The 56,024-nt window shown below is 62.5% G+C and carries 54 protein-coding genes and 1 riboswitch (1 of these 55 running past the window's edge); of the genes, 20 read left to right on the top strand and 34 right to left on the bottom strand.

Annotation, left to right across the window (positions count from 1 at the left end):
• On the bottom strand, positions 1-359 hold the 5' portion of the coding sequence (locus tag BQ8794_RS08145; RefSeq protein WP_077375432.1) for an amino acid ABC transporter permease. 322 nt of this gene lie to the left of the window's left edge; only the first 359 of its 681 coding nucleotides appear in the window; its start codon is at positions 357-359; the stop codon falls past the left edge of the window.
• A gap of 161 nt (positions 360-520) precedes the next feature.
• The gene (locus tag BQ8794_RS08140) at positions 521-1,294 is read right to left on the bottom strand and encodes an amino acid ABC transporter substrate-binding protein (RefSeq protein ID WP_077375390.1); all 774 of its coding nucleotides are present in this window, start codon (positions 1,292-1,294) and stop codon (positions 521-523) included.
• Positions 1,295-1,639: 345 nt separating this feature from the next.
• Between BQ8794_RS08140 and BQ8794_RS08135 the strand changes: the two genes are divergently transcribed.
• On the top strand, positions 1,640-2,503 hold the full coding sequence (locus tag BQ8794_RS08135) for an RNA polymerase factor sigma-32 (protein WP_077375388.1): 864 nt from the start codon (positions 1,640-1,642) through the stop codon (positions 2,501-2,503).
• Positions 2,504-2,669: 166 nt separating this feature from the next.
• Here the strand turns inward: BQ8794_RS08135 and BQ8794_RS08130 are convergent, their stop codons facing one another.
• The 4 genes from BQ8794_RS08130 to thiB all read right to left on the bottom strand — a co-directional run bounded on the left by BQ8794_RS08130 (position 2,670) and on the right by thiB (position 8,056).
• Complete coding sequence (locus tag BQ8794_RS08130; protein WP_167378672.1) at positions 2,670-4,097, bottom strand: M48 family metalloprotease; 1,428 nt, start codon at positions 4,095-4,097, stop codon at positions 2,670-2,672.
• A gap of 306 nt (positions 4,098-4,403) precedes the next feature.
• Positions 4,404-5,174, bottom strand: a complete 771-nt coding sequence (thiQ, locus tag BQ8794_RS08125) for a thiamine ABC transporter ATP-binding protein (protein ID WP_077375385.1) — start codon at positions 5,172-5,174, stop codon at positions 4,404-4,406.
• The gene (gene thiP, locus BQ8794_RS08120) at positions 5,171-6,787 is read right to left on the bottom strand and encodes a thiamine/thiamine pyrophosphate ABC transporter permease (RefSeq protein ID WP_077375382.1); all 1,617 of its coding nucleotides are present in this window, start codon (positions 6,785-6,787) and stop codon (positions 5,171-5,173) included. Before thiP ends, thiQ begins: the two co-directional genes overlap by 4 nt.
• Positions 6,788-7,042: 255 nt before the next feature.
• Positions 7,043-8,056, bottom strand: a complete 1,014-nt coding sequence (gene thiB / locus BQ8794_RS08115) for a thiamine ABC transporter substrate binding subunit (protein ID WP_077375379.1) — start codon at positions 8,054-8,056, stop codon at positions 7,043-7,045.
• 43 nt (positions 8,057-8,099) lie between these two features.
• Positions 8,100-8,213, bottom strand: a riboswitch (TPP riboswitch).
• Positions 8,214-8,314: 101 nt separating this feature from the next.
• On the opposite strand from thiB, the gene BQ8794_RS08110 reads away from it, so the two are divergent.
• From BQ8794_RS08110 to BQ8794_RS08095, 4 genes are all read left to right on the top strand, one after another.
• Positions 8,315-8,953, top strand: coding sequence for a thiamine diphosphokinase (locus BQ8794_RS08110; RefSeq protein WP_077375376.1), 639 nt, complete (start codon positions 8,315-8,317; stop codon positions 8,951-8,953).
• A gap of 8 nt (positions 8,954-8,961) precedes the next feature.
• Positions 8,962-10,782, top strand: coding sequence for an ABC-F family ATP-binding cassette domain-containing protein (locus BQ8794_RS08105; protein ID WP_077375373.1), 1,821 nt, complete (start codon positions 8,962-8,964; stop codon positions 10,780-10,782).
• A gap of 69 nt (positions 10,783-10,851) precedes the next feature.
• Positions 10,852-11,094 carry a type II toxin-antitoxin system CcdA family antitoxin gene (locus tag BQ8794_RS08100; protein WP_077375370.1) on the top strand — a complete coding sequence of 81 codons (243 nt, stop codon included), beginning with the start codon at positions 10,852-10,854 and terminating at the stop codon, positions 11,092-11,094.
• The gene (locus BQ8794_RS08095; RefSeq protein WP_077375367.1) at positions 11,094-11,393 is read left to right on the top strand and encodes a CcdB family protein; all 300 of its coding nucleotides are present in this window, start codon (positions 11,094-11,096) and stop codon (positions 11,391-11,393) included. Before BQ8794_RS08100 ends, BQ8794_RS08095 begins: the two co-directional genes overlap by 1 nt.
• Positions 11,394-11,418: 25 nt before the next feature.
• Here the strand turns inward: BQ8794_RS08095 and BQ8794_RS08090 are convergent, their stop codons facing one another.
• Positions 11,419-13,071, bottom strand: coding sequence for a hypothetical protein (locus BQ8794_RS08090; protein WP_077375364.1), 1,653 nt, complete (start codon positions 13,069-13,071; stop codon positions 11,419-11,421).
• A 74-nt stretch (positions 13,072-13,145) separates the two neighbouring features.
• Positions 13,146-14,444, bottom strand: coding sequence for an adenylosuccinate synthase (locus BQ8794_RS08085; protein ID WP_077375360.1), 1,299 nt, complete (start codon positions 14,442-14,444; stop codon positions 13,146-13,148).
• A 419-nt stretch (positions 14,445-14,863) separates the two neighbouring features.
• On the opposite strand from BQ8794_RS08085, the gene BQ8794_RS08080 reads away from it, so the two are divergent.
• A complete protein-coding gene (locus BQ8794_RS08080; protein WP_077375357.1) occupies positions 14,864-15,754 on the top strand; it encodes a DMT family transporter in 891 nt (296 codons plus the stop codon).
• A 103-nt stretch (positions 15,755-15,857) separates the two neighbouring features.
• Here BQ8794_RS08080 and serA read toward each other — a convergent pair whose 3' ends face one another.
• From serA to glmM, 5 genes are all read right to left on the bottom strand, one after another.
• Positions 15,858-17,456 carry a phosphoglycerate dehydrogenase gene (gene serA / locus BQ8794_RS08075; RefSeq protein ID WP_077375353.1) on the bottom strand — a complete coding sequence of 533 codons (1,599 nt, stop codon included), beginning with the start codon at positions 17,454-17,456 and terminating at the stop codon, positions 15,858-15,860.
• A gap of 177 nt (positions 17,457-17,633) precedes the next feature.
• On the bottom strand, positions 17,634-18,809 hold the full coding sequence (locus BQ8794_RS08070) for a phosphoserine transaminase (RefSeq protein ID WP_077375350.1): 1,176 nt from the start codon (positions 18,807-18,809) through the stop codon (positions 17,634-17,636).
• A 203-nt stretch (positions 18,810-19,012) separates the two neighbouring features.
• Entirely contained in the window at positions 19,013-19,786 is a 774-nt protein-coding gene (locus BQ8794_RS08065) for an outer membrane protein (RefSeq protein WP_077375347.1), read from the bottom strand.
• A gap of 190 nt (positions 19,787-19,976) precedes the next feature.
• Positions 19,977-20,807, bottom strand: coding sequence for an outer membrane protein (locus BQ8794_RS08060; RefSeq protein ID WP_077375344.1), 831 nt, complete (start codon positions 20,805-20,807; stop codon positions 19,977-19,979).
• Between the two features lie 227 nt (positions 20,808-21,034).
• Positions 21,035-22,387 carry a phosphoglucosamine mutase gene (gene glmM, locus BQ8794_RS08055; RefSeq protein WP_077375341.1) on the bottom strand — a complete coding sequence of 451 codons (1,353 nt, stop codon included), beginning with the start codon at positions 22,385-22,387 and terminating at the stop codon, positions 21,035-21,037.
• 507 nt (positions 22,388-22,894) lie between these two features.
• On the opposite strand from glmM, the gene BQ8794_RS08050 reads away from it, so the two are divergent.
• Positions 22,895-23,557: a hypothetical protein gene (locus tag BQ8794_RS08050; protein ID WP_077375338.1), complete on the top strand. Its 663-nt coding sequence runs from the start codon at positions 22,895-22,897 to the stop codon at positions 23,555-23,557.
• Between the two features lie 226 nt (positions 23,558-23,783).
• Here the strand turns inward: BQ8794_RS08050 and ftsH are convergent, their stop codons facing one another.
• From ftsH to ybgC, 9 genes are all read right to left on the bottom strand, one after another.
• Entirely contained in the window at positions 23,784-25,712 is a 1,929-nt protein-coding gene (gene ftsH / locus BQ8794_RS08045) for an ATP-dependent zinc metalloprotease FtsH (protein WP_077375335.1), read from the bottom strand.
• Positions 25,713-25,835: 123 nt separating this feature from the next.
• Positions 25,836-27,215: a tRNA lysidine(34) synthetase TilS gene (gene tilS, locus BQ8794_RS08040; RefSeq protein WP_077375332.1), complete on the bottom strand. Its 1,380-nt coding sequence runs from the start codon at positions 27,213-27,215 to the stop codon at positions 25,836-25,838.
• A gap of 55 nt (positions 27,216-27,270) precedes the next feature.
• Entirely contained in the window at positions 27,271-28,341 is a 1,071-nt protein-coding gene (gene ybgF, locus BQ8794_RS08035; RefSeq protein WP_077375329.1) for a tol-pal system protein YbgF, read from the bottom strand.
• Positions 28,342-28,542: 201 nt separating this feature from the next.
• Complete coding sequence (gene pal / locus BQ8794_RS08030; protein ID WP_027152911.1) at positions 28,543-29,049, bottom strand: peptidoglycan-associated lipoprotein Pal; 507 nt, start codon at positions 29,047-29,049, stop codon at positions 28,543-28,545.
• A 310-nt stretch (positions 29,050-29,359) separates the two neighbouring features.
• Complete coding sequence (gene tolB / locus BQ8794_RS08025) at positions 29,360-30,670, bottom strand: Tol-Pal system beta propeller repeat protein TolB (RefSeq protein WP_077375326.1); 1,311 nt, start codon at positions 30,668-30,670, stop codon at positions 29,360-29,362.
• Positions 30,671-30,699: 29 nt separating this feature from the next.
• A complete protein-coding gene (locus tag BQ8794_RS08020; protein WP_077375324.1) occupies positions 30,700-31,866 on the bottom strand; it encodes a hypothetical protein in 1,167 nt (388 codons plus the stop codon).
• An 8-nt stretch (positions 31,867-31,874) separates the two neighbouring features.
• On the bottom strand, positions 31,875-32,333 hold the full coding sequence (locus BQ8794_RS08015) for an ExbD/TolR family protein (protein ID WP_077375321.1): 459 nt from the start codon (positions 32,331-32,333) through the stop codon (positions 31,875-31,877).
• Positions 32,334-32,342: 9 nt separating this feature from the next.
• The gene (gene tolQ / locus BQ8794_RS08010; protein WP_077375318.1) at positions 32,343-33,053 is read right to left on the bottom strand and encodes a protein TolQ; all 711 of its coding nucleotides are present in this window, start codon (positions 33,051-33,053) and stop codon (positions 32,343-32,345) included.
• 293 nt (positions 33,054-33,346) lie between these two features.
• Positions 33,347-33,820, bottom strand: coding sequence for a tol-pal system-associated acyl-CoA thioesterase (gene ybgC / locus BQ8794_RS08005; protein ID WP_077375315.1), 474 nt, complete (start codon positions 33,818-33,820; stop codon positions 33,347-33,349).
• Positions 33,821-33,955: 135 nt separating this feature from the next.
• Between ybgC and BQ8794_RS08000 the strand changes: the two genes are divergently transcribed.
• Positions 33,956-35,206, top strand: a complete 1,251-nt coding sequence (locus tag BQ8794_RS08000) for a glycoside hydrolase family 5 protein (protein ID WP_077375312.1) — start codon at positions 33,956-33,958, stop codon at positions 35,204-35,206.
• Here BQ8794_RS08000 and BQ8794_RS07995 read toward each other — a convergent pair.
• From BQ8794_RS07995 to ruvC, 8 genes are all read right to left on the bottom strand, one after another.
• On the bottom strand, positions 35,200-36,114 hold the full coding sequence (locus BQ8794_RS07995; protein WP_077375309.1) for a metallophosphoesterase: 915 nt from the start codon (positions 36,112-36,114) through the stop codon (positions 35,200-35,202). The genes BQ8794_RS08000 and BQ8794_RS07995 overlap by 7 nt on opposite strands.
• A 138-nt stretch (positions 36,115-36,252) precedes the next feature.
• Positions 36,253-37,275: a heme-binding protein gene (locus BQ8794_RS07990; protein ID WP_077375306.1), complete on the bottom strand. Its 1,023-nt coding sequence runs from the start codon at positions 37,273-37,275 to the stop codon at positions 36,253-36,255.
• Between the two features lie 292 nt (positions 37,276-37,567).
• The gene (ruvB, locus tag BQ8794_RS07985; protein ID WP_027152903.1) at positions 37,568-38,605 is read right to left on the bottom strand and encodes a Holliday junction branch migration DNA helicase RuvB; all 1,038 of its coding nucleotides are present in this window, start codon (positions 38,603-38,605) and stop codon (positions 37,568-37,570) included.
• Positions 38,605-38,880, bottom strand: coding sequence for an AbrB/MazE/SpoVT family DNA-binding domain-containing protein (locus tag BQ8794_RS07980; protein WP_077375303.1), 276 nt, complete (start codon positions 38,878-38,880; stop codon positions 38,605-38,607). Before BQ8794_RS07980 ends, ruvB begins: the two co-directional genes overlap by 1 nt.
• A gap of 41 nt (positions 38,881-38,921) precedes the next feature.
• Positions 38,922-39,542: a Holliday junction branch migration protein RuvA gene (ruvA, locus tag BQ8794_RS07975; RefSeq protein ID WP_077375300.1), complete on the bottom strand. Its 621-nt coding sequence runs from the start codon at positions 39,540-39,542 to the stop codon at positions 38,922-38,924.
• 59 nt (positions 39,543-39,601) lie between these two features.
• On the bottom strand, positions 39,602-40,021 hold the full coding sequence (locus BQ8794_RS07970; RefSeq protein ID WP_077375297.1) for a type II toxin-antitoxin system VapC family toxin: 420 nt from the start codon (positions 40,019-40,021) through the stop codon (positions 39,602-39,604).
• Positions 39,999-40,268, bottom strand: a complete 270-nt coding sequence (locus BQ8794_RS07965) for an AbrB/MazE/SpoVT family DNA-binding domain-containing protein (RefSeq protein WP_077375295.1) — start codon at positions 40,266-40,268, stop codon at positions 39,999-40,001. The genes BQ8794_RS07970 and BQ8794_RS07965 overlap by 23 nt, the downstream gene beginning before the upstream one ends.
• A 159-nt stretch (positions 40,269-40,427) precedes the next feature.
• A complete protein-coding gene (gene ruvC, locus BQ8794_RS07960; protein ID WP_077375292.1) occupies positions 40,428-40,937 on the bottom strand; it encodes a crossover junction endodeoxyribonuclease RuvC in 510 nt (169 codons plus the stop codon).
• A gap of 672 nt (positions 40,938-41,609) precedes the next feature.
• Here ruvC and BQ8794_RS07950 point away from each other — a divergent pair.
• Complete coding sequence (locus BQ8794_RS07950; RefSeq protein WP_077375425.1) at positions 41,610-41,897, top strand: hypothetical protein; 288 nt, start codon at positions 41,610-41,612, stop codon at positions 41,895-41,897.
• A 546-nt stretch (positions 41,898-42,443) separates the two neighbouring features.
• Here BQ8794_RS07950 and rcdA read toward each other — a convergent pair.
• Together rcdA and BQ8794_RS07940 are read right to left on the bottom strand one after the other, a co-directional pair.
• Positions 42,444-42,974 (bottom strand): protease adaptor protein RcdA, encoded by a 531-nt coding sequence (gene rcdA, locus BQ8794_RS07945; protein ID WP_077375285.1) that lies wholly within the window; start codon positions 42,972-42,974, stop codon positions 42,444-42,446.
• A gap of 391 nt (positions 42,975-43,365) precedes the next feature.
• Positions 43,366-43,770 (bottom strand): hypothetical protein, encoded by a 405-nt coding sequence (locus BQ8794_RS07940; protein ID WP_077375282.1) that lies wholly within the window; start codon positions 43,768-43,770, stop codon positions 43,366-43,368.
• Positions 43,771-44,117: 347 nt separating this feature from the next.
• Here BQ8794_RS07940 and BQ8794_RS07935 point away from each other — a divergent pair, with 347 nt between their 5' ends.
• Positions 44,118-44,669 carry a DUF2269 family protein gene (locus BQ8794_RS07935; RefSeq protein WP_077375279.1) on the top strand — a complete coding sequence of 184 codons (552 nt, stop codon included), beginning with the start codon at positions 44,118-44,120 and terminating at the stop codon, positions 44,667-44,669.
• 56 nt (positions 44,670-44,725) lie between these two features.
• On the opposite strand, the gene BQ8794_RS07930 is transcribed toward BQ8794_RS07935, so the two are convergent.
• Positions 44,726-45,496 carry a sulfite exporter TauE/SafE family protein gene (locus BQ8794_RS07930; RefSeq protein ID WP_077375276.1) on the bottom strand — a complete coding sequence of 257 codons (771 nt, stop codon included), beginning with the start codon at positions 45,494-45,496 and terminating at the stop codon, positions 44,726-44,728.
• 112 nt (positions 45,497-45,608) lie between these two features.
• The gene (locus BQ8794_RS07925; protein WP_077375273.1) at positions 45,609-46,067 is read right to left on the bottom strand and encodes an Lrp/AsnC family transcriptional regulator; all 459 of its coding nucleotides are present in this window, start codon (positions 46,065-46,067) and stop codon (positions 45,609-45,611) included.
• 134 nt (positions 46,068-46,201) lie between these two features.
• On the opposite strand from BQ8794_RS07925, the gene BQ8794_RS07920 reads away from it, so the two are divergent.
• The 10 genes from BQ8794_RS07920 to BQ8794_RS07875 all read left to right on the top strand — a co-directional run.
• Positions 46,202-47,131, top strand: a complete 930-nt coding sequence (locus BQ8794_RS07920) for a DMT family transporter (RefSeq protein WP_077375271.1) — start codon at positions 46,202-46,204, stop codon at positions 47,129-47,131.
• A gap of 133 nt (positions 47,132-47,264) precedes the next feature.
• A complete protein-coding gene (locus tag BQ8794_RS07915; protein WP_077375423.1) occupies positions 47,265-47,912 on the top strand; it encodes a thiamine phosphate synthase in 648 nt (215 codons plus the stop codon).
• 46 nt (positions 47,913-47,958) lie between these two features.
• A complete protein-coding gene (locus tag BQ8794_RS07910; protein WP_143744490.1) occupies positions 47,959-48,945 on the top strand; it encodes a tetratricopeptide repeat protein in 987 nt (328 codons plus the stop codon).
• A gap of 159 nt (positions 48,946-49,104) precedes the next feature.
• Entirely contained in the window at positions 49,105-49,671 is a 567-nt protein-coding gene (gene efp, locus BQ8794_RS07905; protein WP_077375419.1) for an elongation factor P, read from the top strand.
• Positions 49,672-49,804: 133 nt separating this feature from the next.
• Positions 49,805-50,605: an inositol monophosphatase family protein gene (locus BQ8794_RS07900; RefSeq protein WP_077375267.1), complete on the top strand. Its 801-nt coding sequence runs from the start codon at positions 49,805-49,807 to the stop codon at positions 50,603-50,605.
• A 123-nt stretch (positions 50,606-50,728) separates the two neighbouring features.
• Positions 50,729-51,436, top strand: coding sequence for a PAQR family membrane homeostasis protein TrhA (trhA, locus tag BQ8794_RS07895; RefSeq protein ID WP_077375265.1), 708 nt, complete (start codon positions 50,729-50,731; stop codon positions 51,434-51,436).
• Positions 51,437-51,551: 115 nt separating this feature from the next.
• On the top strand, positions 51,552-52,577 hold the full coding sequence (locus BQ8794_RS07890) for a MotA/TolQ/ExbB proton channel family protein (RefSeq protein WP_077375263.1): 1,026 nt from the start codon (positions 51,552-51,554) through the stop codon (positions 52,575-52,577).
• A 1-nt stretch (position 52,578) separates the two neighbouring features.
• Entirely contained in the window at positions 52,579-53,610 is a 1,032-nt protein-coding gene (locus tag BQ8794_RS07885; protein WP_077375261.1) for a peptidoglycan -binding protein, read from the top strand.
• Positions 53,611-53,941: 331 nt separating this feature from the next.
• Positions 53,942-54,238 (top strand): hypothetical protein, encoded by a 297-nt coding sequence (locus BQ8794_RS07880; RefSeq protein WP_342187767.1) that lies wholly within the window; start codon positions 53,942-53,944, stop codon positions 54,236-54,238.
• A gap of 465 nt (positions 54,239-54,703) precedes the next feature.
• The coding region (locus BQ8794_RS07875; RefSeq protein ID WP_143744488.1) for an adenylate/guanylate cyclase domain-containing protein at positions 54,704-56,024 on the top strand (1,321 nt) is incomplete at its 3' end.

Raw genomic sequence — 56,024 nt, 5'->3', positions numbered from 1 at the left:
CACTGCCCCTTCGGCACCGAGCCTATGACGGCGCGGATGATCTCCGATGTATAGGCGCCGATATTGAGTGTGAAGCCGATCAACGCGGCTGAAAAGGCGTCGAGCAGGATGCCGACCGAGGGCAGGCCGTAGAAGATCAGGAAGAGCTGCACCAGAAGCGGCGTGCCACGGAAGATCCAGACGTAGAAGCGGACCACGGCGACCAGCGGCTTCGGGCCGAACAGCCGGACGAGCGCTGCGACCAGACCTACGAAGAGACCGAATGCGAACGACAGCAGCGTTAGCGGCACGGTGAAGATCAGCGCGGCCCATAGCAGCGTGGGCAACGAATCCAGCATCAATTGCAGCCAGTGCGGCACGAAAACTCTCCTTGCGAGATTGCCGCCCAAAAATCGGCCCGGCAGCATCGAGGCGCGAACATAGGGTCGTCATATCACGCCAAAAGCGGCGGCCGTCAAAGACGGCTCGCCGCGATACTTTGCCATGCGGGCCGGCAACCGGCCGGCTCCGGGAAATGCGCTTACTTCGAAACGTCCTGGCCGAAGTAAGTGTCGGCGATCTTCTGGTAGGTGCCGTCGGCCTTGATATCGGCCAGCGCCCGATTGATGGCGGCGACCAGTTCCGGATCGCCCTTGCGCACGAGCACGCCGGAATAGTCGGCGTTTTCTTCCTGCGCGGCGATCTTCACATTGGCGTCGGGCTTGTGCTTCTTGAAATCGAGGAAGGACAGGCTGTCGTTGATGGTGGCATCGGCGCGGCCGGTAAGAAGCAGCTGGATCGATTGGTCGAAACCATCGGTGCCGACGAGTTCGGCGCCGTTTGCTTCGGCGAGCTTGCCGAAATTCGAGGTCAGCGACTGCGCCGCCTTCTTGCCCTTCAGGTCGGCAAAGCTCTTGATGTCGGTATTATCGCCGCGCACGATCAGCACCGCCTTGGAAGCAATATAGGGATCGGAGAAATCATACTTGGCCTTGCGCTCCTCGGTGATGCCGACCTGGTTGATAACGGCGTCATAGCGCTTGGCGTCGAGGCCGGCGATCAGCCCATCCCATTTGCCTTCGAGGAATTCGGCCTCGACGCCGAGCCGCTCGGCGATCGCCTTGGCAATCTCGACGTCGAAGCCGACCAGTGCGCCCGAGGCATCATGATAGGTGAAGGGGGCATAGGTGCCTTCCGTGCCGACCTTGAAGACACCGGCCTGCTTGATCTGATCGAAATTCGCGCCGGCATGGCCTGATGTGCCGGCCAGCACCTGCAGTGTTGCGGCGACGATAAGCGATTTGAGCCATTTCATTTTTCTGTGATCCCGTCATTGGCCGGCGTCCGGGGCCGGCATCCGGCGCATTTGTGAGCGCCGGAACCTGACAGATGCAGGCTGGCGAAATAAGGAACCAGATTTCAACAATGAGACGCTTTCGAAATCCAATTCTCAAAACTGCATTGAGTCACGCCAACCGGCCGAGGAGCGACCGCCGCATCGAGCTTTCGGACAGTGCAATCCACGCGACATCAGCGGCGGAACCATTCGCGCGGGTGGCACGTTTGTTGGCTGTTGTAGGGCGCGGCGTCGCCAATTCAACCACGATGCCAGCTCAGGGTCGAGCGATCGCACCGCAACGCCCGGAACAGGGAGCGTGGCATGATGGAAGATACGGCAGGGCGAACCATGGTCCGCGCGGCGATGAAAGCCCCCTATCTCGAGCGCGACGAGGAGCATGTTCTCGCGTTGCGCTGGAAGCAAAACAACGACCAGCAGGCACTGCACCAAATCGCCATGGCGCATATGCGGCTGGTCATTTCCATGGCCTCGAAATTCCGCCACTATGGCCTGCCCCTGGGCGACCTGGTGCAGGAAGGCCATGTCGGCCTGCTGGAGGCAGCGGCCCGTTTCGAACCGGAGCGCGAGGTGCGGTTTTCGACCTATGCGACGTGGTGGATTCGTGCCTCGATGCAGGACTATATCCTGCGCAACTGGTCGATCGTGCGCGGCGGCACCAGTTCGGCGCAAAAGGCGCTGTTCTTCAATTTGCGGCGCCTGCGCGCCCGCTTGGCGAACGGTGCCGAGCCGATCTCGAACACCTCGCTCTACCGCGAGGTGTCGGTGGCGCTCGGCGTCTCCGAGGCCGACGTGGCGATGATGGACTCCCGCCTTTCGGCCCCTGATAGTTCGCTCAACCAGCCGCTCGCCGACGATGCGGGCGCCACCGAGCGAATGGATTTCCTGGTTTCGGACGATCCTTTGCCGGACGAAGTCGTGGGCGACACGATCGATGTCGAACGCCGCTCTATCTGGCTGAAAACCGCGCTCGGCGCGCTCAACGCCCGCGAGCTCAGGATCATCGAGGAACGCCGGCTGAGCGACGAGGGCGCGACGCTCGAAGCCCTCGGCGAGGCGCTTGGCATCTCCAAGGAACGCGTCCGCCAGATCGAGGCACGCGCCATGGAAAAGCTCAAGATAGCGTTGGTGAAGCAAAACCCCGAGTTTCTGGCGACCGCCGCCTAGGGTGTGTTGAGATTCAGGTTAGGCCGAGTCGGAGTCGAAGATGGGCGCGAAGCGACCAAACTAGGTGGTTTCCGAGAACCGGAGCGGAGCGTACTTAAAGTACGTGAGCACCGGAAGCGCAGGAAACTGCCGTTTGCAGGCCGGCATCACTTGAATATCGAGCACCCTATCTGTCGGTGATGATCTTGACCTTATCGCCGGCCGAAACGGCTGCGCCAGGCGACATCGCATTGAGCACCCTGAACAGGTCGAGCTTGCGGTCGACGCCGACCATCTGCGCCGCGAGCGAGCCCATGGTCTGTCCGGGCCGGACCGTGACGACGCGGATATGCAGCGGCTTCAGCGCCGCTTTTTCGGCCGCGCTCAAGATACGGAACGAACCGCTGACCGAGCGCGCCACCGCGTCCAGCGAGGTGCTGGCGGAGGGGGCTGCCGTCAGCAGCCGGTAGACCTGGCCGCCGGCGCGGATCACCGCAATGCCGAACTGCCAGCCCTCGGCGCTGGCATGCGCCGTCGCCGCCTCGTTGCCGTTGATTGTTTCCTGGCGCACGCTGCGTTCGTCGAGACCGGCCACCCAACCGCTGCGGATGTAGTCGGTCAGCGAGCGGTTCCTGTCGATCGAGACGCCGTCGAAGCGGATCGCTATGTCGCCCGGCCCGGTTGCCGTCACCGCCGCGGCCGAGTTGTCGATGATGAAGCCGTCGGGCACCGAGAACGACACGCCGAGCCCCGGATGCAGGAAGGTTTCGCCACGCACATAGCCTTCCTCCGGCGCGTCGCCATAGAGCAGGCCGTCTATGCCGGCGAGGAAGGCGTCCCGGTCGCGCGTGCCGACGCCGGGCGCACCGAACTGGCGGGCATGGCGCTGCGCCAGATCGATGCGTTGCGGCGTGTTCGGGTGCGTTGCCAGGAAGTCGAGGCTGGCGTCGGTGGCGCCGCTGATAGAGCGGAAATCGGTGTAGGCCGACATGGATTGCAGGAAGCGGCCCGCGGCAAACGGATCGAAGCCCGCCTCGCCGATCGACTTGATGCCGATGCCGTCAGCCTCCAGCTCCTGATTGCGCGAGAACTGGGCAAGCCGCAGCTTGCCGCGGATCAGTGCCGCCTTGGCGGTCGGGCTGTCGCCGAGCACATCCGAGACGACTTTGGTCGCAAAGCCTTCCTCGGCCTCGAGCTGCTGGCGCTGCAAGCCGTGGTTTGCGGTGACATGGCCCATCTCATGCGCGATGACCGCAGCAAGCTCGGCCGAATCGTTGGCCAGCGCCAACAGGCCGCGCGTGATGTAGAGATAGCCGCCCGGCAGTGCGAAAGCGTTGACGTTGGGCGAATTGAGGATCGTGATGCGGTAGGTCTGGCTCGGGTTGGCCGACACCACGGTCAGGCTGCCGACGACCTTGGCCACCATGCGCTCGAGCTTGGGATCGGAATATTCGCCGCCATAGGTCGCGAGGATGCGCGGATGCTGCGCCTTGGCCATTTCGGCGAGCTTGCTGTTGGCGGCAACATTGTCGACGGTGACCGGTTTGCTGGAAGGCTGGAAGCCGGATTCCTGAACGTCCGGAGGCGTGAACATCTGGCAGCTTGCCAGCGCCATGGCAAAGCCGGCCAGCGCCAGGAAGCGCGCCAGCGGTTTCCTTCTCACTCTGTCTGTGCCGGTCGGCAGAACAGCTTCCTTTCGGCTCTCAGCACATGGCCTCGAAAATCGGGCATCGATTTTCAGAACATGCGCAAAATCAACTGCCACAGCGTCCTTTCGCGCCCACGAGCACGGCCCACGAGCACGGATGGCACCGTAGTGGCAAATCACAACCTATGCCGGACCAGTATCGGAGGACCTAGCCACACTACTTTGACCATGGCAAGCAAACGCCACATCGCCTGAAGCCGGTTTGGCCGTAAATTATGTCCGCTTCCGGGCAACATCTCGTGATCCTGCGCCAAACGGACCTGCACCGATATAGCGCCGGAAGGCTTCCGGTCCAGCCTTGGTAAAAAAATCGGCGACAGTCCCGGTTGCGGTAACCGTGCCATTGTCCAGGAACACCATGTCCTGGCCGATGTGGTGGGCGTCCTCCGGCTGATGGGTAACGAACAGCACCGTCATGTGCCGCTCCGCTTGGACGTCGGCTACCAGATCGAGCATGTCGTCGCGCAAGGCCGGTCCGAGCGAGGCGAACGGTTCGTCGAGCAAGAGCACCGGCCGGTCGCGCACCAGGACGCGGGCGAGCGCGACGCGCTGCCGCTCGCCACCGGAGAGCTCGCGCGGCAGGCGCTGTTGCTTGCCGGCAAGGCCGACGCGCTTGAGCGCCGCGGCGATTGCAGTGTGGTCGGCCTCGGTCAGCCTGAGCGACGGCGAGCGGCCAAGGCCGACATTTCGTTCGACCGAAAGATGGGCGAAGAGATTGTTTTCCTGGAACACCATCGACACTGGCCGCGCCGAAGGCGGTTCGGCGCCGACATCGGCGCCGCCGATCAGCACACGGCCTGATTGCGGAGTCTCGAAGCCGGCCACCAGGTTGAGCAGTGTCGATTTTCCCGAGCCGCTCGGCCCCATGATGGCTGTGATCTTCGAGGCGGCGAACTCGACATCGATTAAAAACGGCGCTTCGCCATAGCTGAACGAGACCTTCTCCAGCCGTACAGCCGTACCGGTTTCGCTGTTGAGCGTCATGATCTTTCTCCCCGTCCCAGCCAGTCCGCGGCCAGGACAAGCGCGAGACAGACCAGGCCGAGCAGCAATGCCAGGCCGGCCGCGTCCATCGTGCGATAGCTGCCCATGCGGGCCAGCAAGAGATAAGGCAGCGTCTGCAGGGAGTCGCTGCCAAACAGGGCAATGACGCCGAGATCGCCGAGCGACAAAGCCATGGCGAACGCGAAACCGGTGGCGAGCGGCCGTCGCAGCGACGGCCAGTCGACCAGCCGGAAACGGTTCCAGCCCGAAATGCCAAGCAGCAAACAGAGCCGTTCGTGGCGTTCGCTCGCCGCATCATAGCCGGGGCGAATGGCGCGGATGGCAAACGGCATCGCCATCACCGCATTGACCGCGACGACCATGACAGGGGCGATGGCAAAGACGTCGCTGACGGAACGCAGGAGCAGGAACCAGCCGGCGCCGATGACGACGGGCGGCACGACGAGGACGAAGCCAGCGCCGGTATCGGTGGCGTATTCGAGCAGCGTCCTGGCGCCGACGCGACGCAAGGCCAGCGCCCGTCGTGCCATGACCAGCGACAGCGACAGGGCCACTGAAAGCAGCGCCGCCAGCAAGGCGAGCACGGCGCTGGTCAGCGTCGCTTGCCGCACCGCGCTCTCGCCCGCCAGCCGGCCGAGATCGGCGCCAAGGCCTGACGTCACCGTGGCCGCCATCGGCCCGGCGACGAACAGCAAAGCCAGCATGATCAATGCTGCGTTCAGCACGGTCTCGGCGGCGCCGGCCGAAAGATAGCGGCGCGAAGCCACCGGCAGGTTGGCGTCGCCGACGGTGTTGGCGCCGAGCCGCATCAATGCCAGCACGACGACGAAGGTCAGCGCGATCTGCAACACTGTCAGCGTCACCGCGCGGGCAGGATCGAAATCGAAACGCAGCGCCTGGTAGATGGCGACCTCCAGCGTCGTCGCACGCGGCCCGCCGCCCAGCGTGAGCACGATGGTAAAGGATGTGATGCAGAGCATGAAGACAAGCCCGGCGACGCCCGGCAGCGCCGCGCGCAGCGTCGGCCATTCGATCAGCCGGAAGGCGGGCCTGGCGCCCATGCCGAGCTGGCTCGCCAGCCGCCACTGGTCGGCCGGCACTGTCCCAAGCGCTTCGAGGAACAGCCGCGTGGCCAGCGGCAGATTGAAGAAGACATGGGCGACGAGGATGCCGGACAGGCCGTATATGCCCGGCCAGCCCTGACCGCCAATCGCGCTGAGCACGCCGGCAAAATAGCCGGCGCGGCCATAGAGAGCCAGAATCCCGAGTGCTGCGACGATGGCCGGCAGCGCGAGCGGCACGGCGAAGAGCTGCAGGATCAGGCCGCGACCAAAGAAGCGCGGATGCCGCGACAGCGCCCGCGCCACGAACAACGCCGGCACGACGGAGAGCAGCGTCGACAGCAATGCCTGCCACAGCGTGAAGCGGGCGACGCGGAAGAGGTAGGAATCGAAGGCCGACGCGGCGCCGGACGGATCGCGCGCGCCTTCCACGATGAGCCCGGCGAACGCGCCGCCGACCAGCAGCGCAACAGCGGCAACCGCGATGGTGCCGGCGCTGACGCGGGGGTCCCTACGATGGCCAGTGTGCATTCCGCGCTGCCCAACCTAACGACGGGCGCTGAAAGAAGGAATGTGGCTGGGGCCGAGTTCCCGCCCACCCCCCTCTGGCCTGCCGGCCATCTCCCCCGCAAGGGGGGAGATCTGCTGTTCCAATGCTGGTGCCTCAACTGCGGCGTCAGAGAGTGGCGAATCCGGCGACACCGCCAATCTCCCCCCTTGCGGGGGAGATGGCCGGCAGGCCAGAGGGGGGTGGCGTGGAGCGAACACCATGCAGAAATCTAAATCCTACTTGCTCATCACCGACAGCCATTCGTCGACCCAGGCCTTGCGGTTGGCGGCGACCTCTTCCGGGCTGAACAGCAACGTCTTGGTCGGCTTGACGAGCTTGTCGAAAGCCGGATGGAGCGGCTTCTCGGTCTTGCCGGCAGGGAACATCCAGTTGGTCTCGGGAATGACATCCTGGAATTTCGGCCCGGTCATGAAAGTCAGGAACTGTTTCGCCAACGGGTTCTTGGCACCTGATTTGGTGATGCCGGCAACCTCGATTTGCAGGTACGCGCCCTCCTCGAAGGATGCCGCCTGATAGCGTTCGGTGTTTTCGGCGACCATGTGATAGGCCGGCGACGTGGTATAGGACAGCACCATCGGCGCCTCGCCCTTGGTGAACAGGCCGTAGGCCTCGCTCCAGCCCGGCGTCACGGTGAGCACCTTTGCCTTAAGCTTGGCCCAGGCTTCCGGCGCCTTTTCGCCATAAACCGACCTCACCCACAACAGCAGGCCGAGACCGGGCGTCGAGGTGCGCGGATCCTGGATGACGATCTTCTCATCGGCATTGCCCTCGATCAATTCCTTCAGGCTCTTCGGCGGCGTCTTCAGCTTTTCGGTGTCGTAGACGACGGCGAAATAACCATAGTCGAACGGCACGAAAATATCGTCGCTCCAGCTGCCCGGCACCTTGACGTCGATGACGGCACCATGCGGTGAAAACAGGCCGGTAGCCTTGGCTTCCGCCGTCAGATTGGTGTCGAGGCCGAGCACGATGTCGGCCTTGGTCGCGGCCCCTTCCAGCCTGACGCGGTTGAGCAGGGCGACGCCGTCGGCGACCGCGACGAATTCGAGGGCACAGCCGCATTCGGCCTCGAACGCCTTCTTGACCGCCGGGCCTGGACCCCATTCGGCGGTGAAGCTCTCATAGGTGTAGACGGTGAGTTTTTCCTGCGCGGATGCTGGCCCGATGCCTGCGAGAACGGTTGCCGCGAGCAGCACTGCCGAAACAAGTGTGTATAAAAACGTGCGCATCGGCGCCTCCTTCGTTGGCGTTGAAGGGAATTGAGGCGTCGGGTTGTCCGAAACGTCTAATCCCTCCGCCGGTACAAACCGGATCAGGTTCAGCGGGTTGGCAGGTTGCCTCTCAGCTGGTCCGCGAAGATCGCGTCCAGCACCCCGTTAGAGCGCTTCGACACATAGGCCCGGCCCGACTGCGGCGCAAGCGGAAGTTTGCCGGGCATCCAGACCGCGGCCTTCCGTTTCGCAAGCAGGGCTGGTAAGGCCACGCATATGAGCAAATTCACCATCCTGCTTGGCGGCGACCTTATCCGCACGCCGCTGCTCGACCGCCAGGTCGAAGGCACGCGTGTCATCGCCGCCGACGCCGGCATCAGCCATGCCCGGACGCTGAGCCTGACGCCGGAACTCTGGGTCGGCGACTTCGATTCGGTGCCGGCGGATTTGCCGGACGAGCTCGCCGCCGTGCCGCGCCAGGTGTTTCCGGCAGAAAAGGACAAGACCGACGGCGAACTGGCTATCGCCGCCGCGCTCGAACGCGGCGCGACCAGCCTCGTGCTGGCCGGCGCGTTCGGCGGCAAGCGCACCGACCACGCCTTCCTGCACCTGGCGCTCGGCGTCCGGCTGGCCGAGGCCGGAACAGAGGTGATTTTGACCAGTGGCGCACAGGAAGGCGTCCCCTTGCTTCCCGGAAAGGCCTGCTTCGACTACGCCGACGGCATGCTGTTTTCGATTCTCGGCTTCTCCGACCTTGCCGGTCTGACCGTGACCGGCGCCAAATGGCCGCTGAACCATGTCGAGGTGGCGTTCGGCTCGTCGCTGACCATTTCCAATGAGGTCAAGGGCCGGCTCGAAGTCGCGCTGGGCAGCGGCCGCGCGCTGTTGCTCGCCCATCCATTTCCCCTTACCTGAAAGCTGACATGGCGCCGCCGCTTCTCAATCTCGACGGGATAAAACTGACCTTCGGTGGCACGCCGCTGCTCGACGGGGCGGAACTGACGGCGTCAGCGGGCGACAAGATCGCTCTGGTCGGCCGCAACGGCTCTGGCAAGTCGACGTTGCTGAAGATCGCTGCGGGATTGATCGAGCCGCAGGATGGCGAGGTGTTCCGCCAGCCTTCGGCAACAGTGCGCTACCTGCCGCAAATGCCCGACATGGATGGTTTTGCCAGCGTCCGCGCCTATGTCGAGGCGGGGCTCGGACCCGCCGACGATCCCTATCGCGCCACCTATCTGATGGAGCATCTCGGCCTGTCCGGCGAGGAGCGGCCGAACGATCTCTCCGGCGGCGAAGCCCGCCGTGCTGCCCTTGCCCGCGTCATGGCGCCGGAGCCCGACATCCTCCTCCTCGATGAGCCGACCAACCATCTCGACCTGTCGGTCATCGAATGGCTGGAGGAGGAGCTTGCCCGCACCTCTTCGGCGCTGATCGTCATCTCGCACGACCGCCGCTTCCTCGAGCGCGTGTCGCGTGCCACCGTGTGGCTCGATCGCGGCCAGACCCGCAGGTTGGACAAGGGCTTTGGCCATTTCGAGGAATGGCGCGACACCGTGCTGGAAGAAGAAGAGCGCGAGCAGCACAAGCTTGGCCGCCAGATCGTGCGCGAGGAGCACTGGTTGCGCTATGGCGTGACGGCAAGGCGCAAGCGCAACATGCGCCGGCTCGGCGAATTGCAGACCATGCGCCAGCGCTTTCGCGGCCATCGCGGCGCCGAGGGTGCGGCGACCATGGTGGCCAGCGACGCCGCCGAATCCGGCAAGCTGGTGATCGAGGCCAAGAACATCGAGAAGAGCTTTGGCGACCTCACTGTGGTCAGGGGTTTCTCAACCCGCATCCAGCGCGGTGACCGCGTCGGCCTGGTCGGCCCGAACGGCGCCGGCAAGACGACGCTGCTGAAGATGCTGACCGGCGAATTGAAGCCGGACTCAGGCACGGTGCGACTCGGCACCAATCTGGAGATCGCCACGCTCGACCAGAAACGCGAGGCGGTCGACCCGCAAGAGACGCTGGCGCAGTATCTCACCGACGGCCGCGGCGAGAACCTTGTCATCAACGGCGAGCAGCGCCACGTCGTCTCCTACATGAAGGACTTCCTGTTCAAGCCGGAACAGGCGCTCACGCCGGTGCGCGAGCTTTCGGGCGGTGAGCGGGCGCGGCTGCTGCTCGCCCGTGTGCTGGCGCGTCCGGCAAATCTTTTGGTGCTCGACGAGCCGACCAACGATCTCGACATGGAGACGCTGGAACTGCTGCAGGAACTGGTCGCCGGTTTTGCCGGCACCGTCATCCTCGTCAGCCACGACCGCGATTTCCTCGACCGCACAGTGACCAGCCTGATCGCGCCGGACGGCGGCGGCCGCTGGATCGAATATGCCGGCGGCTATTCCGACATGCTGGCGCAGCGTGGCCGCACCAGGCTGGACGACCGCAAGGCGCGGCCGAAGTCCGAGACCAGCGAAGTGGCGGCGGCAGGCAGGACCGAAGCTGCTGCGCCGAAGGGCTCGGCGAAAAAACTGTCGTTCAAGCAAAAATTCGCGCTGGAATCGCTGCCCAAGAAGATCGAGGCGGTGACCGCCTCGATATCACGGCTGGAGGACAACATCGCCGACCCGGCCTATTACGAGCGCGACCCGGCCTCATTCCAGAAGACCATCGCCGCCCTCGACAAGGAGCGCGCCACGCTGGCAGCGCTCGAGGAGGAATGGCTGGAACTTGAAATGTTGCGCGAGGAGATGGAGGGGTAGGGATTGCATGCGTGCTTTTATGCGCGTATCCTATGCACCTATTTTATGCGTATGAATGGGAGTTGCTCCATGCTTCAATCGACTCCAAAAGCCCAACGAAAATCGGTCAATACCTCGATTGACTCCAGATTGCTCGAGGACGCCAAGGCACTCGGTATCAACATATCTCGGGCCGCCGAGGAGGGTATTGCCAAGGCGATTTCAGCCGAAAAAACGCGCCGGTGGCAGGAGGAAAACAGGGAGGCGATCGAGAGTTCTAACGACTATGTCAGGCGCAACGGACCGCCACTGGCCAAGTACCGGCCGTTTTGATGGCGCGCTATGATTTCTACCGGAGAACAGAAGGCGACGGCTATCTTCTCGACGTTCAGGCTGATCTTCTTGAAGGTCTAAACACAAGGGTTGTCATCCCGTTGATGCCGCCCAACGTGGCCCCGGTGCCGGGTCGCCGGCTAAACCCCACGTTGACGATCAACGGCAGTGACCATGTCATGGTCACTCAATTCATGTCAGCCTTGATGGCTTCAGAATTGCCTCCTGCCGAAGGAAATCTTTCCAGGCATCACGACGACATCGTGGCCGCGCTCGACATGCTGTTCCAGGGCTTCTGAGCCGAAGGAGGCTGGTGAGCCGGCCTCAGCCCGCCTCTTTTGTTTGCCAGGCCTTCAGCGCCTCATCGAACACCTTCTCGCCGGGAATGCCCTTTTCCATGGTCAGCAGCGCCCGCCGTCCGGTCTTGTAAACGACCGGCACGTCGATCCATTTCTGGCCCCGGAGCAGGGTCAGGTTGGCGTCTTCGTCCGCCTTTGTGTCGTTGAGAGCGACCAGGAAGAAGCCATCGGCGATCTTGGCCGGGATGCCGATCAGCGGACTGCCGGCATCCTGTTCAGAGCCCTTCATGGCGACGCGCAGGATGTTGTCGACACCGCCGCCGTCGAAACCATCGGGCGTCAGGAAGATCATCTCGATGATGTGGCTGGCCGGCAGCGTCTGGTCGGTGTTGCGGCGGATGGTCATGCGCAACTGCACGTCCTTACCCGGAATGCTCGCCTCGGCGCGGATTGCCGGCTCGGGCGGCAGATTGCCGCCGGGCGATTCCTGCACCAGCGACCAGACGATGCTGCCGGACTCGGCCGAGCCTTGAGCGGTGCTGGTGCGCTCCTCGTAGAAGATCGCCTTCTGGCCGACCGCCAGCGCGGTTTCCGCAGGCGTGGCTGTCGGCGCGGCCGGCGCGGCACCCGGGGCCGGCGGCGCTGCCGGGGCGGCTGCGCTATCGGTCGGCGCCGCCGGCGCCGGCGTAGCGCCGTCGGCAGGCGGTGTTGCGGGGGCCGCACCCGGTGCGGGCACATTCGTGGCTGGCGTGCCGGCAGGCGCTGCAGGCGCAGGTGCGGCCGGCGGCGGTGTGGTCAGTGCTGCGACGGATTCGCCCTCTCCGATGCCGCTTTGTCCTGAAGCGGGGCCGGGATCGACCTCACCGCCCTCAGGTGTCAGCCGCTGGGTGAACTTTGTGCCTTCGGCATCCGCTGGAGCCGCTGCGGCCGGGGGCCTTGCCGCGGCATCGGTAGCCGGCCGCTCGACCGGGCTCGGCTTCACCAGCGGCTCTACGGTTGCGACCGTCGTGCTGTTGAGACCCAGCATGTTGCTGAACGCGTCCTTGTTCAGCCAGATGCCGTAGCCGCCGCCGGCGATGACGAGCAAGGCGACGACAGCGGCGATCAGCCCGCCATAACTGCGCCTGCGCTCGGCAGGACGCTGACGCTGAAAAGTGTCCGGCGCCGGCTCCTCCTCGTTGGGGAATACATCGTCTCTAAAGCTATCGCTCTTCTCGTACGCCGCTGGAAGATCCGCGTCCGAAGGCTCCGCATCGGTGCCCTCTGGAGAAGCAGCGGATGGCGGTTTTTGCCAATTCGGCGCGGCTTGGGCGGCAGGTGCCGGCTGCCATGCCGGCTCGGTCTGTGCTGGTTGCCATGCCGGCTCGGTCTTTGCCGGCTGTCGGACATGGCTGGGTTGGTTCTTGTTGCGGTCGATGGAGGAGAAGATGTCCTCCAGCTCCGACAGCGGATCGGATGCCGGCGCAGGCTTGGCGTAGCCCCGCTCGACGCTGGCGATGGCATCCTCCAGAGTGCGCTTATGCTGGGCAACGACCGACGGCGCCAGCGGCGGTGTGTTCTTCGCAAGCTTGTCCGCAATTGTCGAACGGGCCTTGTCATAGACCCTGGCGCGTATCTCCGGCGTCGGATTGCCAAGGCCGTCGAGCGTCTTTTTCAGAGCACCAACAAAATCTGCCATGCTTCAGTCGACCTGCATTTCGTTTCTGGGCCGGCCCCCGCAAATCGGCCGCGATGCCCGGAACAGCTTGGAATCTAGTCTTGAAACGGATCGGTCACAAGTATTGTGTCGTCCCGTTCAGGGCTGGTGGAAAGGAGTGCGACCGGCGCGCCGATCAGTTCCTCGATGTGGCGGACATATTTGACTGCCTGGGCTGGCAGATCGTTCCAGCTTCTGGCGCCGGCGCTGGTGCCTTTCCAGCCCTCCAGCGTCTCGTAGACCGGTTCGACGCGCGCCTGCGCACCCTGGCTGGCCGGCAGATAGTCGATCGCCTCGCCATCAAGGCGATAGCCGGTGCAGACCTTGATCTCGTCCAGCCCGTCGAGCACGTCGAGCTTGGTCAGGGCGATGCCCTTGATGCCGTTTACGGCAACGGCTTGGCGAACCAGCACGGCATCGAACCAGCCGCAGCGGCGCTTGCGGCCGGTGACGACGCCGAACTCGTGGCCCCGCGTGCCCAGGAACTCGCCGATCTCGTTCTTCTGTTCGGTCGGGAACGGACCTTCGCCGACACGCGTCGTATAGGCCTTGGTGATGCCGAGCACATAACCGATGGCACCCGGGCCAACGCCGGATCCAGCGGCCGCTTGACCGGCCACCGTGTTGGACGAGGTGACGAACGGATAGGTGCCGTGATCGATGTCGAGCAGCGTGCCCTGCGCGCCCTCGAACAGGATGCGTTCGCCGGCTCGGCGCTTGTCGTCGAGGATCTTCCAGACGCGGTCGATATAGGGCAGGATCTCGTCGGCGACCGAAATCAGCTCACTCATGATCGCGTCATGCGTGACTTCGGCGTGGCCGAGCCCGCGGCGCAGCGCATTGTGATGCGTCAGCAGCCTGTCGACCTTCAAGGGCAGCGTTTCCAAATCCGCCAAATCCATCACCCTGACTGCGCGCCGGCCCACCTTATCCTCATAAGCGGGGCCGATGCCGCGACGGGTCGTGCCGATTTTCGTTCCGGAATTGGAGGCGGCGTCTTCGCGGAATCCGTCCAGCTCCCGGTGCAAGGACAGGATAAGCGCGGTGTTTTCGGCTATTTTCAGGCGCTCCGGCGTGACCTCGACGCCTTGCGCCTTCAATTTCGCCACTTCCGCGACGAAGGCATGCGGATCGAAGACGACGCCATTGCCGATGATGGACAGCTTGCCTTGCCGCACCACGCCGGACGGCAACAGCGACAGCTTGTAGACCTTGCCGTCGACGACCAGCGTATGGCCGGCATTGTGGCCGCCCTGGAAGCGCACGACGACGTCGGCGCGTTCCGACAGCCAGTCAACGATCTTACCTTTGCCCTCGTCGCCCCATTGCGAGCCGACGACCACCACATTGGCCATGTTTCTTTTCCCTTGAGGCGCCGCTCCGAGCGGCTTGAATGGTTCGAAACGACAGGCTTCTATCGCATCGGCCAGAAAATCGGAATCGATTTTCGGAAAGCACGACGCGAACGTTCAAAGCCTTGAGACGCGTACTTTTGTGCGTCCAAGTGGACGTACGTCGCTCTATAACGTCAACACCCGGCGAGCGCGACCATTCTTTGCCGCCGAAAGCGCCCTCAGGCACAACAATTTTCGCCTTTGACATCATTTACTTGGGCGAACCGCCACAATAATGCATGTCGCGCAAAAGTGCGCAGCGCTTTTGCGATAACGACCTGCATAAAAACAAGAACCTAAAGCGCGTAGCATATGCTCCGTTCAGATGCGACGCGCTTTAGGTCGGCAATGACCCTGCCCACCCCGGCTGGAATTTCGCGATGCATCGAACCGCCTATCTGTTCCTGCTGTTCACCACCTTGCTGTGGGGCGGCAACGTCCTGGCCGGCAAGCTGGCAATCGACCATATTTCGCCGATGACGCTGGTCTTCCTGCGCAGGGTTCTGGCCGTTCTAATCATGCTGCCGATCGGCTGGCGAACGCTGCGCGAGGACTGGTCGGTGGTGCGCAGACATTGGTTGCTGCTTGGCGGGCTCGGCGCTTGCGGCTTCACCTTTTTCAACGCGATCTTCTACACGGCTCTCAACTATACGACGGCGATCAACGTCTCGATCGAGCAGGCGGCGATACCGATCGTGATCATCCTCGCCAATTTCGTGCTGTTTCGCCTGCGTGTGAACCGGGTGCAGATCGCCGGTGTCGTGCTGACGATCATCGGCGTCGCCCTGATCGCCAGCCACGGCGATCTGCGCCAGCTTCTCAAGCTGGATCTCAACTTCGGCGACGCCATCATGTTGATCGCGGTGCTTTGCTACAGCTTCTACTCGGTCGGGTTACGGCTGAAGCCGGCCATACGCTGGCAAAGCCTGATGCTGGCGCTGTCGATTGCCGCACTGGTGACCTCGCTGCCTTTTTTCCTGCGGGAGGTGGCTGCAGGCAAGGTCGTCGTCCCCGATGCGCGCGGCTGGGCGATAGCGTTCTACACTGCGATCGGCGCTTCGGTCGTCTCGCAGATCCTTTATATCAGGGGCAACGAACTGATCGGCGCCAACCGGGCCGGCCTGTTCATCAACCTGGTGCCGATCTTCGGCACGCTGCTGTCGGTGCTGATCGTCGGTGAGACATTCCAGCTCTATCAGGGCGTGGCCCTCGTGCTGGTGCTCGGCGGCATCAGCCTGGCCGAATACAGCGGACGTAAAATGGCGATTTGACAGCCCGATCCTGTAACGGGCCGTGAAAGAACTCTGTCGATATTTCGACGCCATTGTCGAAACGCCCGTGGGCTTAAAAGCCCGTGGGGCGCTCGCGCATGATTCAGGCGACGCCGACGTCGAAATGCAGCCGCTTGGCGGAGTCGATCGACTTGTGCGCCCGCACCTGTTCCAGCACCTTCTCCGGAAACGGCGCATCGAGATAGAGCAGCGCAATGGCATCGCCGCCAGGCCGGTTGCGGCCGAGCTGGAAGTTGGCGATGTTGACGCCGTTCTCGCCGCAGACCGTGCCGAGCAGGCCGATGATGCCGGGCGCGTCGGCATTCGTCGTGTACAGCATATGCTGGCCGACCTCGGCGTCAAGGTTGATGCCCTTGATCTGGATGAAACGCGGCTTACCGTCCGAGAAGCAGGTGCCGGCGATCGAACGCGTCTTGTGCTCGGTCTTGACCGTCAGCTTGATATAGCCGTCGAACACGCCCGATTTGTCGCGCTTGACCTCAGCGACGATGATGCCACGCTCCTTAACCATGATCGGCGCCGAGACCATGTTGACGTCGGAGACCTGCGGCCGGATCAGCCCGGCAAGCGTGGCGCTGATCAGCGCGCGCGTGTTCATCGTCGCGGTCGAGCCGTCGAACAGGATCTCGACCTCCTTGATCGGATCCTCGGTGACCTGGCCGACAAAGGCGCCGAGCACTTCTGCCAGCTTGACGAAAGGCTTCAGGCGCGGCGCCTCTTCGGCGGTGATCGACGGCATGTTGATGGCGTTGGATACGGCGCCCTTAATCAGGTAGTCGGACATCTGCTCGGCGACATGCAAGGCGACATTCTCCTGCGCCTCGGTGGTCGAAGCGCCGAGATGCGGCGTCACCACAACATTCTCCATGCCGAACAGTTCGTTCTGCTCCGCCGGTTCGACCTCGAACACATCGATGCCGACGCCTGCCACCTTGCCGCTTTTCAGCGCCGCGACCAGGTCGGCCTCGACGATCAGCCCACCACGCGCGCAGTTGATGATGCGCACGCCGGTCTTCATTTTGGCGATCGCGCCAGCGTCGATGATGTTGCGCGTCTTGTCGGTCAAGGGCGTGTGCAGGGTGATGAAATCGGCGCGGGCGAACAGCTCGTCGAGCTCGACCTTCTCGACGCCGAGTTCCTCGGCGCGGCTGTCCGACAGAAACGGATCGAAGGCGATGACGTGCATCTTCAGGCCGACGCCGCGCGTGGCGACGATCGAGCCGATGTTGCCGCAGCCGATGATGCCCAGCGTCTTGCTGGTGATCTCGATGCCCATGAAGCGGTTCTTTTCCCATTTGCCGGCATGGGTCGAGGCATTGGCTTCCGGTATCTGGCGGGCCAATGCGAAGACCATGGCGACGGCATGCTCGGCGGTGGTGATCGAATTGCCGAACGGCGTGTTCATCACGATGATGCCTTTGCGGCTCGCCGCCGGGATGTCGACATTGTCGACGCCGATGCCGGCGCGGCCGACCACCTTGAGCCTAGTGGCGGCGTTGATCAGCTTTTCGGTGACTTTCGTCGCCGAACGGATGGCGAGGCCGTCGTACTGGCCGATCACTTCGAGTAGTTTTTCCTTGTCCTTGCCGAGATCGGGCAAGTAATCGACCTCGACGCCGCGGTCTTTGAAGATCTGCACGGCGGTGGGGGAGAGTTTGTCTGAAACGAGAACGCGGGGCATGGGCTTGGTCCTTTGCGATTGGCGTCTCTCCCCCTTGAGGGGAGGGTCGGCGCGAAGCGCCGGGGTGGGGTCGGTGCGGCCGGTCGCGGCCGAATCTTTCTGGATGGTGGGTCGTTGAGCTGGGTGGAGGCGACCCCATCCGGCCCTTCGGGCCACCCTCCCCTCGAGGGGGAGGGATCAGGCGGCCGCCTTGAGCGCTGCCTTTTGCGCGGCAAAGGCCCAGTCGAGCCACGGCAGCAGCGCTTCGAGATCGGAAGTCTCGACGGTCGCGCCGCACCAGATGCGCAGGCCTGGCGGCGCATCGCGATAGGCGCCGATATCGTAGGCGACGCCTTCCTTGTCGAGGGTCGAGACGATGCCCTTGGCGAACGCCGCTTGTCCGTCGGCATCGAGCCCGGCGACATCCGGGTCGGTGAAGGAAAGACAGACGGACGTGTTCGACCGCGTCGCCGGGTCGGTGGCCAGATGGCCGAGCCATGCGGATTTACCGACGAAACCGTCGATAATGGCGGCATTGGCGTCGGCGCGGGCAATCAATGTGTCGAGGCCGCCGATCGACTTCGCCCAACGCAGCGCGTCGAGATAATCCTCGACGCACAGCATCGACGGCGTGTTGATGGTTTCGCCCTTAAAAATGCCTTCGATGAGCTTGCCGCCCGAGGTGAGGCGAAAGATCTTCGGCAGCGGCCAGGCCGGCTTGTAGCTTTCCAGCCGCTCGACGGCGCGCGGGCTGAGGATCAGCATGCCATGCGCACCTTCGCCGCCCAGTACCTTCTGCCAGGAGAAGGTGACGACGTCGAGCTTGCCAAAATCGAGCCTTTGCGCAAAGGCCGCCGACGTGGCGTCGCAGATGGTCAGGCCCTTGCGGGCGGCCGGGATGAAATCGCCGTTCGGCACGCGCACGCCTGAGGTTGTGCCGTTCCAGGTGAAGACCACGTCGCGGTCGAAGTCGATCTTTGTCAGATCCGGCAGTGCGCCGTAGCCGGCTTCGATCCTGCGGACGTCGGCGAGCTTCAGCTGCTTGACCACGTCGGTGACCCAGCCGGAACCGAAACTCTCCCAGGCGACCATGTCGACGCCGCGTTCGCCGAGCAGCGACCACAGCGCCATCTCGACCGCGCCGGTGTCCGACGCCGGCACGATGCCGATGCGATAATCTGCCGGAACCTGGAGAATTTCCCGCGTCAGCTCGATCGCCTGTTCGAGCTTGGTCTTGCCGATCTTGGCGCGGTGCGAGCGTCCGAGCGCGGCATTGGTCAGCGCCTCGACCGACCAGCCGGGGCGTTTTGCACAGGGACCTGAGGAAAAGTTGGGAGTTGCCGGGCGCAGTCCGGGCTTCGTATGGATCGTCATCGTGGTCTATCCTTCCAGATAGTGGCCCCTCGTTGGGGAGGGGTGGCCCACGGACGGCGATATGCGTTCAGGCTCCCGGCGTCAAGAGGAAAGTTTTTGTCGCTGACGGGATACCGATCGCATGCGGCGAAAACGCCATGGCTTAAGGCGCAAACGGCGGATCCTTAAATCCACCGTTCAAATTCTTGGGCTTTTCGCTATGCCTACCAAAGATCGTAGCGCAGCCCGATCTTGATCTGATGATTGCTGATCCCTTTGTCGATCTGGTAGGAATCCAAATCCTTTGCGACGGCAAATTCGGCGTCGGGTGCGGAAAAATATTGATAGCCCAGATCAACTGAAACGTTCTTGGATACTTGGTAGGCTAGGCCGGCGTTCAGCGTATAGGCGAATGAGTATTGGGTCTTGTTGTCATTCAGGACGAAATCGTCCGTGGGGTCGGCGTTGTCGGTGAAGTAGCTCGCCGAGAGGCTGCGTTTGCTTCGGAGGATACCGATACCGGCACCGAGATAAGGTGTGATTCCGACATATGTGCCAAGATCGACATAGCCGTTGAGCATGCCCGAGAACGCGTAGTTCTCCAAGGATGCTGATGCCACGGTCGCCGTGGCTGGGAGCACCACGATCGCTGTATCGTCATAGCCGACGCCGATCTCGTTGCCGGGCAGATAGCCGAGATTGAGATCGGCGCGCAGATAATCGTTGAAATGGTAGCCGAAGCCGATGCTGGCGAAGATGTGATCCTCTTCTTCATCGAAGTTCGCTGGCGCGAAGGCGAAGTCCTCATTGTCGAAGCTCTTCTGCACCAGATAGGAGACATCGCCGCGCAGATACCAGCCCGAACCGACTTCGACCGGCACGTAGTCCGGCGCCTGGTCGACATAGATCGGCGGATCGTAGTCGGCGCCAAGCGCCTGCGACAACGGCGTCAGGGCGATTGCTGCAAGCGCCAGTGCTATGCGCGATTTGACTGTCATGATCCCGGCTCCCGAAGGTGGCGCCATTCGCGATCGCGAGCGCCGTTTCAGGAGGCATTGTTAACCATAGTGGTTAAGTGGCGGTTAAGGATAACAGAGCGTTAGCGAATTGATTTTGATGCGCTTTGCCGACACAAACGGGAACCGCCCGGCTTTTGCCGGGCGGTCCGCAAACCTGCTCTCGAAGTGATTACTTGGTGTAGACCGGTTCGGGTTCGTAGGCGATCGGCACCGGCTGGGCGCAGTCCGAGTTGCCGAACTGGTAGCGCAGGCCGCCGCGCACTTCGTTCACATTGATGCCTTTGTCATGGCCAGGACCGACATCGCTGTCGAAGTCGAACATCTTACCGCCTTCGATATGGCTGAAGCGGTAGCCGACATCGAGCTTGACCCGATCGGTCAAGCAGTAGGATGCGCCCGCCATGGCGGCATAGGCAAAACGCCAACCCTTGCCGCCATTGTGGGAGAATTCGCCGTCTTCAATGGTGTTGTGGAGCTTATCCCACTTGACCCAGGCGCCGCCGATGCCGGCGCCGACATAGGGCGTGATGCCGTACCAGGTGCCGATATCGACATAGGCGTTGGCGAGCAGCAGCAGCGCGGTATAGGACGACGTGTCGGTCGAAGTACAGGGATCTCCATCGAGGCAGATGCCGGTGGTCGAGCCGCGGAATTCGGATTTGCTCATCCAGTCCGCGGTCAGGTCGGTGCGGAAATGCTGGTTGATCTGGTAACCGACGCCGGCACCGACCGAGAAGGCGCCGTCCAGCTCGCCGCTGTCAAAGCGGCCGGTGCCTGGATCCGGCCCGTAGGTGATGTAGTCGCCGCCGCGGAACTCCGACCAGTGATAGTCGATGTCGCCGCGAATGTACCAGCCGCCATATTCGACCGGCTGCTCGTAGACGGGCGGCGGCGGGGCCGGCTCGACCACGGGCGGCTCGACGAAGTCGGCGGCCAACACTGGTCCGGCCACGCCCGCGAGCAGCGCGGCAAAGAGGCCCATTCTTGCTGTATTGAACATGCTTGTCACCCCTGAGAACCCCTCGGCACAGCGAACGCGTCCGAATCTGATTGGCTTCAGTCGTGGATAATGAATTGGAAAAGTTAAAACGCGTTTAACCTTATCGCTTAACCATGAATCTCTAAATCTTTCAGGATTTTCGCGTCATTTCCGCCAATGATCTGGCGTGCGAGCAAAGGAAAAAGCCCGCCGGAAGGCGGGCTTTCAAGCTGGCAAAAGCTGAGGGATCAGGCGGCGCTGCGGGTTTCCGAAATGACCTCGACGATGTCGTTGACGACGGCCTCGACCAGTTGCTGATCGTCGCCTTCCGCCATGACGCGGATGAGCGGTTCCGTGCCGGACGGCCGGATGACCAGGCGGCCAGCCTGGCCCAGGCGGTGGCGTCCATCTTCGATCGCCGCCTTGACCAGGGCTTCCTCGAGCGGCTTGCCGCCGGAAATATGAACGTTCTTCAGCAATTGCGGCACCGGCGCGAACTTCTTCGACAGTTCGCTGACCGGTCGGTTCTGCCGCTTGATGCAGGCGAGCACCTGGAGCGCCGAGACGAGGCCGTCGCCGGTGGTGGAAAAATCGGACAGCACGATGTGGCCCGACTGTTCGCCGCCGACATTCAGGCCGTGAGCGCGCATGTGCTCGACGACATAGCGGTCGCCGACCTTGGTGCGGTGCAACTGCAGGTTCATGTCGCCGAGGAAGCGTTCGAGGCCGAGATTGGACATCACCGTCGAGACGACGCCACCGCCGGCCAGCCGTCCGCTCTGATGCCAGGACTCGGCGATCAGCGCCATGATCTGGTCGCCATCGACGATCGCGCCGTTCTCGTCGACGATAACGACGCGGTCGGCGTCGCCGTCGAGCGCGATGCCGAGATCGGCGCGCACTTCGTGCACCTTCTTCTGCAGGCCGGCCGGATGAGTCGAGCCGCACTCCTTGTTGATGTTGAAGCCGTTGGGCTCGACGTTGATGGCGACAACCTCGGCGCCGAGTTCCCACAGCGCCTCGGGCGCCACCTTGTAGGCAGCGCCGTTGGCGCAATCGACGACGATGCGGAGGCCCGACAGCGACATCGACCGTGGCAGCGTGCGCTTGGCGAATTCGATGTAGCGGTCATGGACGCCGTCGACGCGCTTGGCGCGGCCGAGCCCGTCCGAATCGGCGAGCGCCAGGTCGATATCCTTGTCGAGCATCCCCTCGATGCGCTCCTCGATCTCGTCGGAGAGCTTGTAGCCATCGGGACCAAACAGCTTGATGCCGTTGTCGTAGTAAGGATTGTGCGAGGCCGAGATCATCACGCCGATGTCGGCGCGCAATGAGCGCACCAGCATGGCGACCGCGGGCGTCGGAATCGGGCCGAGCAGGAACACATCCATGCCGGCGGCGCACAGGCCCGACACCATCGCATTCTCGATCATGTAGCCGGAAAGTCTGGTGTCCTTGCCGAGCACGACGCGGTGACGGTGGTTGCCGCGCTGGAACGAAAGGCCGGCGGCCATGCCGACCCTCATGGCGACCTCCGCCGTCATTGGAAACCTGTTGGCGCGCCCGCGAATGCCGTCCGTTCCGAAATAATTTCCTGCCATGCTAGTCAGCTTCCCGATGGTTCATTGCCGGCACGTCATGCCACACATTGGCCCGGGCCCTATCATCACAATTCATGATTATAGGGCACCAATCCTTAGAAAACTGTTGTCTTGTGTGTTTTGTGTCACGTCAGTGCTTGGATATTGCCTGCCTTGGTTGCGCCAGCAGCGTTCAGAAACCTTCAGACCGCATCTGGATTCTTTCATGTGCCAGTCGATAGGCATTGAATTCGGAACCCGCGCGTCGTGTTGCTCTGGACCGTCCGCCGCACTGGCCGACCCGATCGGCCCGCCATGTGAGGCAGTTCCTGAGAGTGGTCCGCCCTATGCAAGTTTTCCGTGCAAATGCGCCCGGGAAAATTGCCCGGCGGACAGGAGCCGGCACCGATTTCACAAAAATAATGCACTTTCCGACAGGTTTCACGCCATTTAGCCTCTGGCGCAACCAGTCGTTGAGTGTTATTGCTTGCATGGGACATATCGTGAACATCTGAAGGGAGAAACCTCATGCTTATCCATCGACTTGCCACTTTGACCGGTCTTGCCGTCGTGACTTTACTCCTGGCGGCACCCGCCAATGCGCTGACCATGGCCGAATGCAGCACCAAGTATAACGCGGCAAAGGACGCCGGGACGCTTGGTGGGCAGAACTGGAACCAGTTCCGCAAGGCAGTATGCGGCACCGAGGCCGCCGCAACCGACGCCACGCCAGCCAAGGCGGACAGCACCAGCGCTGCAACACCCGATGCGGCCGCCGCAGCGACGACCAAGGCAGCGGCAACTGCCAACGCAGGCAGCGGCCTCAGCAGGGCGGAATGCGGCGCCAAATATCGGGCGGCCAAGGCTGGCAACACGCTGAACGGCATGAAGTGGAACGACTTCCGCATAAGCCAGTGCGGTGCCAGTGGTTCCGACGACACCATGCCGGCAGCCGATCAGGCAAGCCTCACCAGCCAGCCGCAAAAGCCGACCGTCACCGCTCCCCAGGGAGTGACGTTTCCGAAGGCGATCTCCACCAAGTATAGCAGCGAAACTCCGTCCAAGGCCCGTATGTACACCTGCCGCGACCAGTATCACGCCAACAAGGAGGCCGGGACGCTCGGTGGCCTCAGGTGGATCCAGAACGGTGGCGGCTTCTACAGCCTGTGCAATGCCGCGCTGAAGAGCTGATCGGCATCAACATTCGAAGATAGCAAGGCCCGCGAACCGCAAGCGTCGCGGGCCTTTTTGTTGCCGGCGATAAATTGCGCCTGCGGTGCTGAAGGTTTGTAAAAGCGGAAGTGACGGCTGATCTCCCCCTTCCGGGGAGATCGGCCCTCATCACGGCACCTCCTGAACAGAAAACGCCGCGGTCAACACCGCGGCGTTTTTCGAAATCAACCTCCTGGGCCGGACCCTAGCTTGACGGCTGGGGCTCCATGCCGCCTTCGGGCTCCGGGCCCTTCTTGCGGCGGCTGCCGGATTTCGGCACGGCCGAGCCCCGGCTCGGTGGCGTGTCGTCGCCGAGATCGCGGGCCGGCTTGTGGCCGGCGATCAGCTGCTTGATCTCCTCGCCGGACAGCGTCTCATATTCCAAAAGCCCCTGCGCCAGCGCGATCCATTCCTTCTTCTTCTTGGTCAGGATGGATTTCGCCGTCGAATACGCCTCGTCAATCAGCCGGCGCACTTCGGCGTCGATGATCTGCGCCGTCTCTTCCGAGACGTTCTGCGTGCGCGCCACCGAATGGCCGAGGAACACTTCCTCCTGGTTGTCGCCGTAGGCGACGTGGCCAAGCTTGTCGGAAAAACCCCAGCGCGTGACCATGGCGCGCGCCAGCTTGGTTGCCTGCTCGATGTCCGAGGAGGCACCCGAAGTGATGTTCTCCTTGCCGAACTTGAACTCCTCGGCGACGCGGCCACCCATCATGATGGCAAGGCGCGAGATCATGTATTTGTAGCTCATCGAATAGCGGTCGCCTTCCGGCAACTGCATGACCATGCCAAGCGCCCGGCCGCGCGGGATGATGGTCGCCTTGTGCAGCGGATCGGCCGACGGCACGTTCAGCGCCAGGATGGCGTGGCCGGCCTCGTGATAGGCGGTGAGTTCCTTCTCGGCCTGGGTCATCGCCGACGAGCGGCGCTCGGCGCCCATCATGATCTTGTCCTTGGCGTCCTCGAACTCGGCCATGGTGACAAGGCGTTTGTTGCGCCGCGCCGCCATCAGAGCGGATTCGTTGACGAGGTTCATCAGGTCGGCGCCGGAAAAGCCCGGCGTGCCGCGTGCGATCACCTTGAGGTCGACATTGGGGGCCAGCGGCACGTTGCGCACATGCACCTTCAGGATCTTCTCGCGGCCGACGATGTCGGGGTTCGGCACCACCACCTGGCGGTCGAAACGGCCGGGCCTGAGCAGCGCCGGATCGAGCACGTCCGGCCGGTTGGTGGCGGCGATCAGGATGATGCTTTCGTTGGATTCGAAGCCGTCCATTTCGACCAGCAACTGGTTCAGCGTCTGCTCGCGCTCGTCGTTGCCGCCGCCGAGGCCGGCGCCGCGATGGCGGCCGACCGCGTCGATTTCGTCGATGAAGATGATGCAGGGCGCATTCTTCTTGGCCTGGTCGAACATGTCGCGGACGCGGCTGGCGCCAACGCCGACGAACATCTCGACAAAGTCCGAGCCGGAAATGGTGAAGAACGGCACGTTGGCCTCACCGGCGACCGAACGGGCAAGCAGCGTCTTGCCGGTCCCGGGAGGGCCGACGAGCAGCACGCCGCGCGGAATCTTGCCGCCAAGCCGCTGGAACTTCTGCGGATCACGCAGGAATTCGACAATCTCTTCCAGATCCTGCTTGGCTTCGTCGACGCCGGCGACATCCTGGAAGGTGACGCGGCCGTGCGCTTCAGTCAAAAGCTTGGCCTTCGACTTGCCGAAGCCCATGGCGCGGCCGGAGCCGGACTGCATCTGGCGCATGAAGAATATCCAGACGCCAAGGATGAGGATCATCGGCAGCCAGGAGATGAGATAGCTGAACAGCGAATTGGAACCGTCGGATTCGGGGCGCGCGTTGATGGTGACGTTCTTGTCCTGGAGTCTCGAAACCAGCGACGGATCACCCGGCGAATAGGTCTGGAAGCCGGTAGAGGTATCGGTATAGGTGCCCGAGATGCGGGCGCCCGCGATCGTCACCGTCTTGACCCGGCCGGCCGCGACGTCCTGCAGGAACTGCGAATAGGGGACGTCACTCGCTGCTCCGCGCGTCTGCGGCGTCTGGAACAGATTGAAGAGAGCGATGAGCAGGACCGCTATGATCGCCCAGAGCGCGAGATTGCGATAATTCGGATTCATCAATTGTCCCGTTGGTGTCCGCCAGCGGACACGCGTCGTGAGAGGAAACTTGGGTCTAACATAGGGATGGCGCGCTTCATTGCCAAGCAGAACAGCATGTCGCGGTTAAGCTTTCGCCCATGATCAACCGGCAGTGTGGCCGCCGAAAGGCGGGGCAGGAAGTCGCGGCGCACCGATCAGCGCGGCGACAGTTCCGGCCGGCGCCAGGTCGAAGGACGGCAGGAAGCGGGCAAAGGGCGCGACGACCGGGCATACCGCCATTCCCGGCAAGATCGGGCTGTCGCTTGGATGTTCGCTTGCGCGCCACAGCACCGGCTCGGCCGCCAGAGCCGCGCGGACAAGGCTCGGCGGCGTGCCGTTTTCAGCAATTGCCTGTCTTGCGGCACCAGCCGCGCCGAGCGGCGCGATCAAAAATTCACCCGGTTCGTCGCCCAATTTGATCCTCCGGCGGCCGTCCCAGAGTGCATTGTCCACGGCAGGAGCAGCGGACGGCAGGTTGCGGGTTTCGCGACGCAGGAAGATGCCGGCACGCCGTGCATCGACCACCGTCCGCGACAAAGTAGCGCAAAACGGGGCAGCCAAAAATGGGGTTTTGCCAGGTCGTCCGGGCCTCAGCCGGTTGAGCAGCGCCGCGCTGCGAGCCTGGTCGGGCAGAAAGGCAACGCCGCCGACAGTCGCCAGCAGGACGCGCAGCGCGTAGACGGCCGCCGCCTCGTCGCCGGCCGTCGCAAAGCCCGGATCGAGACGGGCAAGGCCGGCGGCGGGCCTGCTGGCAAAGCCACGGATCAGCGCGGCGGCACGATGGCCAAGCTGTTCGCGCCCCACCGCAGCCCGCCCGGCCAGCGCCAACGCGTCTTCCCGCGCACCATTGCGGTCGGCAAGCGCTGCGCGGATACGCGGCCGCTCGAAAGCCTCGTCTTCATTGGTCGGGTCTTCGGCCCAGCCGACATTCGCGCGCCGCAGGACTTCGCGCAGCGCAGCACGCCGTGTGCCGAGAAGCGGCCGTACGATCCAGATCCGCCAGTCATAGAGGGTGGCCGGTGCCATGCCGGCCAGACCTCGCCCTGCCTCTCGCGCCCCCTCCTGGCGAGCTTGCCGCATCAGCACGGTCTCGGCCTGGTCGTCGGCTGTGTGGCCGGTCAGGATAAGGCCGATACCTTCCGCCTGCGCCGCCTCGGCCAGCAGCCGGTAGCGTGCCTCTCGCGCGGCAGCCGGCAGGCCGGTCGACGGCTTGCGTCCGGACCAGACCAGGATGCGATGGGCAATGCCGCGCCCGGCGCAAAGCCTGGCCACGGCTTGCGCTTCCGCTGCCGAGCCCGGCCGCAGAGCGTGATCGATGGTCACAGCCAGCAATTTCGTTGCCGGCGCGGTACGGTCGAGGTGATCTTTTAGGAGAAGGAGAAGGGCGGTCGAGTCGCTGCCGCCGGACACGGCCGCAACAGCGCCGCTGGTAAAGTCGATCTGCGAAAAAACCGAACGGTCAGGCTCGGTTTCGGGCGTCAATGCATGTCGCCCAAAAGTGGCCCCGGTCTTGGGGCAACGACATGCAAGGAAAAAACTAACACGCGGCGAGCGCCCTTTCCTGCTTGACGCGTTCCTTGAGCGCGCCGGAAACGTTCGGATAGCGCTTGCCGATCTCGCCGAAAGTGGCGCAGGCCACGTCGCGCTGGTTCAATCCGACCAGCGACACACCGAGCTTCAGCAGCATGTCGGGAGCCTTCTTGGCCTTCGGATAGTCCTTGCTGGCGGCGAGGAACGTCTCGGCCGCGTCGCGATACTTCTGCTGGCCGAGCAGCGACTCACCCAGCCAGTAATGCGCGTCCGCCGTCTTGGCGTCCTTGGGGAAGCGGGCGATGTGGTCGCGAAAACCCTGTTCGGCAGTGCCGTAGTCGCCCGACAGGATGAACTGATAGGAATTGCGGTAAAGCTCCTCCGGGTCGTCGGTGGCGGGCAGCGCCGCGACTACCGTATCGTCGGACTTGCCGGCCTGCGTGCCAGCGGCCCGGTCGCTGGTAACTTGGTCGCTGGGGGCGGTGTTCTGCGCCGGTGCATGTGCCTGCGTCTTGCCCTCGATCACATTGCCGTTCTTGTCGACGGTGATGGTGCCAAACGTCTTCGGCGGCGTGCCCGGGATCACCGCGCCGGGTTCGCCTGTCGGTGATTCGACGATGACCTCCTGGCCGCCGGCGGGCGGTGTGCCCGCATCGACCGGCGCATGCGTCGCCGGAGCCTCGGCGACGCTGCTGTCGGTGTTGGTGGTGGCGTCCGACTTCTTCTGCTCGCGTGGCTGTTGCGCGCCTTGTGAGCCGCCTTCCAGCTGCTGGAAGCGGAACTCGTTATCTTCCTGCTGCTTGCGGATCTGCTCCTGCATCTGCAGCACCTGGAAGTTGAGCTCCTCGATCTTGCCGTTCATTTGCCGGAGCTGTTCCTCCAGCGCGGTAGTGCCGGTGCCATCCTGCGCAAATTGCACCTGATCCTGTTTCTTTTTGTCACCGAAAATGCCGAGCGTCGGCAGGCGGAAGGAAAAACCGCTTTTTTCTGTGCCTTGCTCATTGCCTACTGCCGGGGCAGCGACGCTTGATACGAGCAGCAGCGCAAGCGTGCCGCTCAAGACCGATCTGAAATGCATGTGCCTCTCGCCGTGAAATTGATTGCCTGTTGCATGCCTTCCGATCGGAGTGGGACCGTCGGGCGCTCGGCTCTTACCAGGACGCAGGACTTCGGCCAAATTTTGTTTCAAGTCCCATATCCGGGCGCCGGACATGAAAAAGGCGGCCGCAGCCGCCTTTCGCACGTAGGTGTTGCATTTCTGCCGATCAGAAATTGCCGATCAAGAACCGGCGCCGCTGATCGTGGTGACGGCGCGGCGGTTCTGCGACCAGCAGGAGATGTCGTCGCAAACCGCGACCGGACGCTCCTTGCCGTAGGAAATGGTCTTCAGGCGCTGGGCGGAAACACCCCTGGCGACGAGGAAGTCGCGGGTGGCGGCGGCGCGGCGGGCGCCGAGCGCCAGATTGTATTCGCGCGTGCCGCGCTCGTCGGCATGGCCTTCGATGACGATGGCATACTGCCTGTACTGGTTCAGCCACTGCGCCTGGCGCGAAAGCGTCGTCTGCGCGTCGGCGCGGATCGAGGACGAATCCGTGTCGAAAAAGATGCGGTCGCCGATGTTGACGGTAAAATCCTGGGCCGATCCGGGCGTTGCCGCCCCGGCGCCACTGAGACCGAGATCGGCGGCGCTGTTCAGGTTCTTCTTCGAGGCGCAACCGGCGATGGCGAGCAACGCCACCAGCGCGATCATCGCCGGGTTTCTGGTAAGTGCTGCGATACGGCCCATGCCGCCTCTCCTTCGCAATTCGAGTGATTTCGTTGATCGTCCAGTAACCACGTTTGGGTTAACCGGCGTTCAAGAAACACGGTTAAAATTTGGTTTCGGCTGCCGTCCGCAGCCGTTCTGCCCAGGGGAATCCGAGGAGGCACAATGCGCGGGGACCGTAGGCAGAAATGCGGCTGAAACGCGACCAAGCCGTGGAAAGTTGGAGAATTGAAGAATTGAGGAGTCCCGTTTTCTTCATCTCTTCATCTCTTCATCTCTTCAATTCTTCAATTCTTCAATTCTCCAATTCCTCATTTCTCCAATTCCTCCCTCACTCGAGCAGCGGCGACCAGGCCGGGTCCGAAGCGAAATTCGCGGTCGGGATCGACTGTTCGTTGCGGCCGGTGAGATCGACCGAAACGAGTTTTGGGCCGCCGGCCGAATCACGGAAGAACATCAGCACCCGGCCGTTAGGCGCCCAGGTCGGCCCCTCCTGCTGGAACCCGGTTGAAAGGATGCGCTCGCCCGAACCGTCGACTCGCATGACGCCGATCTGGAATTCGCCGGCGGTCTGCTTGGTGAAGGCGATGAGGTCGCCGCGCGGTGACCACACCGGCGTCGAATAGACGCCGTCGCCGAAGGAGATGCGGGTCTGGCCAGAACCGTCGGCGCCCATCACATAGATCTGCGCGCGGCCGCCGCGGTCGGAGGTGAACACCACCTTGCTGCCATCCGGCGAATAGGACGGCGAGGTGTCGATGGCCGTCGAGTTGGTGAGCCTAGTCGTCGAGCGGCTCCTCAAATCCATGGCGAAGATATTGGAATTGCCGTCGTCGCGCAGCAGGCTCATGATCACCTTCTGGCCGTCGGGCGAGAAGCGCGGCGCAAAGGTCATGCCGGGAAAGTCGCCGACCAGTTCGCGCTGCCCGGTCTCGATCTGCAGCAGATAGACCTTCGGCTGGCCGCTTTCATAGGACATATAAGTGATTTCCTGCCGGCTTGGCGAGAAGCGCGGGGTCAGCACGATCGACCTGCCATCCGACAGGTAGCGGATATTGGCGCCGTCCTGGTCCATGATGGCGAGGCGCTTCTTGCGCGCGTTCTTTGCGCCCGATTCGTCGATGAAGACGACGCGCGTGTCGAAATAGCCCTTCTCGCCGGTTAGCCGCTCATAGATGGCGTCGGCGATGATATGGGCGACGCGCCTCGTATTGGCGTCGTTGGCGAAGAACTGCTCGCCGGACAATTGCTGGCCGGCAAAGGTGTCCCACAATCGGTACTGGGCGCGGACGCGGCCATCGGCCTCCTTGCTGACGCTGCCGGTGACCAGCGCCTGGGCGTTGATCACTTTCCAGTCCTCGAAGCGGGGGGCGGCATCCGGATTGGATATCTTTTCGATGAAGGCGCTTTTGTCGATCGGCGCGAACAGGCCGGAGCGTTTCAGGTCTGCGCTGACGATCTTCGAGATCTCCGCGCCCAACCCGTCGCCCGATTGGAAGTCGGTGATAGCGATCGGCAGAGGCTCGATATTGGGTTCAGTCAAGTCGAGTTGGACCAACGCCTTTGCCGGCAGTGTAGCCAGCGCGCTGATGCCGGCCGTAATCGTGCCGATCAGCATAAGCGTCGTAAGGAACTTCTTCATTCGTTCAGCCTCGTTGTTCTCTCGGCAAATCAGTACATGTCGCTGGGGATGAAATTGACCTCGACCTCGTTCCATCCCAATTCACCGTCATATTTTGCGACGGGGAGATTGTAGGGCGCACATCGCAGCACTGCGCGCCGCGCTGCTTCCGAGGCGACGCGGGAGCCCGTTGAGCCATCGCTCCTTGACGCAACTTCCGGAGCGCTGTCGATCTCGCCATTTGGGGTGAGCCTCATCCTGATGGTGACTTTTTGGCTATCGCCATCGAATGTCCCGGGCGTCACACTCCAGCAGCGTTTGATCTGAGCTTTCAAGCCATCAAGCTCGCTCTGCGAGAGCTTGGTGCCTTGGTTCTTTTCGCCGCCGAGCGATGCCTGTTGGGTCGAGCGCTTGGCGCCGCCTCCGGACGGCTTCTGCTTGTCGAGAAGGGCGGAAATCTCATCGGCATTGAATTGCTTGTCGTCCGACTTCGGCTTGGACGAGGCTTCCTTGACCGGCTTGTCGGCGTCCTTGCGCTCCGGCGCCTTGGCGCTTTCGGCCTGGGCCGGCTGCGGCTTCGGCCGCGCCTGCGGGGCGGGCGCCGAGTCCGGAAGCTGCGTCGTCTCGGTTGGCGGCTCCTGGGCAATCGCTTCGGCGACGGCGTCCGGCTTGACCTCAGGCTGCGGGTCGATGGCGGCGGTCTTGTCCTGCGGCGGCGTCGGCGCCGGTTCCTTGGCCGGCGTCGGTTTTGGCTCCGCCTGCTTGACCGGCTCGGGCTTGACCTCTTCCTTCGGCTGCGGCACCGGCGCCACTTCTGTTGCAGGAATCGGCTTCGGCTTTTCCTGGGGCTTCGGCACGTCCTCGGGCTTCGGCTTCTCTTTCGGCGTCGGCGCAGGCGGCGGCGCCTCCGCCTGATCGACCGGCTTGGGCTTGGCTTCGTCCGTCACCGGCTTGTCGGTATCGACGCTGTTTTCACCGATCTTCTGGGCATCGGGCACGATATCGGGACGCTTGGTCGGCGTCGGCGCTGGCTTCTCGTGCATCACAGCCTTCTTGTCGCCCTGCAAAACCTGCGAGACTGCCTCCATCGGCACGATCTCGACTGCGACCGACTCGATTTCGGACGACGGAAGCGCAGCCGGCGCCGACAGTGTGAACAGCCCGAAGGCGATCGCCGTCGCATGCAAGATCACCGATGTGGTGAGGCCGGTCCGCATGTTCTTGTCTACTGGTCCTGTTCCTGCAGGGAGATGAGACTCATATTCTTGTAGCCAGCTGCTTGGACACGGGCCATGACCTGCAGAGCCGCTCCATAATTGGTTGCCTTGTCGGCGCGAAAGAAGATGCGCTCGTCATAGCCGGTCTTCGAGATCGCCTGCAGCTTTGCCACCAGTTCCTCGATCGGGATCTCGGTCTTCTGGATGTAAATCTGGCCGGCGGAGTTGATGGATACCTCGATCGGTTGCGTGTCGGCCGCAATCGCCTTGGCCTGTGTTTCCGGCAGGTCGACCGGAACACCGACCGTCAGCAAGGGTGCGGCGACCATGAAGATGATCAGCAGCACCAGCATCACGTCGACCATCGGCGTGACGTTGATTTCCGATATCATGGCGTGATGGCGGCCGCGCCGCCTGTGGCCGCGACCACCGCGTCCTCCGCCACCCGCGCCTACAGACATTCCCATGATTGTTCCTCAGGTCTTCTGCGCGACTTTTTCATCGATTTGGCGCGAGAGTATGGCGGAGAACTCGTCCGCGAACCCTTCCATGCGCACGGCGATCTTGTTCGCGTCCGACGACAGCTTATTGTAGGCGATGACGGCGGGGATGGCGGCCAGCAAGCCTATTGCCGTGGCCAGCAGCGCTTCGGCAATGCCGGGCGCGACCACCGACAGGCTGGTATTCTTGGATGCGGCGATCGCCTGGAACGAGGTCATGATGCCGATCACCGTGCCGAACAGGCCGATGAACGGCGCCGCCGAGCCGGTGGTGGCGAGAAAGCCAAGCCGTCCTTCCAGTTTTTCCATTTCGCGGGTCAGCGCCAGGTCCATCGCCTTGTCGATGCGGGTCTGAAGGCCAAGCGGCGATTTCGCCCCCTTCTCGAAGCTCTTCTTCCATTCGCGCATGGCGGCGACAAAGATCGCGCCCATGCCAGACGTCTTGCGGTCGGCGAGTGTGCGGTAGAGCTCTTCCAGCGACTGCCCCGACCAGAACACCTGTTCGAAGCGATTGAGCGCGAGCCGCATGCGGCCATAGGCGACGAGTTTGTCGACGATGATCGCCCAGGTCCAGATCGAGGCGCAGAGCAGCCCGATCATGACCAGCTTGACCACCCAGCCGGCCTGCGTGAACAGCGCCCAAATCGACAAATGCGCGCCCGGTTCGGCGAGTGCGATATTTTCCATGGTTACGTCCTTAAGAATTTTCCGGGTACGGCTGGCGGCTGGCCCATAGGCATCCCTTGTAATCCGTTCGCGCAACGCTTGCGGAATAACCCCAAAATGCACCGTTGGCGGCCTTTTCGGGGCAAATCTTGGTGAAAGGAAGGCGCTGGATTCCTCCAATCTTCACCACTCTCTTCATGAACCGTTATGGTTAAGGATGGGTTAGGACGCACGGCGCGGCGCATTGCCGCGCTTTGGGCGAGCCGCCTGGCATCGTCAGCGGATCATTGGGATCGGCAACTTGCCGATTTGAACTAACGGTTTGTCTTGGGCATGAAGGTTGCGATCCATTCCTTCGGAAAGCGCCTTGGCCGGCCGTTCTCGCCGATGATCGCCGCCTCGACCCGCGCCTCAACCAGCACCTCGCCGCCGCGCTTCAGCTGCTGCGCCATGATGATGCGGGCGCCCGAAATGTCCTCGGTGCGCGTCTCGATGGTCAAGACATCATCCATGCGGGCGGAGCCGCGAAAGTCGATCTCCATGCGCCGCACCACCCAGATTATTCTTTCGCCATGCTTGCCGTCGGCAAGCTCGGTGTGGTGGACGCCGGCAAGCCTGAGATAATCGGAACGGCCGCGTTCGAAGAATTCGAGATAGCGCGCGTGATAGACGACGCCGGAGAAATCGGTGTCGGCATAATAGACCCGCGCCATCAGCCGGTGGCCGAATTCCGTCATCGCGCCGGAAAGCCCGGCGCAGAGCGCCGCCGATTCACCATGATTGTCCATCGCGCTTTCCTTTTTTGGCCTGACCGGGCACCTAAAGCGCGACGCGCTTCAGGTGGTTGTTTCCGGGCGCGTCATTGTCCCAAGACCGCTACACACACGCTTGGGCGACACGCATTGACTTGGCGTATAAACCCGATGGCACTGTTGACGGCGATGATCAAGACCTTGATGGCGGCGCTGCTTGTGCTGGCCGCGCTGGTGCTGCCGGGCCAGGCGGCGAGCTTTTCGATGAAGCGCGGCCTCAATCTCGACCAATGGACGACATGGCCGGGCGAGGACAAATGGGGCGACCGGCGGGCAATCCTGCCCTATCCGGAATGGCGCAAGTTCCTGAACGACGACGACCTCAAGGCGCTGAAGAGCGCCGGCTTCGATTTCCTGCGCATGCCGGTCGATCCGTCGCCGTTCCTGTCCGCCGAGACGCTGGCGCTGCGCGACGAGCTCTATGCCAGCGTGCTGGACTCGGTGCGCATGATCAACCGTGCCGGACTGAAAGTGATCGTCGACATGCATCTGATCCCCAGCGGCAGCAGCCGCAAGATCGGCATGGGCGAGGTGATGGACGATCCACAAATGTTCGACGCCTATGTCGAAATGGTGCGCAAGATGGCGCGCACGCTGGCCGATGAGGATCCGCGCCAAGTCGCTTTCGAGCCGATGAACGAGCCGGTTATCGACTGCGACGCCGACGGCACCGGCCTGTGGCCGGAGCGCCAGCAGAAACTGTTCGCGGCGGCGCGTTCGTCAGCCACCAGGCTCACCCTGATCCTGACCGGCGCCTGCTATTCCAACGCGGCATCGCTGGCAAGGATCGATCCAAAGGCGATCGCCGACGACAACATCACCTGGACCTTTCATTCCTACGAGCCGTTCCTGCTGACCCATCAGGGCGCGACCTGGGCCGGCGACTTCATCCCCTATGTGACCGGCCTGCCCTATCCGCTCAGCGGCATCCCGCGCAGCCAGCTTGATGATGCGCTCGATACGATCCGCGCAAGGATCAAGGCCGAGGCCCCATGGGCGCGCCAGAGCGGCCTGCTTGCCTATCTCGACGAGCAGGTCGCCAGCCTGGACACGGACGAGAAGCTGCGCGAGATAATGGATGCGCCGTTCACCAGGGTCGAGGCCTGGGCAAAGGCCAACGGCATAAAACCTGAGAACATCACGCTCGGCGAATTCGGCATGATTCGCCAGGAATACGGCAATCTCTACGTGATGCCGGCCGAATACCGTGCCGCCTATGTCAGGGACATGATCGCGCGCGCCGAAGCGCGTGGCTTCTCTTGGTCGGTTTGGAGCCATGGCGGCGCCTTCGGCATCGTCGACGCTTTTGATGGCGACAGGGCCGAGCCGGATGTGATGGACGCGATCAGGTCACTTCATTGAAGCGCCGAACCCAGTTCGATCGAAAGAATCTCTGGGCGCATCCCGAAACGCACCGGCAGGATGCTGAAGCCGAGACCTCCGGAGACGATCAGGTTGCGGTTCTCCTCCACGACATGGCCATAGGCAAAACGGTTGCCGAAGCGGGATGGCACGACCGGAGAATAGCCGAGCAACCGCACCTGTCCACCATGGGTATGACCTGAAAGGGTCAACGAAACCCGTGATGGGACCTTCGGAAAAATGTCCGGCTCATGTGCCAGCAGGATAACAGGAGCCTTGTCGCTCACCTTTGCCAGCGTGCCGTGCAGATCGTCCAGTCCTGTGAAACTGCTGCGGCCCCAAGCCTTGCCCGGCCGCAGCGCAAGTTGGTCGGCAAGTCCGGCGACCCAGAAGCCATGCCCGTCTTTTTCCAGGCGTACCACATCGTTTTCAAGGACCGGTATGCCGGCGCTCTCGAGCGCCCGGCGCGCCACCGTCGGCCCCAACCCGGCCCCCTGCGCGGAAAGGTCCTCCCACCAGTCGTGATTGCCAAGGATTGACCACACCCCGAGCGGCGCCTTCAGGCCTGACAAGGCCGGCGCCCATTCGGAGGAGCCCACCCAGTCCGTAACCAGGCGTGTGCCGGCTGCATAGTCGCCAAGCAGGACAATCAGATCCGGTTGCAGGCTGTTCGCCCGTTCGGCAAGCGACCTGATCCGCTCCGGCGTCATCCATGGCCGACAGGCATGAATATCGGCGAGAGCGACGACGCGAAGCCGCAATCCGGCAGGCCAGTTTGGCGGCGTCAGTGAATAGCGCTTTACATGCGTCAGCAACATCGGCTCGAGGCCAACCGCATAAGCACTGAGCGACACGGCAGATAAGAAGGAACCGCCGATGAGGCGCAGGAAGCCGCGTCTGGTGATCATTGCTCAACCCCGTCGTTCGTGGGACCGACGGTCCTACAGCGGAAGCGTTAGAGCCCGCAAATACGCCGGCAAGCTGACCAGGATGAGGAGATTTTGCGCAGCCCCCAAAAACCGCTGCGCACTTTTGGGCGACATGCATCAGGGCGTGGCTGGCGCCGCTGTCTTCATTGCGTCGGCATCCGCGACCTTCTCCATCGTGTTGATGCTGACATGGGGCCATCTTATCAGGCCCGGCAGACCATCGCGACGCGGGAAGAAATCGAGAAGCACGATTTGCAGATATTGCAGAATGAGGCGCGGCGTTCCCGCGGGCGTCAGCTCGTCCAGTTCCATTATCCAGAAAGTCGATATCATTTCGGCCGCGTTGGCCTGCCTTACGATGAAGGGAATATTGACGATCCCAGCAGTCTCGACAGTCGTGCTGACCTGCAGCTTTGTCGTTCTGGTTACGGTTCCCGGAGCACCGCCGACGAGAAGAAGATGTGGCTCCACCGGATCGAAACCTGGAAAGTTGGGATCGGCCACAACACCCTTGAATGGAGAGAGATGAAAATGATTGTACGGCGCCAGATAGGGACTGGTGAGAGTCTGATTGACGCCTATCGGCAACCCATTGATTGCCGGAATTGTCGGTGGCCCGTTGGTGACCTCGCCCGCACCCAATGCAAGCAGTGAGTCGCCGTGCGGAATGGTCCCAAGGCGTCCAATGTTGCTGGTTTTCTCGGCCTCATTGGTCATGAACAACCAAAGGCCCGGCTCGTGGTGAATCGTCGTGTTCGGATCTCCCTGCAGGCCGCTCGCCGGAAAATCGTCGGCAATCAGCTGCTCGATCCGTTGCTCGTAATCCAGTGCGACCACGACCTGGTCGGTGTTGATCGAAGTTCCGTTCCTCTGGATGCCGCGATTCTTGACGCCCTTGTCCACCAAAGTGAATTTGAGCACCTCATCATATTGATTGACCAGGAGCCTGTAGTCGATCCCGCTGCCCGATGAAGCGAATGGCAAAGCGATCGCATTCCAGCCGCGCCCCTTCATGCCCGGGTCATTCTTCCACGTTCCAGGAAGTAACTTTAGTACATCGAGATCGCTATCACCCTGCCTGGCGATATCGATGTAGCGGGGTTCTGTCTTAAGCTCGGTCACTCTGCTTGCTGCAATCATAGCTTCCCCCTGCCATATTGAACAATTGACAATATTCTTCTACGCCGCTGTCAGCGGCGTAGAAAGCCAAGACTTCAATGCATATAGTTATGCGTGAGCGCTTAAGGTCGCAGATTACGCGGTTCATGAGATAACGCTATACTATTTGAAGAAAGTCAAATCGAAATTTGACTTAACTTCCATGGTTAAGAAATGATTAGCATTGATAAGGATTATAATCCTTATCAGTCATCACCCTAGATCCGAAGAAGACACAGATGCATTCGCGACTGAGAGGCGCCTGCAGACTTCGTCATTCTTCCTGGAACAGGCTGATCTGCTGCTGCGCCAGGTCCTTCGGCGCATCGAGGCCGAGATGCCGCCAGGCATTGGCGGTCAGCACGCGGCCGCGCGGCGTGCGCTGAATAAAACCCTGCTGGATCAGATAGGGCTCGATGATGTCCTCGATGGCGTCGCGCGGCTCGGAAAGCCCTGCCGCGATGGTCTCGATGCCGACCGGCCCGCCGCCAAAATTCCGCGCGATCATCGAGAGATAGCGACGGTCGAGCGCGTCGAGGCCGAGCGCATCGACCTCGAGCCGCGTCAGCGCCTCGTCGGCGATCTGGCGGTCGACGTGACCGTCGCCGGCGACGGAGGCAAAATCGCGCACACGGCGCAACAGCCGGCCGGCGATGCGCGGCGTGCCGCGCGCACGCCGAGCGATCTCCAGCGCGCCATCGTCACCGAGCGGCATGGCAAGGATGCGGGCGCCGCGGCGCACGATCTGCTCCAGTTCCTCGACCGAGTAGAAATTGAGGCGGACCGGAATGCCGAAGCGGTCGCGCAGCGGATTGGTCAAAAGGCCGAGCCGGGTGGTCGCGGCGACCAGGGTGAAGCGGGCAAGATCGATCTTGACCGAGCGCGCCGCCGGCCCTTCGCCGATGATCAGGTCGAGCTGGAAATCCTCCATCGCCGGATAGAGTATTTCCTCGACCGCCGGGTTGAGCCGGTGGATCTCGTCGATGAACAGCACGTCGCGGTCTTCGAGATTGGTGAGCAGTGCTGCGAGATCGCCGGCCTTGGCGATGACCGGACCGGAGGTCGAGCGGAAATTAACGCCAAGCTCGCGTGCCATGATCTGTGCCAGCGTCGTCTTGCCGAGGCCGGGAGGGCCGACGAACAGCACATGGTCGAGCGCCTCGCTGCGGCCCTTGGCGGCCTCGATGAACACTTTGAGATTGGCCCGCACCGCCGCCTGGCCGACGAAATCGCCGAGCGTCTGCGGCCGCAAGGTCTGCTCGGCATCTTCGCCGCGCTTGTCGGGAGCAATGAGGCGTGGCGAAAGGCTCATCAGGCGCGCTCACTTCCATCGCGATCGCCGGCGACATGGCGACCGACAGCATCCCCGACCGCGGCGTCGATTTCCTCCAGTGTAGCGGGACCGCCGGGCGGATTGCCGAGAAATCCGGCAAGGTCGGCAAATTCGAGATTGCGCGGCGTTCCGATCAGAAGACCATCCATGACCGTCCACGCAACCGTATCGCCCGCTTTGAGCGACAAGGCGTCCCGGACTTTCTTTGGAATCGTAAGCTGCCCACTGGAGGTCAAGCCCGCATATCTGCCCATGCTCTTGTTCCTAGTCGGAATTTATTTCTCGGGCAATGGTCTCACCGCGCCAGTTCCTTCAGCCCGAAGCGGATCAGCTTCGATGCGTCCGCGTCCTCGCCGGCGCCTTTCAGCGCCGCCGCCACCGCATTGGCGGCGGTATCGCGCGAATAGCCGAGATTGACCAGCGCCGAGACGGCGTCGGTGATCGGCGCCGGCGCGACGCCTTCGCCAAGCTCCTGCTTCAAGCCGATGGTGCCGGAGGCAGCGCCCGCAAAGGCGGGCGCCTTGTTCTTCAGTTCGGTGACGATGCGCTCGGCCACCTTCTTGCCGACGCCGGGCGCGCGGCTGACCATGGCAATGTCACGCAGCGCGATGGCATTGGCGAGATCGGCCGGCGCCAGCGTCGAGAGAATGGCCAGCGCCACCTTGGCGCCGACGCCCTGCACATTGCTCATCAGCAGCCGGAACCATTCGCGCTCCAGAACCGACTGGAAACCGTACAGCCTCAACATGTCCTCGCGGACATAGGTCTCGATGAACAGCACCACCGCCTCGCCGGGGGCCGGCAAAGCGGCCAGCGTGCGCGTCGAGCAGTGGGCGACATAGCCGACGCCGTGCACGTCGATGATGCAGAAATCCTCGTCGATTTCGTCCAGCGTGCCTTTGAGCTTGCCGATCATTTCAGCTTGCCGATCATGCCAAAGCTCTCATGGATACAAGGCTCTCATGGAAACAGGCCTCATGGATAGGTTTCGGGAGACATGATGTCGAGGTCCGGGAAATAGTTGCGATAGCGCGCGGCATCGCGTGTCAGCAAACGATGTTCAGCAACGACGGCGTGGGCTCCAATAAAGAAATCCGGCAGCGTTCGTTCGCGCAGCCCGCCTGCGCGGAGATAGCGGGAATGCGTAACGCCGGCAAGGAATGCCGCTTCCCAGGGCAAAAGTTCGCGTTCCATCTTGAGCGTCTCGACTGCTTTACGAAGTGCGGGCTCGGTGGCTATCAGCGGCGCCAGTTCGGACCAGACGATTGTGTTGATAACGAGTGCGCCATCGCGCCGGCATGCGGTGATCGCCGACGCCGACCACTTCGTATCCCGTCCGGCGGGACCCCAAACATCGATCAGGACATTTGTGTCAACCAATGTCGAGATCTTCACGTGGACCCCTCAGCCACTCCATATATTCGTCCGTCGTCATGCCTCCCAGATCCAACGTACCGGCCATTTGATCGAGCAACTGGCTGAATTTGCGAGAGGCCTCTTCTTCGGAAATGTTTTCGTTGACCGCAACAACGCGGACGCCGTCCTCGGTAGGCAAGAACTCCACCTCCGAGCCTGGGCCGATACCCAGGCGATCCCGTATCTCTTTCGGGATCGTCACCTGTCCTTTGGTTGTTACTCGCATGGTAATACCTCACGGGTATTACTTACTGCCGGCACGAGAACAGGTCAAGAACAAACTTATCGCATCGGCTCGAAAATCGGAATCGATTTTCGGAAAGCACGATGCGTGGATTCAAAGTGCTAGAGCGTACTTTGTGCGTCCAAATGGACGCACGTCGCTCTAGACCAGCGCCGCCAACCTGTAGACAACGCTCTGCCGGTGATGCGCGTGGCAGATGGCGATGGCCAGCGCGTCGGCGGCATCGTCGGTGTCGAACGTCGCCTTCGGCATCAGCACCTTGACCATCATGTGGATCTGTTTCTTGTCGCCATGGCCGACGCCGATCACCGCCTTCTTGACTGCGTTGGGCGCATATTCGGCGACGACCAGGCCGGCCAGCGCCGGCACCAGCATGGCGATGCCGCGGGCCTGGCCAAGCTTCAGCGTCGCGGCCGCATCCTTGTTGACGAAGGTCTGCTCGACCGCCGCCTCGTGCGGCATGGCGGCATGCAGGATCTCGGCGAGCCCGTCATGCAACTGGCAAAGCCGTGTCGCCAGCGCCGCCTTGTCGTCGGAACGCACGGTGCCGGAGGCGACGAAGCGCAGCGAGTTGCCGAGGCTCTCGACGATGCCCCAGCCGGTGCGCCTCAGCCCCGGATCAATGCCGATGATGCGAATCGTTTCCCCCATCCGCCAAGTCTACCCCTGGCGGACAGCGATGCCAGCGAAATGTGAACAAACCAGAAACAGCCCTCGCAGCGTCCCATAGGCTGTTTGAGAATTCGCTCTGACGAGACAGATGGCGTGGTTTTCGAGAACTGAAGCGGAACGGACATTTGGGTCCGTGAGCCCGCGCATGACCCCGAAAATCGGAACCGATTTTCGGAAAAGATCATGCGCAAAAGCAAAGTGCTACAGCGTCCTTTGCGCGTCCAAGAGGACGCGCGGCGCTGTAGGTAAGCGGAGGAAACCGCGGCAGGTGTCCGTCAGAGTAGCATGTATCAGCTGCCGGATTGGTAGCTTTTGACCCCGCTTACCATGTGGCGGCTTTGCAGCTTATCGGACGTTGAGACCAGCGTCGCTGTGCGCTCAGAAACGGACCCTCGCGATCCAGAATCGGCAGCTGGATGGACCAGCAAGCGCGCCGAGCAGCAGACGCGTTCGGCCGAAGAGTCTAGCACCTGGTCGGTGATCGGTCGGGTCCCAAGCCAATTTCCTCCTGCCGCGCTCCGGTCAAATTTGAGCTTTCGCATTCATGCTTTGTCGAGCGTATTTCTTAGAGTCGCTTAAACCTTCTGCGCCGTAAGTTTTAGCCGTGCTGAATCGCCGTCAGCGCCGATGACGACGAAATGGGAGAACACAATGACTCGCAATCACGTTGAACGTCTTGGAGAGTTCAGGGAAATCCTGGTCGCGACTCGACGCGAAGGAGTCCGTAACGTGCACCATACCCGCGACGCAATGCGGGCAAGCGGCTTTCAGATCGGGGACAGCGACGGCTCCAGCTACGGAGCCAAGCTAAAGGAGCTCCAAGAGGAAATCGAGGCAGTCGATCGCGCCATCGAAGACGAGAAGCGGCTGGCCTTGGCCCTTGAGAGTGCGGCTCAATCCCGCCGACCAATAAAGCCGAGAATCGTGAAGGGAACATAGAGTCGGGGACGGCCCTTGGTGCCCGTCGCGTGGATTCGCTGCGACATCGTGTCGGGCTCGTCGCCGCCGCCTGATGCGCATCGTTGAGATATTCCGCCGCGGCCAGCGCCCGACAACCCGCGCACCGCCACAAAAAGATGCCGCATGACGAGATCCCCGTCACATTACCCAAAGCTGAGCCCGATCTGCCCTGCATTCCGGGAAAATGTCGGTTTGCGTCAGGCTTTACCGAACAACGGCAAAATCGCCGAGACACAACGGCAGATGGCCTCAAGACCCAACCTTCATCACATCATCGGTAGCTTTTGGGCCACCCCGATTGCTGCTGTCGTGCCCGCCGCTCACCGCCAGCCCCGCGCTTTCCCCATAGGCTCCACCCAGCACCTCGCGGCTTCCTCCTTGGGAGGTTTTTCAACGCGGGCCGATGTCGATCCAGCCCAACCCTCACGCCGCGGCCCGCATCGAAAAACGTTCACCAAACACGACTTGAGGATTGGCCCGCAAAAGGACGCTCCTGGCGTTTAGCGGAGAATATCGAGCAGCCTGTCAGCCGCGGGCGAACGCCGTGTTGAGCAGCGTGATCTGGTCGGAAACCGGATTGATGCGGCGGCCGGATGACGCGACCTCGGCCACGGCGCCGCCGTAGATTTCCTCGTCCATGCGACGCACCAGCGCCTGCAGGCGCAGCGAGCGGTCGATGAGGTCAAGAAAATCCTTTGGCAGTTCGACCCAGCCTGCGGCATCGTTGTTGGCGGAAGCGGTGTCGAGACGCACCTTGGATTTTTCGGAAGCAACCTGATCGCGAGTCATCTCGCCGGAATTCGCCGCGCGCTGCAGAAGCAGCCAGGAGGCGACCTGCATCAGCCTCGTGGTCAGTCGCATCGACTCGGCCGCATAGAGCGTCGCCGCCAGCCTGGACAGTTTCTTCGCCTCGGCCCGGCCCTTGCCGTCCAGATATTCGGCCGCTTGCTCGACCAGGCCCATGCCTTCCTGGTAGAGCGGCTTGAAGGATTGGGAGAAAACCCGGCGCTCCGCCAGCTTGATGGTTTTCGCGCTTCCCTTCGAAGGATCGTTCATCGATACGCCCTGCACTTGCCTTACAGCCGGCCGAATCGGCGTCATCGCCGTCACGCCTGCACCCTATATGACCGAGGCTTGAAAATGCGCTTCGCCGCCGGTGAAGGCAAGCACATGTTTAACAAACGGTTAACGGCGGCGCAGGCGACCGGCAATCCGGATCGCGAAAAAAAGAGCCGCGGATAAGGCGGCTCTCAGGAGTTTAACAGGGAGGCGTCAAACAAAGTGGCTCCAACCACTCGGTAAGAATCCAGATCACTGGATGCACATAGTAAACGCCCGTAAAGCTTAATGAAGCCTTAACGGCATGGATATTTTTTGAACAAGCGTCGCCCGCCTGTGCCGTAACAGCACAATAACTCCAGGCTTTTTGGGGCCCAGACCTTTGGACTCAGGCCTTTTGCGCCTCGGGAAGCCGCTCGGCTTTCCACACCACCGGCAGTGCGATGTAGGCGAACAGCAGCAATCCCGCGTAAAAACCCATCGAGGACGTTGCCACCAGCGGCTCGATCGCCGGGTTGCCGGCAAGCATGATGTAAAGGCCGATCAACAGGCCGATGCCACTGATTGCCGTCAACCAGAAATGGACCGTGGCGAGCCTCTTTTCCGCGACTGCCGGAAACAGATGGTAGAAGAAGGCGAACACCGCCGACATCAGCCATCCGGCCACCATTATGTGGGCGTGGGTCGGCATCTGGCCATGGTCCTGGCTGATCGCCATCTGAAGGCCGAGCGCCATCCCGAACAGCGCGTAGATGACGGCGAGCGTGAAGAAATTTCGTGCTACCTTTTGCATAGTAATCCCCCGATTTGCCTGTTCCCATCATGGGAATGGGTTGAATTCAGGCGGTCGACCCGCCACCGGTTCCCGGCATCGGCGCAATAGCATCGGCAATGTTTCTGGACGATGCCGCATGGCGCCCGACCCCTCCCCGGCGTTGTCAGAATAGCAGGAAACAGCACGACGCGCTGGCGCAATTGTTGAACGATGCCGTTACGGCCGTGTTTCATAGGACGTCGAAACAAAGCCGTCTCCCACGCGACATCGTTCCGAAACAGGCGACGCGCTAAACGCCCGCTCCTCGCAGCGAGACGGAGCAAATATGCGCCGCTCGCAATCGTCAAACATCCAAGGAGGGAACCATGGATTGGTACTCGATCGTCAAATTTCTGCACGTCGTCTCGGCGATCCTCTGGGTCGGCGGCGGCTTCACGCTGATGGTGCTTGCGGTGCGCGCCGACCGCGCCGGAAACATCGAGGGCATGCTGCAGGCCATGCGCGCCACTGGCGAGCTGGGCAACAGGTTCTTCGCGCCGATGTCGATGCTGACGCTAGCCTTCGGCCTGATCATGTGCTGGTTTTGGGTCGGCTTCTCCGACCTGTGGATCCTGATCGGCCTTGCCGGCTATGCGACGACCTTCTGCATCGGCATGTTCATCTTCAAGCCGACCGCCGACCGCATGGCGGGGATGATCGCCAAGGACGGCGTCACGCCGGCGGCCCTCGCCCAGGGCCAGCGCATCCTCAGCGCTGCACGCATCGACTATTCGGTGATGCTGGTGATCATCGCCGACATGGTGCTGAAGCCGACGCTGAACGATACCACCATCCTCGGCTGCATGGCGCTGGTCGTGACCACCGGAATTGCTCTCGCCCTCGGCGGGACGCGCAAGTTGGTGCCGAGTGCCGCATGAGGTCTGACGTGGAGCTGCTGGCGGCTCGGCCACCGGCAGCTGCCCTGGGCGGCGATCTATAGAAGGCCGGCGATCCCGTCCCACAGAAGCTTGACCGCAACGACCGCCACGGTCGCGTAGGTGAATGGATAAAACAGTTCCGGCCGCATTCGCCGCACCAGCCAGGCGCCGGCGATAGTCGAAAGCGGCGCCAGCGGCACCAAAACCGCCGACGCGGTCAGGTTGGTGGTGTCGAACTGTCCCAGCGCAAAATAGGGAATGAGCTTCAATGCGTTGGTGGCGGCAAAGAAGATTGCGGCGGTGCCCGACAGCACTTTCGGATCGAGCCGGATCGGCAGCGCATAGACCTGAAAGGGCGGGCCACCGACATGGGCGACGAAGCTGGTGAACCCGGCGACCGTCCCCCAGAATGCGGCAGCCGCGCGGTTGGGCTCGGCCGAGTGGCCCGCACCGTGCCGCATCTGTAGAAAGACCCAGCGAAGCACGAAGATCATGGCCACCGCGCCGACGATCAGCCGCACCATTTCCGCTGTCACCACCGCCGCGGTCAGCCAGCCGAGGCCGATGCCGATCACCGCCCCCGGCATCATGCTCGCAAGCATCCTGCGGTCGTAGACACCCCACCATGTCCACACCGAGACGATGTCCATCAGGCACAGTATAGGCAGCAGGATGGCGGCTGCCTGCACCGGCGGCATGGCCAGCGCCATCAGCGGCACGCCGACGAAACCGACCGCACCGCCAAAGCCGCCCTTGGACAGACCGACCAGAATGACGGCTGGAATGGCGGCGGCATAGAACCACGGATCGAGAAGCAGGCCTGACATCGGCGGGGAGCAGTTGGAGGGAAAGCGTGTAGACGCTGGAATAGCCGATAAACCTTCGCGCCGCGACTGCAAATGCGCACACGACGCTGTGCGTCGTTCGTGCTGAGGCCTGTCACGGATTTGAGATGGCGGTTGCGGAGAGCGGCGGTGGGCGCCTGCGGATCGGCTGCGCCTTGATGATGGCTGTGCTCGTTTCGGCCTTGTCGGCGATACGGTCGAGAAGCTTGTCGAGGTCGCCGATCGAGCGCACGAACAGCCGGGCAACAAAGCAGTCGTCGCCCGTCACCTTGTCGCATTCGCCAAACTCCGGAATCTCCTCGATCAGCTTCTGGACAATATGCAACTTGCCCGGCAAGGGCCGGATGCGAACGATCGCCTGCAAGGTGTAGCCGAGCGCTTGTGGATCGATTTCGACAGTGAAGGCCCTGATAACGCCACGATCCTCCAGCCGACGCAGGCGTTCCGCGACACTCGGCGACGACAGTCCTACCTGCTGGGCCAGTTCCTTCAATGAGGTTCGCGAATCCTTGATCAGGATTTCGAGAAGGCGTCGGTCCAGATCGTCCAGCATTTGACATTCCCAATGAAAAGGCCGTCTTCACCTTATTTAATTAGGCAAGACTGGCATATCACCTGGCGCAAATTATGGAAAGCGCGGATGTGGCATGGGATTATCAACCATCAGCGTTTCGAGAGGCAATATTCATGGACAGCACGGCGCGTGGCACGGTCGAAATGACGGCCGCAATGGTGATCCTCGGCACGATCGGATGGTTCGTCGTCATGTCGGGCGAGGCCATCATGGACGTGGTCTTCTGGCGCTGCGCCTTCGGCGCGATAACGCTGCTGATCATCTGCGCTGCCCTGGGGCTGCTGCGCGGCAGGCTGTCGCTTCGTATCATCGTAATCGCCGCTCTCGGCGGCGCGGCCATCGTCATCAACTGGTTGCTGCTGTTCAGCTCGTTCTCCCGCGCCTCGATCTCGATCGCCACGGCTGTTTACAACACGCAGCCCTTCATGCTGGTCGGCTTTGGCTCGCTCTTCTTCTCAGAGCGGCTGACCCTGACAAAGCTGGCCTGGCTTGGCATCGCCTTCGCCGGCTTGCTGCTGATCGTGCAAGGCTCGCCTGATGCGGGCTCCGATGCAGGCCCCAACACTGGTAATGTCGGCACGGATTATTTTATCGGCATCGCGATGGCGCTGGGTGCGGCTTTCTTCTGGGCCGTCGCCGCCATCGTCACCAAGAAGCTCAAAGGCACGCCGCCGCACCTGATCGCCCTGATCCAGGTCTGCGTCGGCGTCGTCATCCTGGCACCCTTCGCCGACCTTTCCCACCTTCCCGCCGACGTGTGGAGCTGGAGCATGCTGGCGACGCTTGGCGTCGTCCATACCGGTCTGATGTACATCCTGATGTACGGCGCCATTCAGAAACTGCCAACCTATCTGCAGGGGTCGCTGTCCTTCATCTACCCTGTGGTCGCGATCCTGGTCGATGTCGTCGCCTTCGGCCACCGGCTGCATCCGGCCCAGATGGTCGGCGGCGCCGCCATCCTGGTCGCCGCCGCCGGCATGAATCTTGGCTGGACGCTGTGGAAATCGAAGACCCCAGCCGAGAGCACCCAGGCAATCAAGTGAGGCAAGAACGGCGCCGTGCGACAATCATGCGCCAATGGTCCTGGCCGCCCGCCTGTTCAAGGCCGGCACTTTGCTCTATGCCGCAATGCAACCATCTTCGCCCGGCATAGGCGAAAACCGGGGTCAAAAACCAATGAACGACGCAACGCCTCCAAATCGCTGCCGCATCGTGCTGATCGCACCGCCCGGCGTGCCGGCCGAGCGCATCAGCGCCGCGTTCGAGGGCGGCGACGTCGCCTCGCTGATCCTGCCCGAGAACGGCATGGACGAAGCCTCCTTCCAGGCCTTCGCCGAACAGATCGTGCCGGCGGCGCACGCGGCAGGCATCGCCGTCATCATTGCCGGCGACACCCGCATCGCCGGCCGCGTCCAGGCCGATGGCATCCATGTCGAGGCCGGCAAGGCCGAACTCGCCGAGACGATCGAGCGTTTTCAGGCAAAAATGATGGTCGGCACCGGCGGCGCCAAGACCCGCGACGATGCGCTGGAACTCGGCGAGCTCAGGCCCGACTACATCTTCTTCGGCCGCTTCGGCTACGACAACAAGCCGGAGCCGCACCCACGCAACCTGTCGCTGGGGCAATGGTGGGCGGATGTGATCCAGATCCCTTGCATCGTCATGGCCGGGTCCGACATCGCTTCGGTAGAAGCGGTGGCTGCCACCGGCGCCGAATTCGTGGCGCTGTCCAGCGCCGTCTTTGCCGGGGGCGTCGACCCAAAGATGGCAGTCGCCAGCGCCAACGCGCTGCTCGACGAAACCGCGCCGCGTTTCGAGGACTGACGTGCCCGCACCGACAATCCTTTTCGGTGCTTTGCTTGCGGCGCTCATGGCGCAGGCCGCCATTGCGGAAACCGTCCCATTGCCGCAACCCACGCCCGACATCGCTGCAAACACGGATAAGCCGATCGCCACGCCGCTGCCGCAGCCCGCCACCACGGCGCCGCTGCCGTCGGCCGACGCCATCAATCCCGACCGCTTCGGTGCCAAGCCGTCGGATTCCGCCTATGGCGCCTTCCAGCGCGGCCTTTACAAGACGGCCTACAACCTCGCTTTGGTTCGCGCCCAGAACGGCGATCCGGCGGCGCAGACATTGATCGCCGAGATATTGTCGCGCGGCCTTGGCGTGCCGGTCGACGCGGCGGAGGCGGCAAAGTGGTACGCGCTTGCCGCCGAGCAGGGCATACCGGAATCGCAATTCCAATATGCGCTGATGCTGCTCGACGGCCGCTACGTCAAGAAGGACGAAAAGGGCGCCTATGCGCTGATGCAGGCCGCCGCCGAGGCCGGCAACCGTCTGGCGCAGTTCAATTTCGCGCAGCTGCTGGTCCAGCAGGACCCCGGCGATGCCGGCATCGCAAAGGCGGTGTCCTATTATCAGCGCGCCGCCGCGACCGGCCTTGCCGACGCGCAATATGCGTTGGCGCAGGTCTATGCCAATGGCGTCGGCGGCAAGCTGCGCGACGATGCCCAGGCGCGCGGCCTCCTGGCGCAGGCAGCAAGGCAGAACTACGATACGGCGCAGATCGATCTCGCTGCCTGGATGATCGAAGGACGCGGTGGCGCCCGCGACCTGAAGTCCGGCTTCGGCTGGATGAAACAGGCCGCCGAGGGCGGCAATGTCGCCGCCCAGAACCGCCTCGCCAAGCTTTACATGGCCGGCATCGGCACCGATCCGGATCCGATCCTTGCCGGCGCCTGGTACGTCGTCGCACGCCGGGCCGGGCTGATCGATCCGCAGATGGACGATTTTCTGCAGGGCCTGACCGACGACCAGACCAAGCAGGCGCTGCAGAAGGCCAACCGCCTGCCGTAAAGCGTCGCGGACAGTGAACATCGGGCAGCGCATGCTGACGAGGGGATGGCTCCGCCGTGACTCCCCTCCTGTCCACTCCCTTGCCTCTCCTGGCGATTTGTGGTCTTGGAGGCGCCAATTCGCTTTCGTCGCGAAAATCTCATTCCGGATCACATCATCATGGCCAAGATCAATGGCAACGAAATCCGTCCCGGCAATGTCATCGAGCATGATGGCGGCCTGTGGGTGGCTGTCAGAACCAACACCGTCAAGCCCGGCAAGGGCGGCGCCTACAACCAGGTCGAGCTGAAGAACCTGATCAACGGCACCAAGCTCAATGAGCGTTTCCGCTCGGCCGAGACAGTCGAGCAGATCCGACTCGATCTAAAAGACTTTTCCTTCCTCTACGAACAGGGCGAAGCGCTGGTGTTCATGGACACCGAAAGCTACGAGCAGCTTGAATTGCAAAAGGATTTCGTCGGCGACCGCTCCGCCTTCCTGCAGGACGGCATGATGGTGACGGTGCAGCTCTATGACGAAAGGCCGATCGGCATTTCGCTGCCCGACCAGGTGACGCTGACGATCACCGAGGCCGACCCGGTGGTGAAGGGCCAGACCGCAGCCTCGTCCTATAAGCCGGCGATGCTGGAAAACGGCATTCGCGTGCTGGTGCCGCCGTTCATCGGCTCGGGCGAGCGTATCATCGTCGACACCAACGAAATCACTTATGTGCGCCGCGCCGACTAAGGCATGATCCCAAAAAGTTGCAGACTTTTTGGATAAGGTCATGCTTCAAGGCATGCATGATCCAAAAAGTTGCAGACTTTTGGGATAAGATCATGCCTCAACGGCAAATGGCGCAGCGGCAGGAAGAAGAGCAATGGCGCGTTCCGCGATCCTCAATGTCATGGTCCAGGCCGCTATGAAGGCCGGCCGCTCGCTGTCGCGGGATTTCGGCGAAGTGCAGAACCTGCAGGTCTCGATGAAGGGACCGGCCGACTATGTCAGCCAGGCCGACCGCAAGGCCGAAGACATCCTTTTCACCGAACTGTCGAAGGCGCGGCCGGGCTACGCCTTCCTGATGGAGGAGCGCGGCCTGATCGAAGGCGACGACGGCCAGCACCGCTGGATCGTCGACCCGCTCGACGGCACCACTAATTTCCTGCACGGCATTCCGCTCTTCGCCATCTCGATCGCGCTGGAGCGCCAGGGCCAGATCGTCGCCGGTGTCGTCTACAATCCGGCGATGGACGAACTCTACACCGCCGAGCGCGGTGGCGGCGCGTTCATGAACGACCGCCGGCTGCGGGTTGCCGGCCGCACCAAGCTGATCGACACGGTGATCGGCTGCGGCGTGCCGCATCTCGGCCGCGGCCAGCATGGCAATTTCCTGATCGAGCTGCGCAACGTGATGGCCGAAGTTTCGGGCGTGCGCCGCCTCGGCTCCGCCTCGCTCGATCTCGCTTACGTCGCTGCCGGCCGCATGGACGGGTTCTGGGAAACCGGCCTGTCGGCCTGGGACGTCGCCGCCGGCATCCTGCTGATCCGCGAGGCGGGCGGCTTCATCTCCGACTTCGCCGGCGGGCAGAACATGCTGGATGGCGGCTCGATCGTCGCCGGCAACGAGACCATCCAGCGTGCGCTGTTGAAGACCGTCAGGAAGCCGGTGACGCCGCGCTAGACCATGATCCCGGAAAAGCATGAACCCGGACTTGGCGCGCTGAACCGCCGCAGTCGCAAAACCGCAACGAAAGCTTGAAATGCTGTCCGGCATCCGCCCAAATAGACGGATGCAGGATCATTCATGACGCATATCGGCCCGAAATCCCAGATCGAGATCCCCCAGATCGAAATCCCCTTCATGGGACGCTGGCACTATTCGCGCGCCGAAATGATCGCCGACGGCATCGTCCATGCGGTGGGCATCGTGCTCGCCATTGCTGCTGGCTCGACGCTGATGGCGCTGGCTGCCTTCCATACCGGTCCGGGCGAATATATCGCCGCCGCTTTCTACGTGATTTCGCTGCTCACCGTGCTGTCGGTGTCGCTGGCCTATAATCTGTGGCCGGTGTCGTCGCCAGCCAAGTGGATATTGCGGCGCTTCGACCATGCCGCGATCTACCTGCTGATCGCCGCGACCTACACGCCATTCCTCGCCCAGCTCGACGGCTCGCCGCTGGCCATCTCGATGATCGTCCTGGTCTGGGCCGCGGCAGCGATCGGCATCGCCATCAAAGTGCTTCTTCCCGGTCGCTTCGACCGGCTGGCGATCGTCTTCTATCTCGCCATCGGCTGGAGCGGCATCGTTCTTGCCGAGCCGCTCGTCCAGACATTGCCGACGACATCGATCGCGCTGATCGTCGCCGGCGGCATCGTCTATTCCTGCGGCGTCATCTTCTTCGCCTGGAAGGGCCTGCGCTTCCACAATGCGCTGTGGCACGGCTTTGTCGTCACCGGCGCCGGCCTGCATCTTGCCGCCATGGTCGATTGCCTGGTCATCAACCGACTCTAACGCAATGGTTCGCTTGGCAATATTGCCAAGCGCCATTCAATTTGGTCACAATTGCGTTTAGAGTCGCCGTCAAACGTGAATTGGCGGCGGCGGCGGCATCGGAAACGGGGCACGGATGGCTTTTCTCAAATCCTTCGGCATGGGCAGACGCTCCGACGTGCTGATGTACGATCCGCACAAATTGTCGAGCCCGCAGGTCTTTCTCCTGACCATGGTCATCTTCCTGATGATCGTCGCCTTCATCGCCGCCATCCTGACCCGTCAGATCTCGAGCGCCTTCGCCGCCAATCCCGGTCTCAACGGCCTGATCGTCGGCGTGCTTGTGGTCGGCATCCTGCTGGCCTTCGTGCAGGTCGGCCGGCTGTTTCGCGAAGTGCGCTGGGTCAACTCCTTTCGGGCCGGCTCCGAAACCACCGAGCCGGTGCTGCTGGCACCGATGAAGGCGATGATCGGCCGCTCGTCGACGATCGCCTTCTCGACCAGCTCGATGCGCACCATGCTCGATTCGATCGCCACCCGCCTCGACGAAAGCCGCGACACCTCGCGCTATCTTGTCGGGCTGCTGGTGTTCCTTGGCCTGCTCGGCACTTTCTGGGGCCTGCTAGGCACGATCGGCTCGATCCGCGAAACCATCGAGTCGCTCGATCCCGGCAGCGGCGATGCCGCCGCCGTGCTCGAATCGCTGAAGCAGGGGCTTTCCGCGCCGCTGGCCGGCATGGGCACCGCCTTCTCGTCCTCGCTGTTCGGCCTGTCCGGTTCCCTGGTGCTTGGCTTCCTCGACCTGCAGGCTGGCCGCGCCCAGACACGCTTCTACACCGAGCTCGAAAACTGGCTGTCCTCGGTCACCGACCTGTCCTCCGACATCGTCGTCGCCGAACCGCCTAGGGTCGAGTCCTCCGACGAGATCCGCGTCCTGTCGGAAAGACTGCGCAGCATGCAGGAGAATGGCGGCGGCGCCAATCCGCGTGTCGCCACGGCGATGGCCAACCTTGCCGACGGCATTTCGGGCCTGGTCAAAAACATGCGCTCCGAGCAGCAGATCATGCGCGACTGGGTCGAGGCCCAGTCGGACGAGCAGAAGGCGATGCGCAACACGCTGGAGAAGATCGCCGACGCCCTGAAGAAGACTGGAGTCCATTAGCATGGCTCTCGCCAGGAGCCGGCGTACCGATCGCCGTATCGACTACTGGCCGGGCTTCGTCGACGCGCTGTCGACGTTGCTGCTGGCGATCATGTTCCTGCTTACCGTCTTCGTGCTGGCGCAGTTCCTGCTCGGCCGCGAAATCTCCGGCAAGGACACGGTGCTCAACCGCCTCAATTCGCAGATCAACGAATTGACCCAGCTTCTGGCGCTGGAGCGCTCGACGACGCAGGACAAGGAAGATTCGCTCGCCAATTTGCAGGCGTCGCTGTCGGCGTCGGAAGCGGAAAAGAGCCGGCTCGAGCAATTGCTGGCGCAAGGCGCCGGCGCCGGCGACGCGGCCAACCAGCGGGCTACGGCGCTTTCGGGCGAACTCGACAACCAGCGCCAGATCAGCCAGCAGGCACTGAGCCAGGTTGAAATCCTCAACCAGCAGATCTCGGCGTTGCGCAGGCAGATCGGAGCGCTCGAAGAAGCGCTCAACGTGTCCGAAACGCGCGATCGCGAGTCCAACACCAAGATCGCCGATCTCGGCCGCCGCCTGAACGTCGCGCTGGCGCAACGCGTGCAGGAACTGAACCGCTACCGGTCCGACTTCTTCGGGCGCTTACGCGAAATCCTCGCCGACCGCGAGAACATCCGCATCGTCGGCGACCGCTTCGTCTTCCAGTCCGAAGTGCTTTTCCCGACAGGCTCAGAAGTGATCAACGACGCCGGCAAGGACGAGATGAAGAAGCTCGCCGACGCTATTATCGACCTGCAGAAGGAGATCCCGCCGGAGATCAACTGGGTGTTGCGCGTCGACGGCCACACCGACGACAAGCCGCTGTCAGGCACCGGTCGCTACCGCGACAATTGGGAATTGTCGACGGCGCGCTCGACCTCGGTGGTGAAGTTCCTGATCGAGAACGGCGTGCCGGCCAACCGCCTGGTTGCTGCCGGCTTCGGCGAATTCCAGCCGCTCGACCCCGCCGACACCGAAGAGGCGCGCAACAAAAACCGCCGTATCGAGCTGAAACTGACCGAGCGCTGATCGTCCGGCTCCAGGGCGGCCGCATTTAGGGCGGCAATGCGGGCCAGCAAGGCCTGAAAAGATTACCTTTTTTTGATTACTCTTTGCCGAGGATCTCGCTATGTCACGGGGCTGAGAACCGCCGGCGGTGGAAAGCGTCCATCGCGACCCGACCGAACCGACGGCCCACGGCCCACGGCCGGAAGGTGGCCCTCCCAATCGCCGCCTCCCCTGTAAAGGGAGACGCAACATGCGCTCTTTCACTCCCAAGACCCTCAGGACTGCAACGCTCGCAACACTTCTCGTCACCGTTGCGTTTGCTGGCGCCTATGCCGGCCCGCGTGAGACAGCTTTGATCAACCAGATAGAGAGCGTGGATACCGGTATCCGAGCCGCCATGCAGGCGAACAGGATCAAGCCGGACGAAGCGCGTGGCTTGCGCACGCAGGTCGCTCAACTTGATCGGGCCGCGCAGAGGGCCGCGCGAGATGGAACGATGCCGGCCACGCAGTATCATAAAATGCTGGCGCAGATCGATCATGGGAGCCAAAGGCTGCGGGATGGCACCGGCAGCGCCTTCCTCATCGGCAGCGGCGGCGATGGCGGGTACTATCCGAACGGCTACGGCCCAAACTATCCAAAAGCCTGAATCGTTCAGTACAGCTCCACGCGTTTTTCGGACGCGCAAAGGACGCTGGAGCAATTTTGAGTTGCGCATTTCCGGCCTTCGGCTTGGGATCATCCGCCAGTTGATCAGAACCCTGGTACCGATGCGAAATACCTGTTCCGACCCTAAGAGGAAGTTCGCTCGCCCTCGTCGCGTTCGCGAAGTTGGACGATAAGCCGTCACCACACCGCTTGGCACGGGTCTGCATAAACTCTGCTTATTGCCGTCCCATTAGACCTACCTCGATCCACGGCCCACGGCGCGCCAGGCACAACCGACGCCCGTTATCCGACATGACCTTGAGATCGTGCAAACGGCTTGAAGTCGGCGTTCGGCCAGAGCCGCGTTTGACCCGACGTGTGCATTCGACCAAGGCTCGGGCTATTTTCTTTGCCTTGACTGCTCTATGTCGTGACGGGCGACAATGGTCGGGCTAAGGTGCTCGGCATGAGCGAGTCCCGAAAGCTGGCTGCGATCCTGGCGGCCGACGTCGTCGGCTACAGCCGACTCGCCGGCGCGGATGAGGATCGCATCCTGGCGCGGCTTCGGGCACTACGCAGCGACCTGATCGATCCCACGATCGCCGTGCATCATGGTCGGGTGGTTAAGCGCACCGGGGACGGAGCCCTCGTCGAGTTCCGCAGCGTGGTCGATGCCGTGCGCTGTGCCATCGAGGTGCAGAACGCAATGATCGAGCGCAATGCCGGCGTGCCTCCCGATCGTCGAATCGAGTTCCGCATCGGCATCCATATCGGCGACGTCGTAGAGGAGAGCGACGGCGACCTGATGGGCGACGGCGTCAACATTGCGGCGCGCCTAGAGGCCATTGCTGCCCCCGGCGCCATCTGCCTTTCGGAGGATGCGTATCGACAGGTCAGGTCGAGGCTCGACGTTTTTGTGAGCGATCTCGGCCAAACCCAACTAAAGAACATCACCGAGCCCATGCGGATCTATTCGCTCGAGGTCGGAGTCAGGACCAAGGCCGGCGTCGTCGCGCCTGTGGCGCCGCCCGCCGCCAGTCCGGCCGCCCCGGTAGAGCTCGCGCAAAAGCCTTCGATTGCCGTTCTGCCATTTACGAACATGAGTGGCGATCCCGAGCAGGAGTATTTTGGCGATGGGGTTACCGAGGACATCATCACCGAACTCTCCCGTTTCCGCTCGCTTTTTGTGATCGCACGGAACTCATCGTTTCAGTTCCGGGACAAGGCAGCCGACATGAAGCGGGTCGCCCGCGAACTCGGCGTTCAATACCTTGTCGAGGGAAGTATTCGACGATCAGGCGAAAAACTGCGAGTTACCGCCCAATTGATCGAGGCCGCAACAGGCACCCACATTTGGGCAGAGCGCTACGATCGCGACGTGCGTGACATTTTTGATCTCCAGGACGAATTGGCTCACGCGGTCGCCGCCACCGTAGGCGGGCGAGTAGATATGGCTGGGCGCGAGCGGTCGGCACGACTTAGCCACGCCGGCCTCAAGGCCTATGATCTTCATTTGCGAGCCAAAGCGAGCTACCTCGAGTTTACCAAAGCTGGCAACGAAAAAGCCCGAATCCTCGCTGAGGAAGCAATAGAACTGGACCCAACGAACGCGGTGATCACGGCCTACTACGCCCACTATTGCTTTCTCGACTACAATTTCGGTTGGGTCTTGGATGCCGATCAGTCTCTAACGTCGGCGCTTGAGTTCGGGAAGCAAGCGGTGACACTTGACGACGCTGAGAGCTCCGCGCGGTGGGTTTTGTCATTAGAGCGGGATGAATTGAGTC

Origin of the sequence: Mesorhizobium prunaredense (assembly GCF_900156895.1) — a bacterium.
Lineage (GTDB): Bacteria > Pseudomonadota > Alphaproteobacteria > Rhizobiales > Rhizobiaceae > Mesorhizobium > Mesorhizobium prunaredense.
Note: the sequence above shows the minus strand (reverse complement) of the source record. Positions and strands in the feature narration are given on the sequence as shown.

Bases quoted from the DNA above. Each gene is read 5' to 3' on its own strand.
- BQ8794_RS08065 (WP_077375347.1), bottom strand. From the start codon at position 19,786: ATGACAGTCAAATCGCGCATAGCACTGGCGCTTGCAGCAATCGCCCTG.
- BQ8794_RS07995 (WP_077375309.1), bottom strand. From the start codon at position 36,114: ATGATCACCAGACGCGGCTTCCTGCGCCTCATCGGCGGTTCCTTCTTA.
- ruvB (WP_027152903.1), bottom strand. From the start codon at position 38,605: ATGAGCCTTTCGCCACGCCTCATTGCTCCCGACAAGCGCGGCGAAGAT.
- BQ8794_RS07990 (WP_077375306.1), bottom strand. From the start codon at position 37,275: ATGATTGCAGCAAGCAGAGTGACCGAGCTTAAGACAGAACCCCGCTAC.
- thiB (WP_077375379.1), bottom strand. From the start codon at position 8,056: ATGCGCACGTTTTTATACACACTTGTTTCGGCAGTGCTGCTCGCGGCA.
- BQ8794_RS07915 (WP_077375423.1), top strand. From the start codon at position 47,265: ATGAACGACGCAACGCCTCCAAATCGCTGCCGCATCGTGCTGATCGCA.
- BQ8794_RS07925 (WP_077375273.1), bottom strand. From the start codon at position 46,067: ATGCTGGACGATCTGGACCGACGCCTTCTCGAAATCCTGATCAAGGAT.
- ybgC (WP_077375315.1), bottom strand. From the start codon at position 33,820: ATGGACAATCATGGTGAATCGGCGGCGCTCTGCGCCGGGCTTTCCGGC.
- BQ8794_RS07890 (WP_077375263.1), top strand. From the start codon at position 51,552: ATGGCTTTTCTCAAATCCTTCGGCATGGGCAGACGCTCCGACGTGCTG.
- tolB (WP_077375326.1), bottom strand. From the start codon at position 30,670: ATGAAGAAGTTCCTTACGACGCTTATGCTGATCGGCACGATTACGGCC.
- BQ8794_RS08085 (WP_077375360.1), bottom strand. From the start codon at position 14,444: ATGGCCAATGTGGTGGTCGTCGGCTCGCAATGGGGCGACGAGGGCAAA.
- BQ8794_RS08000 (WP_077375312.1), top strand. From the start codon at position 33,956: ATGGCACTGTTGACGGCGATGATCAAGACCTTGATGGCGGCGCTGCTT.
- tolQ (WP_077375318.1), bottom strand. From the start codon at position 33,053: ATGGAAAATATCGCACTCGCCGAACCGGGCGCGCATTTGTCGATTTGG.
- BQ8794_RS07965 (WP_077375295.1), bottom strand. From the start codon at position 40,268: ATGCGAGTAACAACCAAAGGACAGGTGACGATCCCGAAAGAGATACGG.
- ftsH (WP_077375335.1), bottom strand. From the start codon at position 25,712: ATGAATCCGAATTATCGCAATCTCGCGCTCTGGGCGATCATAGCGGTC.
- BQ8794_RS08070 (WP_077375350.1), bottom strand. From the start codon at position 18,809: ATGACGATCCATACGAAGCCCGGACTGCGCCCGGCAACTCCCAACTTT.
- BQ8794_RS07900 (WP_077375267.1), top strand. From the start codon at position 49,805: ATGGCGCGTTCCGCGATCCTCAATGTCATGGTCCAGGCCGCTATGAAG.
- BQ8794_RS08105 (WP_077375373.1), top strand. From the start codon at position 8,962: ATGGCGCCGCCGCTTCTCAATCTCGACGGGATAAAACTGACCTTCGGT.
- BQ8794_RS07940 (WP_077375282.1), bottom strand. From the start codon at position 43,770: ATGCAAAAGGTAGCACGAAATTTCTTCACGCTCGCCGTCATCTACGCG.
- BQ8794_RS08110 (WP_077375376.1), top strand. From the start codon at position 8,315: ATGAGCAAATTCACCATCCTGCTTGGCGGCGACCTTATCCGCACGCCG.
- thiP (WP_077375382.1), bottom strand. From the start codon at position 6,787: ATGCACACTGGCCATCGTAGGGACCCCCGCGTCAGCGCCGGCACCATC.
- BQ8794_RS08140 (WP_077375390.1), bottom strand. From the start codon at position 1,294: ATGAAATGGCTCAAATCGCTTATCGTCGCCGCAACACTGCAGGTGCTG.
- pal (WP_027152911.1), bottom strand. From the start codon at position 29,049: ATGGGCCGTATCGCAGCACTTACCAGAAACCCGGCGATGATCGCGCTG.
- ruvC (WP_077375292.1), bottom strand. From the start codon at position 40,937: ATGGGGGAAACGATTCGCATCATCGGCATTGATCCGGGGCTGAGGCGC.
- BQ8794_RS08060 (WP_077375344.1), bottom strand. From the start codon at position 20,807: ATGTTCAATACAGCAAGAATGGGCCTCTTTGCCGCGCTGCTCGCGGGC.
- BQ8794_RS07980 (WP_077375303.1), bottom strand. From the start codon at position 38,880: ATGGGCAGATATGCGGGCTTGACCTCCAGTGGGCAGCTTACGATTCCA.
- BQ8794_RS07930 (WP_077375276.1), bottom strand. From the start codon at position 45,496: ATGTCAGGCCTGCTTCTCGATCCGTGGTTCTATGCCGCCGCCATTCCA.
- BQ8794_RS08080 (WP_077375357.1), top strand. From the start codon at position 14,864: ATGCATCGAACCGCCTATCTGTTCCTGCTGTTCACCACCTTGCTGTGG.
- thiQ (WP_077375385.1), bottom strand. From the start codon at position 5,174: ATGACGCTCAACAGCGAAACCGGTACGGCTGTACGGCTGGAGAAGGTC.
- BQ8794_RS08050 (WP_077375338.1), top strand. From the start codon at position 22,895: ATGCTTATCCATCGACTTGCCACTTTGACCGGTCTTGCCGTCGTGACT.
- BQ8794_RS08090 (WP_077375364.1), bottom strand. From the start codon at position 13,071: ATGGCAGATTTTGTTGGTGCTCTGAAAAAGACGCTCGACGGCCTTGGC.
- ruvA (WP_077375300.1), bottom strand. From the start codon at position 39,542: ATGATCGGCAAGCTCAAAGGCACGCTGGACGAAATCGACGAGGATTTC.
- BQ8794_RS08095 (WP_077375367.1), top strand. From the start codon at position 11,094: ATGGCGCGCTATGATTTCTACCGGAGAACAGAAGGCGACGGCTATCTT.
- BQ8794_RS08100 (WP_077375370.1), top strand. From the start codon at position 10,852: ATGCTTCAATCGACTCCAAAAGCCCAACGAAAATCGGTCAATACCTCG.
- BQ8794_RS07920 (WP_077375271.1), top strand. From the start codon at position 46,202: ATGGACAGCACGGCGCGTGGCACGGTCGAAATGACGGCCGCAATGGTG.
- BQ8794_RS07950 (WP_077375425.1), top strand. From the start codon at position 41,610: ATGACTCGCAATCACGTTGAACGTCTTGGAGAGTTCAGGGAAATCCTG.
- BQ8794_RS07935 (WP_077375279.1), top strand. From the start codon at position 44,118: ATGGATTGGTACTCGATCGTCAAATTTCTGCACGTCGTCTCGGCGATC.
- BQ8794_RS07910 (WP_143744490.1), top strand. From the start codon at position 47,959: ATGGCGCAGGCCGCCATTGCGGAAACCGTCCCATTGCCGCAACCCACG.
- BQ8794_RS08130 (WP_167378672.1), bottom strand. From the start codon at position 4,097: ATGGCGCTGGCAAGCTGCCAGATGTTCACGCCTCCGGACGTTCAGGAA.
- glmM (WP_077375341.1), bottom strand. From the start codon at position 22,387: ATGGCAGGAAATTATTTCGGAACGGACGGCATTCGCGGGCGCGCCAAC.
- serA (WP_077375353.1), bottom strand. From the start codon at position 17,456: ATGCCCCGCGTTCTCGTTTCAGACAAACTCTCCCCCACCGCCGTGCAG.
- BQ8794_RS08020 (WP_077375324.1), bottom strand. From the start codon at position 31,866: ATGCGGACCGGCCTCACCACATCGGTGATCTTGCATGCGACGGCGATC.
- rcdA (WP_077375285.1), bottom strand. From the start codon at position 42,974: ATGAACGATCCTTCGAAGGGAAGCGCGAAAACCATCAAGCTGGCGGAG.
- BQ8794_RS08135 (WP_077375388.1), top strand. From the start codon at position 1,640: ATGATGGAAGATACGGCAGGGCGAACCATGGTCCGCGCGGCGATGAAA.
- efp (WP_077375419.1), top strand. From the start codon at position 49,105: ATGGCCAAGATCAATGGCAACGAAATCCGTCCCGGCAATGTCATCGAG.
- BQ8794_RS07885 (WP_077375261.1), top strand. From the start codon at position 52,579: ATGGCTCTCGCCAGGAGCCGGCGTACCGATCGCCGTATCGACTACTGG.
- trhA (WP_077375265.1), top strand. From the start codon at position 50,729: ATGACGCATATCGGCCCGAAATCCCAGATCGAGATCCCCCAGATCGAA.
- ybgF (WP_077375329.1), bottom strand. From the start codon at position 28,341: ATGCATTTCAGATCGGTCTTGAGCGGCACGCTTGCGCTGCTGCTCGTA.
- BQ8794_RS08015 (WP_077375321.1), bottom strand. From the start codon at position 32,333: ATGGGAATGTCTGTAGGCGCGGGTGGCGGAGGACGCGGTGGTCGCGGC.